Source organism: Stenotrophomonas sp. BIO128-Bstrain (assembly GCF_030128875.1).
GTDB lineage: Bacteria > Pseudomonadota > Gammaproteobacteria > Xanthomonadales > Xanthomonadaceae > Stenotrophomonas > Stenotrophomonas bentonitica_A.
In genome coordinates this window covers 2121716-2178041 of record NZ_CP124620.1, presented here as the reverse complement: position 1 = coordinate 2178041, position 56326 = coordinate 2121716, and the positions used below count along the sequence as shown (strand labels likewise).

The 56326-nt window shown below is 67.3% G+C and carries 52 protein-coding genes, 1 tRNA gene and 1 pseudogene (2 of these 54 cut by a window edge); 38 read left to right on the top strand and 16 right to left on the bottom strand.

All coding sequences use genetic code 11. The features are described from left to right. The 5 genes and pseudogenes from POS15_RS09715 to POS15_RS09695 all read left to right on the top strand — a co-directional run. Positions 1–1801, top strand: the 3' portion of a protein-coding gene (locus tag POS15_RS09715; RefSeq protein ID WP_284129587.1) for a TIM-barrel domain-containing protein. Its footprint begins 1046 nt before the window's first position; only the last 1801 of its 2847 coding nucleotides appear in the window; its start codon lies off the left edge, out of view; it ends in the stop codon at positions 1799–1801. A 101-nt stretch (positions 1802–1902) separates the two neighbouring features. Beyond that, the gene (locus POS15_RS09710; RefSeq protein ID WP_284129586.1) at positions 1903–4281 is read left to right on the top strand and encodes a glycoside hydrolase family 95 protein; all 2379 of its coding nucleotides are present in this window, start codon (positions 1903–1905) and stop codon (positions 4279–4281) included. After that, positions 4278–5801 carry a xylulokinase gene (xylB, locus tag POS15_RS09705; RefSeq protein WP_284129584.1) on the top strand — a complete coding sequence of 508 codons (1524 nt, stop codon included), beginning with the start codon at positions 4278–4280 and terminating at the stop codon, positions 5799–5801. Before POS15_RS09710 ends, xylB begins: the two co-directional genes overlap by 4 nt. Continuing rightward, positions 5798–7138 (top strand): xylose isomerase, encoded by a 1341-nt coding sequence (gene xylA / locus POS15_RS09700; protein ID WP_070470608.1) that lies wholly within the window; start codon positions 5798–5800, stop codon positions 7136–7138. The genes xylB and xylA overlap by 4 nt, the downstream gene beginning before the upstream one ends. 31 nt (positions 7139–7169) lie before the next feature. Beyond that, a pseudogene (locus POS15_RS09695) lies at positions 7170–8599 on the top strand (sugar porter family MFS transporter). A gap of 148 nt (positions 8600–8747) precedes the next feature. On the opposite strand, the gene POS15_RS09690 reads toward POS15_RS09695, so the two are convergent. Beyond that, a tRNA-Glu gene (locus POS15_RS09690) sits at positions 8748–8822 on the bottom strand. A gap of 50 nt (positions 8823–8872) precedes the next feature. Here POS15_RS09690 and pcnB point away from each other — a divergent pair. From pcnB to POS15_RS09650, 8 genes are all read left to right on the top strand, one after another. Continuing rightward, the gene (pcnB, locus tag POS15_RS09685) at positions 8873–10240 is read left to right on the top strand and encodes a polynucleotide adenylyltransferase PcnB (protein ID WP_026069788.1); all 1368 of its coding nucleotides are present in this window, start codon (positions 8873–8875) and stop codon (positions 10238–10240) included. A 3-nt stretch (positions 10241–10243) separates the two neighbouring features. Further along, entirely contained in the window at positions 10244–10732 is a 489-nt protein-coding gene (gene folK, locus POS15_RS09680; RefSeq protein ID WP_284129583.1) for a 2-amino-4-hydroxy-6-hydroxymethyldihydropteridine diphosphokinase, read from the top strand. A gap of 31 nt (positions 10733–10763) precedes the next feature. Continuing rightward, entirely contained in the window at positions 10764–11579 is an 816-nt protein-coding gene (gene panB, locus POS15_RS09675; RefSeq protein ID WP_284129582.1) for a 3-methyl-2-oxobutanoate hydroxymethyltransferase, read from the top strand. Further along, positions 11576–12418 carry a pantoate--beta-alanine ligase gene (panC, locus tag POS15_RS09670; RefSeq protein WP_019183274.1) on the top strand — a complete coding sequence of 281 codons (843 nt, stop codon included), beginning with the start codon at positions 11576–11578 and terminating at the stop codon, positions 12416–12418. The genes panB and panC overlap by 4 nt, the downstream gene beginning before the upstream one ends. A gap of 211 nt (positions 12419–12629) precedes the next feature. Further along, positions 12630–13010 (top strand): aspartate 1-decarboxylase, encoded by a 381-nt coding sequence (gene panD, locus POS15_RS09665; RefSeq protein ID WP_019183273.1) that lies wholly within the window; start codon positions 12630–12632, stop codon positions 13008–13010. Continuing rightward, on the top strand, positions 13007–14521 hold the full coding sequence (gene pgi, locus POS15_RS09660) for a glucose-6-phosphate isomerase (protein WP_046273611.1): 1515 nt from the start codon (positions 13007–13009) through the stop codon (positions 14519–14521). The genes panD and pgi overlap by 4 nt, the downstream gene beginning before the upstream one ends. Before the next feature lie 336 nt (positions 14522–14857). Continuing rightward, positions 14858–17458 (top strand): exo 1,3/1,4-beta-D-glucan glucohydrolase, encoded by a 2601-nt coding sequence (locus tag POS15_RS09655; RefSeq protein WP_284129581.1) that lies wholly within the window; start codon positions 14858–14860, stop codon positions 17456–17458. A 96-nt stretch (positions 17459–17554) separates the two neighbouring features. Then, complete coding sequence (locus POS15_RS09650; RefSeq protein WP_026069786.1) at positions 17555–19117, top strand: sodium/sugar symporter; 1563 nt, start codon at positions 17555–17557, stop codon at positions 19115–19117. Positions 19118–19201: 84 nt separating this feature from the next. On the opposite strand, the gene POS15_RS09645 is transcribed toward POS15_RS09650, so the two are convergent. Then, complete coding sequence (locus POS15_RS09645; protein WP_019183269.1) at positions 19202–19786, bottom strand: response regulator transcription factor; 585 nt, start codon at positions 19784–19786, stop codon at positions 19202–19204. Beyond that, positions 19783–21009 carry an ATP-binding protein gene (locus POS15_RS09640; RefSeq protein WP_019183268.1) on the bottom strand — a complete coding sequence of 409 codons (1227 nt, stop codon included), beginning with the start codon at positions 21007–21009 and terminating at the stop codon, positions 19783–19785. Before POS15_RS09640 ends, POS15_RS09645 begins: the two co-directional genes overlap by 4 nt. Positions 21010–21153: 144 nt before the next feature. Here POS15_RS09640 and ispG point away from each other — a divergent pair, with 144 nt between their 5' ends. From ispG to POS15_RS09625, 3 genes are all read left to right on the top strand, one after another. Further along, positions 21154–22419: a flavodoxin-dependent (E)-4-hydroxy-3-methylbut-2-enyl-diphosphate synthase gene (gene ispG / locus POS15_RS09635; RefSeq protein WP_019183267.1), complete on the top strand. Its 1266-nt coding sequence runs from the start codon at positions 21154–21156 to the stop codon at positions 22417–22419. After that, on the top strand, positions 22400–23128 hold the full coding sequence (locus tag POS15_RS09630) for a phosphatase PAP2 family protein (protein ID WP_284129579.1): 729 nt from the start codon (positions 22400–22402) through the stop codon (positions 23126–23128). Before ispG ends, POS15_RS09630 begins: the two co-directional genes overlap by 20 nt. Positions 23129–23328: 200 nt before the next feature. After that, on the top strand, positions 23329–23976 hold the full coding sequence (locus POS15_RS09625; protein ID WP_284129578.1) for a response regulator: 648 nt from the start codon (positions 23329–23331) through the stop codon (positions 23974–23976). 55 nt (positions 23977–24031) lie between these two features. Here the strand turns inward: POS15_RS09625 and POS15_RS09620 are convergent, their stop codons facing one another. The 5 genes from POS15_RS09620 to zwf all read right to left on the bottom strand — a co-directional run bounded on the left by POS15_RS09620 (position 24032) and on the right by zwf (position 30014). Next, entirely contained in the window at positions 24032–24691 is a 660-nt protein-coding gene (locus POS15_RS09620; RefSeq protein WP_019183264.1) for a bifunctional 4-hydroxy-2-oxoglutarate aldolase/2-dehydro-3-deoxy-phosphogluconate aldolase, read from the bottom strand. A 198-nt stretch (positions 24692–24889) separates the two neighbouring features. Further along, positions 24890–26806 (bottom strand): phosphogluconate dehydratase, encoded by a 1917-nt coding sequence (gene edd, locus POS15_RS09615; protein ID WP_019183263.1) that lies wholly within the window; start codon positions 26804–26806, stop codon positions 24890–24892. A gap of 45 nt (positions 26807–26851) precedes the next feature. Beyond that, on the bottom strand, positions 26852–27574 hold the full coding sequence (pgl, locus tag POS15_RS09610) for a 6-phosphogluconolactonase (RefSeq protein ID WP_019183262.1): 723 nt from the start codon (positions 27572–27574) through the stop codon (positions 26852–26854). Then, on the bottom strand, positions 27571–28578 hold the full coding sequence (glk, locus tag POS15_RS09605; protein ID WP_019183261.1) for a glucokinase: 1008 nt from the start codon (positions 28576–28578) through the stop codon (positions 27571–27573). Before glk ends, pgl begins: the two co-directional genes overlap by 4 nt. Beyond that, on the bottom strand, positions 28575–30014 hold the full coding sequence (gene zwf, locus POS15_RS09600) for a glucose-6-phosphate dehydrogenase (protein WP_019183260.1): 1440 nt from the start codon (positions 30012–30014) through the stop codon (positions 28575–28577). The genes glk and zwf overlap by 4 nt, the downstream gene beginning before the upstream one ends. 354 nt (positions 30015–30368) lie before the next feature. Here zwf and ugpC point away from each other — a divergent pair, with 354 nt between their 5' ends. After that, on the top strand, positions 30369–31460 hold the full coding sequence (gene ugpC / locus POS15_RS09595; protein ID WP_019183259.1) for a sn-glycerol-3-phosphate ABC transporter ATP-binding protein UgpC: 1092 nt from the start codon (positions 30369–30371) through the stop codon (positions 31458–31460). A 12-nt stretch (positions 31461–31472) separates the two neighbouring features. On the opposite strand, the gene POS15_RS09590 is transcribed toward ugpC, so the two are convergent. Both POS15_RS09590 and POS15_RS09585 read right to left on the bottom strand, forming a co-directional pair. Beyond that, a complete protein-coding gene (locus tag POS15_RS09590; protein ID WP_284129577.1) occupies positions 31473–31628 on the bottom strand; it encodes a hypothetical protein in 156 nt (51 codons plus the stop codon). 48 nt (positions 31629–31676) lie between these two features. Next, the gene (locus POS15_RS09585) at positions 31677–32546 is read right to left on the bottom strand and encodes a folate-binding protein (RefSeq protein ID WP_284129576.1); all 870 of its coding nucleotides are present in this window, start codon (positions 32544–32546) and stop codon (positions 31677–31679) included. 39 nt (positions 32547–32585) lie between these two features. Here POS15_RS09585 and POS15_RS09580 point away from each other — a divergent pair, with 39 nt between their 5' ends. From POS15_RS09580 to POS15_RS09530, 11 genes are all read left to right on the top strand, one after another. After that, positions 32586–32759: a DUF1674 domain-containing protein gene (locus POS15_RS09580; protein ID WP_080114829.1), complete on the top strand. Its 174-nt coding sequence runs from the start codon at positions 32586–32588 to the stop codon at positions 32757–32759. 56 nt (positions 32760–32815) lie between these two features. Next, positions 32816–33208 (top strand): succinate dehydrogenase, cytochrome b556 subunit, encoded by a 393-nt coding sequence (sdhC, locus tag POS15_RS09575; protein ID WP_019183256.1) that lies wholly within the window; start codon positions 32816–32818, stop codon positions 33206–33208. After that, positions 33205–33591: a succinate dehydrogenase, hydrophobic membrane anchor protein gene (gene sdhD / locus POS15_RS09570; RefSeq protein WP_019183255.1), complete on the top strand. Its 387-nt coding sequence runs from the start codon at positions 33205–33207 to the stop codon at positions 33589–33591. The genes sdhC and sdhD overlap by 4 nt, the downstream gene beginning before the upstream one ends. Positions 33592–33622: 31 nt before the next feature. Next, a complete protein-coding gene (gene sdhA / locus POS15_RS09565) occupies positions 33623–35413 on the top strand; it encodes a succinate dehydrogenase flavoprotein subunit (RefSeq protein WP_019183254.1) in 1791 nt (596 codons plus the stop codon). A gap of 12 nt (positions 35414–35425) precedes the next feature. Then, complete coding sequence (locus POS15_RS09560) at positions 35426–35560, top strand: hypothetical protein (protein ID WP_272943361.1); 135 nt, start codon at positions 35426–35428, stop codon at positions 35558–35560. A gap of 16 nt (positions 35561–35576) precedes the next feature. Further along, entirely contained in the window at positions 35577–36362 is a 786-nt protein-coding gene (locus POS15_RS09555) for a succinate dehydrogenase iron-sulfur subunit (RefSeq protein ID WP_019183253.1), read from the top strand. A gap of 149 nt (positions 36363–36511) precedes the next feature. Then, complete coding sequence (locus tag POS15_RS09550) at positions 36512–36760, top strand: succinate dehydrogenase assembly factor 2 (protein WP_019183252.1); 249 nt, start codon at positions 36512–36514, stop codon at positions 36758–36760. Beyond that, positions 36711–37160 carry a hypothetical protein gene (locus POS15_RS09545; protein ID WP_046273606.1) on the top strand — a complete coding sequence of 150 codons (450 nt, stop codon included), beginning with the start codon at positions 36711–36713 and terminating at the stop codon, positions 37158–37160. Before POS15_RS09550 ends, POS15_RS09545 begins: the two co-directional genes overlap by 50 nt. Positions 37161–37183: 23 nt before the next feature. After that, positions 37184–38425 carry a lipoprotein-releasing ABC transporter permease subunit gene (locus tag POS15_RS09540; protein ID WP_019183250.1) on the top strand — a complete coding sequence of 414 codons (1242 nt, stop codon included), beginning with the start codon at positions 37184–37186 and terminating at the stop codon, positions 38423–38425. Next, complete coding sequence (gene lolD / locus POS15_RS09535) at positions 38418–39131, top strand: lipoprotein-releasing ABC transporter ATP-binding protein LolD (RefSeq protein WP_284129574.1); 714 nt, start codon at positions 38418–38420, stop codon at positions 39129–39131. The genes POS15_RS09540 and lolD overlap by 8 nt, the downstream gene beginning before the upstream one ends. A 105-nt stretch (positions 39132–39236) precedes the next feature. Then, positions 39237–39701 carry a DUF6491 family protein gene (locus POS15_RS09530; RefSeq protein WP_019183248.1) on the top strand — a complete coding sequence of 155 codons (465 nt, stop codon included), beginning with the start codon at positions 39237–39239 and terminating at the stop codon, positions 39699–39701. 171 nt (positions 39702–39872) lie between these two features. Here the strand turns inward: POS15_RS09530 and POS15_RS09525 are convergent, their stop codons facing one another. The 3 genes from POS15_RS09525 to ftsY all read right to left on the bottom strand — a co-directional run bounded on the left by POS15_RS09525 (position 39873) and on the right by ftsY (position 42960). Continuing rightward, positions 39873–40142, bottom strand: coding sequence for an oxidative damage protection protein (locus POS15_RS09525; protein ID WP_019183247.1), 270 nt, complete (start codon positions 40140–40142; stop codon positions 39873–39875). 4 nt (positions 40143–40146) lie between these two features. Beyond that, positions 40147–41286, bottom strand: coding sequence for an A/G-specific adenine glycosylase (gene mutY, locus POS15_RS09520; RefSeq protein WP_284129573.1), 1140 nt, complete (start codon positions 41284–41286; stop codon positions 40147–40149). Between the two features lie 132 nt (positions 41287–41418). Continuing rightward, entirely contained in the window at positions 41419–42960 is a 1542-nt protein-coding gene (ftsY, locus tag POS15_RS09515; RefSeq protein WP_284129572.1) for a signal recognition particle-docking protein FtsY, read from the bottom strand. Between the two features lie 167 nt (positions 42961–43127). Between ftsY and POS15_RS09510 the strand changes: the two genes are divergently transcribed. Continuing rightward, positions 43128–43424 (top strand): hypothetical protein, encoded by a 297-nt coding sequence (locus tag POS15_RS09510; RefSeq protein ID WP_284129571.1) that lies wholly within the window; start codon positions 43128–43130, stop codon positions 43422–43424. A 91-nt stretch (positions 43425–43515) separates the two neighbouring features. On the opposite strand, the gene htpG is transcribed toward POS15_RS09510, so the two are convergent. After that, positions 43516–45414 carry a molecular chaperone HtpG gene (gene htpG / locus POS15_RS09505; RefSeq protein ID WP_019183243.1) on the bottom strand — a complete coding sequence of 633 codons (1899 nt, stop codon included), beginning with the start codon at positions 45412–45414 and terminating at the stop codon, positions 43516–43518. Between the two features lie 327 nt (positions 45415–45741). On the opposite strand from htpG, the gene rsmD reads away from it, so the two are divergent. The 6 genes from rsmD to POS15_RS09475 all read left to right on the top strand — a co-directional run bounded on the left by rsmD (position 45742) and on the right by POS15_RS09475 (position 50527). Next, positions 45742–46344 (top strand): 16S rRNA (guanine(966)-N(2))-methyltransferase RsmD, encoded by a 603-nt coding sequence (rsmD, locus tag POS15_RS09500; protein WP_284129570.1) that lies wholly within the window; start codon positions 45742–45744, stop codon positions 46342–46344. A gap of 7 nt (positions 46345–46351) precedes the next feature. Then, positions 46352–46861: a pantetheine-phosphate adenylyltransferase gene (gene coaD / locus POS15_RS09495; protein WP_019183241.1), complete on the top strand. Its 510-nt coding sequence runs from the start codon at positions 46352–46354 to the stop codon at positions 46859–46861. A gap of 47 nt (positions 46862–46908) precedes the next feature. After that, a complete protein-coding gene (locus tag POS15_RS09490) occupies positions 46909–47400 on the top strand; it encodes a hypothetical protein (protein ID WP_019183240.1) in 492 nt (163 codons plus the stop codon). A gap of 125 nt (positions 47401–47525) precedes the next feature. After that, positions 47526–47810, top strand: coding sequence for a YfhL family 4Fe-4S dicluster ferredoxin (locus POS15_RS09485; RefSeq protein WP_070427136.1), 285 nt, complete (start codon positions 47526–47528; stop codon positions 47808–47810). Continuing rightward, positions 47807–49543 carry a gamma-glutamyltransferase gene (ggt, locus tag POS15_RS09480; protein ID WP_046272928.1) on the top strand — a complete coding sequence of 579 codons (1737 nt, stop codon included), beginning with the start codon at positions 47807–47809 and terminating at the stop codon, positions 49541–49543. Before POS15_RS09485 ends, ggt begins: the two co-directional genes overlap by 4 nt. A gap of 96 nt (positions 49544–49639) precedes the next feature. After that, positions 49640–50527: an MBL fold metallo-hydrolase gene (locus POS15_RS09475; RefSeq protein WP_019183237.1), complete on the top strand. Its 888-nt coding sequence runs from the start codon at positions 49640–49642 to the stop codon at positions 50525–50527. Positions 50528–50595: 68 nt separating this feature from the next. Here the strand turns inward: POS15_RS09475 and POS15_RS09470 are convergent, their stop codons facing one another. Together POS15_RS09470 and upp are read right to left on the bottom strand one after the other, a co-directional pair. Then, positions 50596–50880, bottom strand: a complete 285-nt coding sequence (locus tag POS15_RS09470; RefSeq protein WP_046272929.1) for a PsiF family protein — start codon at positions 50878–50880, stop codon at positions 50596–50598. Between the two features lie 108 nt (positions 50881–50988). Continuing rightward, positions 50989–51624: a uracil phosphoribosyltransferase gene (gene upp / locus POS15_RS09465; protein WP_019183235.1), complete on the bottom strand. Its 636-nt coding sequence runs from the start codon at positions 51622–51624 to the stop codon at positions 50989–50991. Positions 51625–51830: 206 nt separating this feature from the next. Here upp and POS15_RS09460 point away from each other — a divergent pair, with 206 nt between their 5' ends. The 3 genes in view from POS15_RS09460 to POS15_RS09450 are tightly spaced (at most 32 nt apart) and all read left to right on the top strand, a layout consistent with a single transcriptional unit that may run on beyond the window. Then, positions 51831–54407 (top strand): TonB-dependent receptor, encoded by a 2577-nt coding sequence (locus POS15_RS09460; RefSeq protein ID WP_284129569.1) that lies wholly within the window; start codon positions 51831–51833, stop codon positions 54405–54407. Beyond that, on the top strand, positions 54407–55540 hold the full coding sequence (locus POS15_RS09455) for a phytase (protein WP_019183233.1): 1134 nt from the start codon (positions 54407–54409) through the stop codon (positions 55538–55540). Before POS15_RS09460 ends, POS15_RS09455 begins: the two co-directional genes overlap by 1 nt. Before the next feature lie 32 nt (positions 55541–55572). Next, a protein-coding gene (locus POS15_RS09450) for a metallophosphoesterase family protein (RefSeq protein ID WP_284129633.1) crosses the window boundary here: on the top strand, positions 55573–56326 show its 5' portion. It continues 596 nt past the right edge of the window; the window shows 754 of its 1350 coding nt (coding positions 1–754); its start codon is at positions 55573–55575; the stop codon falls past the right edge of the window.

The following is a 56326-nucleotide window of genomic DNA, read 5'->3' as shown; positions in this document are numbered from 1 at the left end:
TGATCCGCTGCCGCAGGCCGAAGCGGCCGATCTCTCGCTGTGGTCCGAAGCCGGGCAGATGGTCGACTACTACGTGGTCGCCGGCGGCAACGCCGATCAGGTGATCGCCGGCTATCGCGAACTCACCGGCAAGGCCGTGATGCTGCCCAAGTGGGCGTACGGCTTCTGGCAGAGCCGCGAGCGTTACAAGAGCCAGGATGAACTCCTCGGCGTGCTGGACGAGTACCGCCGCCGCAAGCTGCCGATCGACAACATCGTACTGGACTGGTCGTACTGGCCGGAGGATGCCTGGGGCTCGCACGACTTCGATTCCACCCACTTCCCCGATCCGGATGGCATGGTCAAGCACATCCATGACCAGCACGCGCAGGTCATGATTTCGGTGTGGCCGAAGTTCTACCCGACCACGGCCAACTACAAGGAACTGGACGCGGCCGGCTTCATGTACCAGCGCAACGTCGAGGTGGGCGAGCTGGACTGGATCGGCAAGGGCTACAAGAACTCGTTCTATGATCCGTATGCGGCCAAGGCGCAGCAGATCTACTGGCGCCAGATCAACGAGAAGTTGAACAGCAAGGGCTTCGATGCCTGGTGGATGGACGCCGACGAACCGGACGTGCACTCCAATCTGGATATCGGTGAGCGCAAGGCACGTACCACGCCGACCGCGCTCGGCCCGTCCACCGAGTTCTTCAACTCGTATCCGCTGCCCCACACCCAGGGCGTGTATGAAGGGGACCGCGCCGCCGATGGCCAGCGTGTCTTCATCCTCTCGCGCAAGGGCTATGCCGGCACCCAGCGCAACGCCGTGGCGGTCTGGAGCGGGGACATCGTGTCGCGCTGGGATGACATGCTCGAGCAGGTCTCGGCCGGCGTGAATACCGCCATGTCCGGTCTGCCCAACTGGACCTTCGACATCGGCGGCTTCTCCACCGAGAAGCGGTATTCCGAAGAGGATCCGGCGCACCTGCCCGAGTGGCGCGAACTGAACACCCGCTGGTTCCAGTTCGGTGCGTTCGTGCCGCTGTTCCGCTCGCATGGGCAGTACCCGTTCCGTGAAATCTGGAACATCGCGCCGGAAGGCACGCCGTACTACGACAGCATGGTGTACTACAGCCGCCTGCGTTACACGCTGCTGCCCTACATCTACACCCTGGCCGCGGACACGTGGCACCGCGACGGCAGCATCATGCGCGGCCTGCCGATGGACTTCCCGTCGGATCCGGCGGTCCGGGACATCAACGACCAGTACCTGTTCGGGCCATCGCTTCTGGTCGCCCCGGTCACCACGTTCGGCGCGACCTCGCGCAAGGTGTACCTGCCGGCCGGCACCACCTGGCTGGATTACTACACCGGCCAGCGCCTGCAGGGTGGCCAGACCATCGAGGCGGCCGCGCCACTGGAACGCATCCCGCTGTACGTGCGCGCGGGCGCGATCGTTCCAACCGGCCCGGTGCAGCAGTACGTGGATGAGCAGCCGGATGCGCCGCTGACGGTGGTGGTCTACACCGGTGCGGACGGTGCCTTCTCGCTGTACGAGGACGACGGCCGCAGCTATGGCTATGAGAAGGGGCAGTTCAGTCGTATCCCGCTGCAGTGGAACCAGGCCACGCGCGAGCTGCGCATCGGCAAGCGCGAAGGCCAGTGGAAGGGCATGCAGGCGCAGCGCACGATCCAGGTCCGCTTTGTGGATGGACCACGTGCCGATGCCGGTGCGCTGGCCCCGACCATCGACCAGACCGTGCGCTACGACGGCAAGGCGGTGGTCGTGCCGCAGCGCAAGATGGCAGCCGCGCGCTGATCGCCTACGATGCGGATGACTACCGGTGGACATTTCGCCTTGGAGGGCGTTGAAGTGGCAGCAGGCAGCGCGGGCAAGCCAATGCAGAGCAGGGTGATGCTGTGGAACTGAGCCGTCGCGGTCTGTTCAAAGCGCTCGGGGCCGGGCTGACCCTGTCCGCGACCGGGTGGTCGGCGCAGGCCGGTGCGGTGCCAGTGGCTGCAGCGCGGGGCGACGCCGCTGGGGCGACAGGCGACGCCCTGCAGCTCTGGTACCGCGCGCCCGCCACCGAGTGGGTGCAGGCGCTGCCGACCGGGAACGGTCGATTGGGCGCGATGGTCTGGGGCGGAGTCGCGCACGAACGGATCGGCCTCAACGAGGACACCCTGTATGCCGGGGGGCCCTACGATGCGACCAGTCCGGAGGCCCTGGCAGCCCTGCCGGAGGTGCGCGCGCTGGTCTTCGCCGGGCGTTACGCCGAGGCCGAAGCATTGGCCGACGCCAAGCTGCTGTCGCGGCCGGCCAAGCAGATGCCGTATCAGCCGCTGGCCGATCTGCTGCTGGATTTCGACCGTGCCGACCATATCGACGGGTATCGCCGGTCGCTGGATCTGGACACGGCCGTGGCGACCACCGAATTCCGCAGCGGCGGCGCCTGGCACCGGCGCGAGGTGTTCGTGTCCGAACCGGACCAGTGCATCGTGGTGCGGCTCAGCGCCGACCTGCCGGGCCGGGTCTCGCTGCGGCTGGGCGTGGACAGCCCGCAGGCAGGCGAGGTAGCCGCCGACGAGGGCGGTCTGCTGTTCCACGGGCACAATGCGGGCTTCGCCGGTATTGAAGGCAAGCTGCGTTTTGCGCTGCGGGTGCAGCCGCGACTGCGCGGTGGCACGCTGCGGGTCGCACGCGATCGCCTGCAGGTGGAAGGTGCCGACGAACTGGTGCTGGTGCTGACGGCCGCCACCAGCTTCCGCCGTTTCGACGACGTCAGTGGGGATCCGCAGGCGCTCACCGCGGCGCACCAGTCGCAGGCTGATGCCCATGATTATCCGGCGCTGCTGGCGCGCCATCTGGCCGCGCACCAGGCGCTGTTCCGGCGCGTGTCGATCGATCTGGGCAGCACGCCGGCCGCGCAGCTGCCGACCGATCAGCGCGTGCAGGCCTTCGCCAGCGGCAACGATCCGGCGCTGGCCGCCCTGTATCACCAATATGGGCGCTACCTGTTGATCTGCAGTTCGCGGCCCGGCTCGCAGCCGGCCAACCTGCAGGGCGTGTGGAACGACCTCATGGCACCGCCGTGGGAGAGCAAGTACACGATCAACATCAATACCGAAATGAACTACTGGCCCAGCGAGGCCAATGCGCTGCACGAATGCGTGCAGCCGCTGGAGGAGATGCTGTTCGACCTGGCCCGCACCGGCGCGGTCACGGCGCGGCGCATCTACGATGCCCCGGGCTGGGTGGTGCACAACAACACCGACCTGTGGCGCCAGGCGGGCCCGATCGACGGCGCGCAGTGGAGCCTGTGGCCGATGGGCGGTGTCTGGCTGCTGCAGCAGCTGTGGGACCGCTGGGATTACGGCCGCGATCCAGCCTATCTGCGCCGAATCCATCCGCTGTTCAAGGGTGCGGCCGAGTTTTTCGTGGCCACCCTGCAGCGCGACCCGAACACCGGCGCGATGGTCACCAATCCCTCGATCTCGCCTGAGAACCAGCATCCGTTCGGGGCGGCGATATGCGCCGGCCCGGCGATGGACGCGCAGCTGCTGCGCGATCTGTTCGCGCAGTGCATCCAGATCAGTGCAGCCCTCGGTGTCGATACGGCCTTCGCTGCGCAGTTGAAGACGCTGCGCGCGCAGTTGCCTGCCGATCGGATCGGCAAGGCCGGGCAGCTGCAGGAGTGGCAGCAGGACTGGGACATGGAGGCGCCGGAAATGCACCACCGGCATGTCTCGCATCTGTATGCGCTGCACCCTTCCAGCCAGATCAACATCCGCGACACCCCCGCACTGGCGGCTGCGGCCAAGCGTTCGCTGCAGATCCGCGGCGACGAGGCGACGGGCTGGGGCATCGGCTGGCGGCTCAACCTGTGGGCGCGGCTGGGCGACGGCGAGCACGCGCTGCAGATCCTGAAGATGCTGCTCTCGCCCGAGCGCACCTACCCGAACCTGTTCGACGCGCATCCGCCGTTCCAGATCGACGGCAATTTCGGCGGCACGGCGGGCATCACCGAAATGCTGCTGCAGAGCTGGGGCGGGTCGATCTTCCTGCTGCCTGCCTTGCCGCAGGCTTGGCCCGACGGCCAGGTGCGTGGCCTGCGCGTGCGCAACGCGGCCGGCGTGGACCTGCACTGGCGCGATGGCCGGCTGCAATCGGCCCTGCTGCGCAGTGAGCGCGGGGGCACCTATCAACTCGTGCATGGCGACAGCACGCTGACCGTGGCGCTGCGCGCCGGCGGCCAGCAGCGCATCGGCCTGCGCGGCAATCAACTGGTGAAGCAATGAGTCTGTATGCAGGGCTGGATGTCGGCACCCAGAGCGTCAAGCTGCTGGCCTATGACCCGGCGCTGGGCGAGGTGGTGGCCACGGTCGCCCGGCCGATGCAGCTGGTCAGCCACGACGATGGCACCCGCGAGCAGCAGGCGCAGTGGTGGATCGATGGCATCATCGCCTGCTTCGCCGAGCTCACGGCCGCGCAGCGTGGCCGCATCCGGGCGATCGGCGTTTCCGGCCAGCAGCACGGCTTCGTCCCGATCAACGCACGTGGCGAGGTGATCGCCCCGGTGAAGCTGTGGTGCGATACCAGTACCGCGGCGTACTGCGAGCCGATCATGGCGGCCGTGGGCGGCACCGCCGCCTGCATCGCGCTGGCCGGCAATCCCATCCTCGCCGGTTACACCGCCTCCAAGCTGCCCTGGACGCGCCGCCATCGTGCGCAGGCCTATGCGGAACTGGACGGCATCCTGCTGCCGCACGACTACATCAACTTCTGGCTGACCGGGCAGCGTTACGCCGAGTACGGTGATGCATCCGGCACCGGCTGGCTGGACGTGCGCCAGCGGCGCTGGTCACCCGAACTGCTGCAGGCGATCGACCCGCAGCGCGACCTGGCCGCGCTGCTGCCGCCGCTGGTTCCTCTGGAAACGACCTTCCCCCTGGCGCCGCGGATCGCCGCACTGCTGGGTCTGCCGGCCGACGTGCAGGTCTCCACCGGGGGCGGCGACAACATGATGGCGGCGCTGGGCACCGGCAATGTTGCAGCAGGGCGGCTGACCATGAGCCTGGGCACGTCCGGCACGCTGTTCGCGTATGCCGACCACCCGGTGGTCGACGACGCCGGACGCTGGGCTGCGTTCTGCTCCTCCAGTGGCGGTTGGTTGCCGCTGATCTGCACCATGAACTGCACTGTCGCCACCGAGCGCATGGCGGCGCTGTTCAACCTCCCGCGCGGCGGTGGCGAGGCGCTGATGGCGCAGACCGAACCCGGCGCCGGCGGGCTGGTGATGCTGCCGTACTTCAACGGCGAGCGCACCCCCGACCTGCCCAACGCGCGCGCCTGCCTGCACGGCATGGACCTGCACAACACCACGCCGGCGCATTTCTATCGCGCCGCGATGGAAGGCGCCACCTACAGCCTGCGCAACGGCTATGACGCTTTCACCAGCGCGGGCCTGTCCTTCGACACCGTGCTGCTCACCGGCGGCGGCAGCAACAGTGCGGCATGGCGGCAATTGATCGCCGATGTGTTCGATCTGCCGGTGAAGGTGCCGACCCAGGCTGAAGGCGCGGCCTTCGGCGCGGCGCTGCAGGGGCTGTGGGCCTCGCAGCGCGGGCAGGGCGGAAGCGACAGCCTGGCCGCAACCGTCGATGCGCATGTGCGTTTCGATGCGGCGCTGTCGGCCACCCCGGATCCGCACACTGTGCCGCGTTACGCAGAACACTACCGGCGTTTCCTCCACCATCTTTCCGAGGTTGGTCCGCTGCTGCGCACCGACCCGTCACCACCGCAAGGATCCGAGCAATGAGCACCTCCGTTTACATCGGCGCAAAGGAATACTTCCCCGGCATCGGCCGCATCCCGTTCGAGGGACGCGACTCGGACAATCCGCTGGCCTACAAGGTGTACGACGCGGACAAGCGCGTGGGCGGCAAGACCATGGCCGAGCACCTGCGCTTCGCGGTGGCGTACTGGCACAGCTTCTGCGCGAGCGGGCATGACCCGTTCGGCCCGGGCACCCGGGTGTATCCGTGGGACGCGGGCAATACCCCGCTGGCGCGCGCCGAGGCCAAGGCCGATGCCGCGTTCGAATTCATCACCAAGCTGGGCGTGCCGTACTACTGCTTCCACGACATCGATCTGGCGCCGGACGCCGACGATATCGCGGAGTACGAGGCCAACCTGCAGCACATGGTCGGCATTGCCGGCGAGCGCCAGAAGGCGACCGGGGTCAAGCTGCTGTGGGGCACCGCCAACCTGTTCTCGCACCCGCGCTACATGAATGGTGCCTCGACCAATCCGGACTTCGCCGTGGTTGCCCGCGCCGCGGTGCAGGTCAAGGCCGCACTCGAGGCCACCGTGGCCCTGGGCGGTGAGAATTACGTGTTCTGGGGCGGCCGCGAAGGCTATGCCTGCCTGTACAACACGGACATGAAGCGCGAGAAGGACAACATGGCGCGCTTCCTTACGCTGGCCCGTGACCATGGGCGCAGCATCGGCTTCACCGGCAATTTCCTGATCGAGCCCAAGCCGATGGAGCCGATGAACCACCAGTACGATTTCGACAGTGCCACGGTGGTCGGCTTCCTGCGCGAGCACGGCCTGGACAAGGATTTCAAGCTCAACATCGAGGCCAACCATGCCACGTTGTCCGGGCATACCTTCGCCCATGACCTGCAGGTCGCCTCCGATGCCGGCCTGCTCGGCAGCATCGACGCCAACCGCGGCAACCCGCAGAACGGCTGGGACACCGATCAGTTCCCGACCGACCTGTACGACACCGTCGGGGCGATGCTGGTCGTGCTGCGCCAGGGTGGCCTGGCCCCGGGCGGGTTCAACTTCGATGCCAAGGTGCGGCGCGAGTCGTCCGCGCCGGAAGATCTGTTCGAGGCCCACATCGGCGGCATGGATGCGTTCGCACGCGGCCTGGAGGTGGCACATGCCCTGATCGAGACCTCGCCGCTGGAAGGCTGGCGCCAGGATCGCTACGCCAGCTTCAGCAGCGGCGCCGGTGCCGAGTTCGCTGCCGGTCGCAGCAGTCTGGATGCGCTGCGCAGCCTGGCGCTGGCCCAAGGGGAACCGCAGCAGCGCAGCGGCCGCCAGGAAAGGTATGAGAACCTGATCAACCAGTACCTGCTGCGCTGACCCGCCGTCCCCTTCCGACCCAGGTATCACCATGTCCAGTGCTTCGCTCAGCAGTACCCGCGCCGGCAGCGGCGAGAACACCGGCTTCATCGTCCTGATCAGCTGCGTGGCCACCATCGGTGGCTTCCTGTTCGGGTTCGACAGCGGCGTGATCAATGGCACCGTCGATGGCCTCAAGGACACCTTCCAGTCCAGTTCGGCCGGGATCGGTTTCGAGGTCGCCTCGATGCTGCTCGGTTGTGCGATCGGTGCGTTTTTCGCGGGGCGCCTCGGCGACCGGCTCGGCCGCGGGGGGTACTGATCATCGCCGCGGTGATGTTCCTGTTCTCCGCGCTTGGCGCGGGCGCGGCGCACAGCTCCACGGTGTTCATCATCGCCCGGGTGATCGGCGGCTTCGCGGTCGGCGCGGCCAGCGTGATGTCGCCGGCCTACATCGCCGAGGTGGCATCGGCCCGTTACCGCGGGCGGCTGGCCACGGTGCAGCAGATCGCGATCATCAGCGGCCTGTTCTGTGCCTTCCTGAGCAACTACCTGCTGGCCAAGGCGGCCGGGGCCTCCACCCAGGAACTCTGGCTGGGCCAGGCGGCATGGCGCTGGATGTTCTGGATGCAGGCCATTCCCTCGCTGCTGTTCCTCGGCCTGCTGCTGGTGATCCCGGAGAGCCCGCGCTTTCTGGTGGTCAAAGGGCGCCGTGACCAGGCGCTGGCGGTGCTGACCCGCCTGTACGGACCGGCCGAGGCGCAGGCCAAGATCACCGAGATCGAAGGCTCGCTGTCCCAGGACCAGCACCGGCCAACCTTCTCTGACCTCATCAGCAGGAGCACCGGCAAGCTGCGCCCGATCGTCTGGATCGGTATCGGCCTGGCCGTGTTCCAGCAGCTGGTCGGCATCAATGTCGTCTTCTATTACGGCGCGGTGCTGTGGCAGGCGGTGGGCTTCTCGGAGAATGACGCGCTGCTGATCAATGTGCTGTCCGGCGCGCTCAGCATCGGCGCCTGCCTGATCACCGTGGTCCTGATCGATCGCATCGGCCGCAAGCCTTTGTTGTGGGTGGGCTCGGTCGGCATGGCGATCTCCCTGGCGCTGGTCACCATCGCCTTTGCCAGCGGCTCGCTGGATACCGCCGGCAAGCTGCAGCTGACCGACAACATGGGCGTGCTGGCGCTGGTGGCGGCCAATGTCTACGTGATCTTCTTCAACATGTCCTGGGGCCCGGTCATGTGGGTGATGCTGGGCGAGATGTTCCCCAACCAGATCCGTGGTTCGGGGCTGGCGGTGGCCGGTGCCGCGCAGTGGACCTCCAATTTCGCGATCACCGTGTCCTTCCCGATCCTGCTGGGCAGCATCGGCCTGGCCGGGGCCTACGGCATCTATACGGTCGCGGCGGTGATCTCGGTGTTCTTCGTGCTGCGCTTCGTGAAGGAGACCAAGGGCAAGGAACTGGAGCAGATGGAAGGCTGAACCCCTTCAGAGGTGGCCGGAAGCGTCAGGAAGCCTGGCCGGGGAGGGTGCTCCCCGGCCGATGTCTGCCACGGTGCACGCCGCCAGCCGGGACCCTGAACGCAAAAAACCCCGCCGTGGCGGGGTTTTTGGCTATCTGCACCGCGACTGGTGCTCCCTAGGGGACTCGAACCCCTGTTTTAGCCTTGAGAGGGCCACGTCCTAACCTCTAGACGAAGGGAGCAGGCTTTGTCGCGAACTGCGCAGCGCGCTAGTATATGGACCTAGATGCCATTGGGCAATCCCGAAAACTCAACCGGAAGCGCCAACATCAATTCCTCTGCTACATCACCGTTCAGCCTGCGCGTGATCCCGCGCGATCAGCACAACATCTCCCGCAAGGACATCAGCCCCAACGCCCTGCGCGTTCTGTACCGGCTGCGTGATTCCGGGTTTGCCGGTTACCTGGTCGGCGGCGCCGTCCGCGATCTGCTGGTGAACGGCCACCCCAAGGATTTCGACGTTGCCACCGACGCGACGCCCGAGCAGGTCAAGCAGTTGTTCCGCAACTGCCGGCTGATCGGCCGCCGCTTCCGCCTGGCGCACGTGGTGTTCGGCCGCGAGATCATCGAGGTCGCCACCTTCCGCGCCAACATCGACGATGGCAGCGGCGACCGTGAGATGGAAAACGGCATGCTCGTGCGCGACAACGTGTACGGCAGCATCGAAGACGACGCGATCCGCCGCGACTTCACCTGCAACGCCCTGTACTACGCGATCGAGGATTTCTCGGTGCGCGATTACACCGGCGGCTTTGAAGACGTGCAGGCCCGCCTGATGAAGCTGATCGGCGACCCCGAGCAGCGCTACCGCGAAGACCCGGTGCGCATGCTGCGCGCGGTCCGCCTGGCGGCCAAACTGGGCTTCCAGATCGAAGAGGCGACCGCCGAGCCGCTGCCGCGCCTGGCCAACCTCCTGGCCGAGGCCGCCCCGGCGCGCCTGTTCGAAGAAGTGCTCAAGCTGTTCCTGTCCGGGCACGGCGTGGCCAGCTTCGAAGGCCTGGAGCGCTATGGCCTGCTCGACGTCATGTTCCCGGAAAGCGCCGCGGCGCTGCGCAGCAACCGCAGTGGCGCGTTGCGCCGGATGGTCATCGAAGGCCTGCACAACACCGACCTGCGCGTGGCCAATGACGAGCCGGTGTCGCCGTCGTTCCTGTTCGCGCTGCTGCTGTGGCCGGCTTTCTGCCGCGCCCTGGCCAGCCTGCAGAAGCAGGGAGTCGCGCTGGAAGAAGCCCAGCGCCGCGCCGCCGACCGCGTGACCCTGCACCAGCTGACCACGATCGCGCTGCCGCGCCGCTTCTCGCTGCCGATGCAGGAGATCTGGCTGCTGCAGGGGCGTTTCGGCTCGCGCCAGCGCAAGCGGGTGATCCGCACGCTGACCCATCCGCGCTTCCGTGCCGCCTACGACTTCCTGGTCCTGCGCCAGGTCGCCTCCAGCGAGCACGAAGCCGATGTTGCGTTCTGGCGCGAAGCGCAGCTGCAGTCCGGCACGGAGCTGGATTCGGCGCTGGATGCCGCCCAGGCCGACGGCGAGGGCGAAGACGGTGCGCCGCGCAAGCGCCGCCGCCGTCGTCGTCGTCCCGGTGGAGCGGCAGGCGAGTAAGCCGTGACCCTGGCCTGTATCGGACTGGGCGCCAACCTCGGCGACGCTGCGCAGACCCTGCGCGAGGCGTTCCAGGCGCTGGCGGAGCTGCCGCAGACCACGCTGCAGGCGCGTTCGCAGCTGTACAGCACGCCCGCCTGGGGCAACGAAGACCAGCCGGCGTTCGTCAACGCCGCCGCCGTGCTGGACACCACCCTGCCTGCGCCGGCGCTGCTGGAGGCCTTGCTGGAGATCGAGCGCCGCTTCGGGCGTGTCCGTGACCCGGCGGTGCACTGGGGCCCTCGCGCGTTGGACCTGGACGTGCTGCTGTATGGCGAAGACGTCATCGATCTGCCGCAGCTGCAGGTGCCGCACCCGTATCTGCACGCGCGCGCGTTCGCACTGCTGCCGCTGGCCGAGATCGCGCCGGAGGCCGTCATTCCCGGTCACGGCCGCGTGCGGGATGCTGTGGTGCGGGTCGAGGCCTGCGGGATCGCTTCAATAGGAGGATAATGCGGGGCTTATCGCCACCGGTTATCAGCTCATGAGTACCCACGCAGACAGCAAGCCCTGGACCGTCCCCGCATTGGCGGAGGCCAAGCGCACGGGGCAGAAGCTGGTGATGTTGACCGCCTACGATGCCGGCTTCGCGCGCAGCTTCGACGCCAATGGCGTGGACCTGATCCTGATCGGCGACTCCCTGGGCATGGTGGTGCAGGGGCACGACTCGACCTTGCCGGTGACCACCGACGACATGGTCTACCACACCCGCGCCGTGGCCCGCGTGCTGGAGCGCGCGCTGCTGGTGGCCGATCTGCCGTTCGGCGCCGATGCCACCCCCGAGCGCGCGCTGGACGCCTCGCTGCGCCTGCTGCAGGCCGGTGCGGAGATGGTCAAGATCGAAGGTGCCGGCTTCAAGCTGGACATCATCCGTTACCTGGTCGAGCGCGAGATTCCGGTGTGCTCGCACCTGGGCCTGACCCCTCAGTCGGTGCTGCGCCTGGGCGGTTATCGCGTGCAGGGCCGTGGCGACGCCGCCCAGCAGCTGCGCGATGATGCCAAGGCCGTGGTCGCCGCCGGTGCCAGCCTGGTCGTCCTGGAATGCGTGCCCACGCCGGTTGCCGGCCTGGTCACCGCCGAGGTCAGCGTGCCCACCATCGGCATCGGCGCCGGCCCGCAGTGCGATGGCCAGGTACTGGTATTGCATGATTTCCTCGGTCTGGACAGCGGCCATCGCCGTCCCAAGTTCGTCAAGGATTTCCTTGCCGAAGGCGGGTCGGTTGCCGGTGCGGTCCGTGCCTACGCCGACGCCGTGCGCGACGGCTCCTTCCCCGACGCAGAACACGCCTACGCCTCATGATCGAAACCGTCACCGAACTGTCCCGTCTGCGCGCCGTCGTCAACGGCTGGAAGCGCGAGGGCCTGCGCGTCGCGCTGGTCCCGACCATGGGCAACCTGCATGCAGGGCATTATTCGCTGGTCACGCTGGCGCGGCAGTACGCCGACCGCGTGGTCTCCAGCGTCTTCGTCAACCCGACCCAGTTCGGCCCGAACGAGGACTTCACCCGCTACCCGCGCACGCCCGAAGCCGATACCACCGGCCTGGAGCAGGCCGGCTGCGATGTGCTGTGGTTGCCCACCGTTGAATCGATGTACCCGTTCGGCGTCGAGCTGGCGGCCAGCGTCAACGTGCCGGGCATCAGCGGCCTGCTCGAAGGGGCGCACCGCCCGGGCCATTTCGATGGCGTCTGCACCGTGGTCTCGCGCCTGTTCAACCAGGTCCAGCCGGACGTGGCCGCCTTCGGCAAGAAGGACTACCAGCAGCTGGCGGTGATCCGCCAGATGGTGGAAGACCTGGCCTTCCCGATCCAGATCGTCGGCGGCGACATCGTGCGCGAAGACGACGGCCTGGCGATGAGCTCGCGCAACCAGTACCTCAACGCCGAGCAGCGCCCGGTCTCCACCACCATCCACCAGGTGCTGCTGGGGATGCGCGAGGGCTTCATCGCCGGCAAGAGCCGCAGCCTGATCGAAGCCGAGGCGGCGGCTGCCCTGCAGGCGGCCGGTTTCCAGGTCGACTACGCGGTGGTCCGCCTGCCGGACCTGTCCGAGCCGGCCGATGCCAACGACGGCACCCGCGTGGCCTTGATCGCCGCCCGGATCGGCAACACCCGGTTGATCGACAACCTGGAGTTCTGAGGGCTGCGCCCCGCCGGGTAGGGCCACCCCATGGGTGGCTGCTGGGCGATGCCGGGCGTGCAGCCACCCATGGGGTGGCTTTACCGGGGCGGCGGGGCGGCCTGAAGATGCTGAACGGTGGGCAGCCCCCTCCCGCGACCGGCGCCGCGCGCCCTGCCGCCCGCCCCCCGGGTGCTAGAATTTCCCTTTCCTTTACCGTTGTCCCGTTGCCATGCACCTGTCCCTGCTGAAGACCAAGATCCACCGCGCCACCGTCACTCACTCCGAGCTGAACTACGAAGGGTCCATCGCCATCGATGACAACCTGCTGGCCGCGACCGGCATCCGTGAGTTCGAGCAGGTGCACATCTGGGACGTGACCAACGGTGCGCGTTTCTCCACCTATGCCATCCGCGCCGAAGCCGGCAGCGGCGTGGTGTCGCTCAACGGCGGCGCCGCGCGCCACGTGCAGGTGGGCGACATCATCATCATCGCCGCCTTCGCCAGCATGAGCGAAGAAGAAGCTGACAGCTTCAAGCCGAAGTTGGTATATGTGGACGGCAAGAACCAGATCTCCCACACCAACGACACGATCCCGACACAGGCCGCATGACACAACACAACGGATTCGACCCGCTTCATTCCCATGCCCAGCGCCTGCGCGGCGCGAGCATCCCTTCGTTGATCGCCGCCGAACCGGGCCGCGCACAATCGCTGGGCGTGCGGGTCGGTCCGTTGTATGTCAATTTCGCGCGGCAGAAGTACGACCGCGCGGCCTTGGACGCACTGCTGCAGCTGGCTGCCGAGCGCGATGTCGCCGGCGGGTTCCAGCGCCTGTTCCGCGGTGAAACGGTCAACGTGACCGAGGGCCGTGCCGCGCTGCACACCGCGTTGCGCGGCGATGCCAGCGGTGCGCCCGTGGCCGGTGAGGCGTTTGCCACCGCCGCCCAGGTGCGCCAGCAGATGGGCGAGCTGATCGCCGCACTGGAAGCGACCGACATCACCGATATCGTCAGCGTCGGCATCGGCGGCTCGGACCTCGGCCCGCGGCTGGTGGCCGATGCACTGCGCCCGGTCACCGGCGCGCGTTTCCGTGTGCATTTCGTTTCCAACGTCGATGGCGCCGCGATGCAGCGCACGCTCGCCACGCTGGACCCGGCCACCACGGCCGGCATCCTGATCTCCAAGACCTTCGGCACCCAGGAAACCCTGCTCAACGGGCAGATCCTGCACGACTGGCTGGGCGGCAGCGAGCGCCTGTATGCGGTCAGTGCCAACCCCGAGCGGGCGGCCAAGGCCTTCTCGATCGCCGCCGGCCGCGTCCTGCCGATGTGGGACTGGGTGGGCGGGCGCTATTCGCTGTGGTCGGCGGTTGGCTTCCCGATCGCGCTGGCGATCGGCTTCAGCCGCTTCGAGCAGCTGCTCGAGGGCGCTGCGCAGATGGACGAACACGCGCTGACCGCGCCGCTGCCGCAGAACCTGCCGGTGCTGCATGCGCTGACCGATATCTGGAACCGCAACCTGCTTGGCCACGCCACGCATGCGGTGATGACCTACGACCAGCGCCTGGCGCTGCTGCCGGCCTACCTGCAGCAGCTGGTGATGGAGAGCCTGGGCAAGCGCGTGCAGCTCGATGGCAGCCCGGTCGCCAGCGACACCGTGCCGGTATGGTGGGGCGGGGCGGGCACCGATGTGCAGCACAGCTTCTTCCAGGCGCTGCACCAGGGCACGAGCGTGATCCCGGCCGATTTCATCGGCTGCGTGCGCAATGATGATCCCTACGTGGTCAACCACCAGGCGCTGATGGCCAACCTGCTGGCGCAGACCGAGGCGCTGGCCAATGGCCAGGGAAGCGAAGATCCGCACCGCGAGTATCCCGGCGGCCGCCCGAGCACCCTGATCCTGCTCGATGCACTGACCCCGCAGTCGCTCGGTGCGCTGATCGCCATGTACGAACACGCCGTGTACGTGCAGTCGCTGATCTGGAACATCAACGCGTTCGACCAGTTCGGCGTGGAGCTGGGCAAGCAGCTGGCCAGCCAGTTGCTGCCCGCGTTGCAGGGGGAAGCGCATGCGATCACCGACCCGGTGACGCTGGAACTGCTGGGCCGGCTCAAGGGCTGAGCATCGGCCCCACCGCATGACCACGAACCGCCGGCCTGCCCGGCGGTTCTGCGTTCTGGCGCCTGCTGCTGCGCGTCCGGATCTGCGCAGTGCGCACCGACCGGGATACTGCAGCGCAACACGGAAAACACTGACAGGGCGGATAGGTATGCCGTGAGCCGCCGGAATTGCAGGGTGGGGCGTCGGTTTGGCTATAGCACAATCCCATATCGGCGCCGGTCGATGGCATAGCCACGCGCCGGATTGACAGCATCGCGCGCAACACCAAAGGTACGTCGTCATGGCGCGGGGAGTCGCGCCATCCGTCTGCTGCTTGTGCGATACCTGGGAGGGTACATGCCGTTGCTTTCGCTTCGCTCCAACCGGCGGTCGATCCGCCACGCTCTCGCGCTGGCCACGTCGGCCACGATGTTGCTGCTGGCCGCTTGCGGCGGTGACCGGCCTGCCGCGACCACGCCATCGCCCGCGGCCGCCACCGCGGCCGACGCCATCCACCCGCAGAACTGGCCCGAGCTGGCGTGGCCGCTGGCCGAGGACCCGGCGCTGGAGAAGCGCATCGATGCGTTGATGGCCGGCATGAGTGTGGAGCAGAAGGTCGGGCAGACCGTGCAGGGCGATATCGCCAGCATGACCCCCGACGACGTACGCCGGTACCACATCGGCTCGGTGCTGGCCGGCGGCAACTCCGATCCCGGCGGCAAGTACGACGCGCCGCCGTCGGCATGGCTGGCGCTTGCCGATGCCTACTACGAGGCCTCGCTGGATCCGGCCAGCGGCGGTCCTGGCATCCCGATCATCTTCGGCATCGACGCGGTGCACGGGCAGAGCAATATCGTCGGCGCCACGCTGTTTCCGCACAACATCGGCCTGGGCGCGACCCGCAACCCGGACCTGATGCGCCAGATCGGCCAGGTCACCGCCGTGGAAACACGCACCACCGGCATGGAGTGGACCTTCGCCCCCACCGTGGCGGTGCCGCAGGACGACCGCTGGGGCCGCACCTACGAAGGCTATTCCGAGTCGCCGGCGCTGGTGGCCAGCTTCTCTGGCAAGGTGGTCGAAGGTCTGCAGGGCATCCCCGGCCAGCCGGGCTTCCTGGACGGGCACCACGTGATCGCCTCGGTCAAGCACTACGCCGGCGATGGTGGCACCACGAACGGCAAGGACCAGGGCGATACCCAGGTCAGCGAAGCGGTGATGCGCGACGTGCATGCGGCCGGTTACCCGCCCGCCATCCAGGCCGGCGCGCAGACCGTGATGGCCTCGTTCAACAGCTTCAACGGCGTCGCCATGCACGGCCACAAGCCGATGTTGACGGACGTGCTGAAGGGCCGCATGCACTTTGGCGGCTTCGTGGTCGGTGACTGGAACGGCCATGGCAAGGTCGCCGGGTGCACCAATGACAACTGCCCGGCCTCGTTCAATGCCGGCGTGGACATGCTCATGGCGCCCGACAGCTGGAAGGGGATCTATGAGAGCAATGTCGCGGCGGTGAAAGCCGGCGTGATCAGCATGGAACGGCTGGACGAGGCCGTGCGTCGCATCCTGCGGGTCAAGCTGCGGCTGGGCCTGTTCGAGGCCGGCAAGCCCTCCACGCGTCCACTCGGCGGCAAGTTCGAGCTGCTCGGCGCGCCGGAACACCGCGCGATCGCGCGCCAGGCGGTACGCGAATCACTGGTGCTGCTGAAGAACCAGGACGGCGTCCTGCCGCTGGCGCCGAAACAGCGCGTGCTGGTCGCCGGGGATGGCGCAGACGACCTGGGCAAGCAGTCCGGTGGCTGGACACTCAATTGGCAGGGCACCGGGACCAAGCGTGCGGACTACCCGAACGCGGACAGCATCTGGGATGGGCTGAAGCAGCAGGTCACCGCCGCCGGTGGCAGCGCCGAGCTGGCGATCGACGGCAGGTACCGCACCAAACCGGATGTCGCGGTGGTGGTGGTGGGCGAGAACCCGTACGCCGAGTTCCAGGGCGATATCGCCACACTGGCCTACAAGCCGGGCGATGACAGCGACCTGCAGTTGATCAAGCGGCTCAGGAGCGAGGGCATCAAGGTGGTCACGGTGTTCCTCAGTGGCCGTCCGCTGTGGGTGAACCGCGAAATCAACGCATCCGACGCCTTCGTTGCCGCCTGGCTGCCGGGCTCGGAAGGGGCCGGCATCGCCGACGTGCTGCTGCGCAAGCCCGACGGCAGCGTGCAGCACGACTTCAAGGGCACGCTCAGCTTCTCCTGGCCGCGTACCGCCGTGCAGTACCAGAACAATGTCGGCCAGAAGGACTACGACCCGCAGTTCGCGTTCGGCTTCGGCCTGCGCTATGCCGACAACGGCAACCTCGCCGCACTGCCGGAAGCCTCGGGCATCACCGGTGAGCAGGGCGATGCCGGCGTGTATTTCAACAAGGGCAAGCCGGCCGCGGGCCTGGCGATGCGCTTGAGCGGGGTCAAACAGTCCGAGCTGCCGGCCCTGACCTTCCCGGCCGTGCTCAGCGATGCCAGCCTGAAAGTGACGGCCGTCGATCACAAGGCGCAGGAAGACGCGCGCCGGCTGCAGTGGTCGGGGAGTGGCAAGGCGGACATGGCGCTGCTGTCCACGCGCCCGCTGGACCTCACCCGCGAGAGCAATGGCGATGTGCAGTTGCTGCTGACCGTGCGCCGCAGCGGCGCGATCAGCGGGCCGGTGGGGCTGGCGATCGGTTGCGGCCAGGGGTGCGAGGGTCGGCTGGATCTGGCGGCGACGTTGGGCGCGATCGGCGAGGACGAATGGCAGACGATCGGCGTGCCGTTGAAGTGTTTCGCCGCGGCCGGTGCTGACCTGTCGAAGATCGAGCGCCTGCCGGTGCTGGAGTCTTCAAACGCGCTGGACCTGTCGGTATCGCGCATCGCGCTGGGCACCGGCAATGATGCCCAGACCGTGGTCGCCTGTCCGACCCGGTGAGCCACAGGGCCCCTGCCGCTGGGCAGGGGCGGATCGCCGCCGCGCGCCGCACTTGCCGGCACGCGGGCCGGTGCAACGCTGCACAAGGAGCATGACGTGGGATTGGCAACACTCGATGTGGCAATCGTGCTGGTCTACCTGGCCGGCATCTTCGTGCTGGCGCAATGGGTCTCGCGCGAGAAGGCCGGGCACAGCAAGAGTGCCGAAGACTACTTCCTGGCCGGGCGCTCGCTGCCGTGGTGGGCGATCGGCGCGTCGCTGATTGCCGCCAACATTTCGGCTGAACAGATCATCGGCATGTCCGGCTCCGGCTATGCGATCGGCCTGGCCATCGCCTCCTACGAATGGATGGCTGCGCTTACCCTGCTGATCGTGGGCAAGTACTTCCTGCCGATCTTCCTGCGCAACGGCATCTACACGATGCCGCAGTTCCTGCAGCAGCGGTACGGCAACCGGATCCGCACGCTGATGGCGGTGTTCTGGCTGGGCCTGTACGTTTTCGTCAACCTGACCTCGATCCTGTGGCTGGGCTCGATCGCGGTGACCGAGGTCACCGGCATGGACCAGATGCTGGCACTGGTGCTGATCGGCGTGTTCGCGCTGCTCTACCAGTTGTACGGCGGCCTCAAGGCGGTGGCGCTGACCGATATCGTGCAGGTTTCGCTGCTGATCCTTGGTGGCCTGCTGGTGACCGCGCTCACCCTCAACGCGGTGGGCGGCGACGCCGGCATCCCCGGGGGCTTCCAGAAGCTGTGGGACCAGCACCCGGAACACTTCCAGATGATCCTGCACCCCGACAATCCGTTCTACAAAGACCTGCCGGGGTTGAGCGTGCTGATCGGCGGGCTGTGGATCATGAACCTGAGTTACTGGGGCTTCAACCAGTACATCATCCAGCGCGCGCTGGCGGCCAAGGACATCGGTGAGGCGCAGAAGGGCGTGCTGTTCGCGGCCTTCCTGAAGCTGCTGGTGCCGTTGGTGGTCGTGGTGCCGGGTATCGCGGCGGTGGTGCTGGCGCCGGATCTGGGCAAGCCGGACCGGGCCTACCCGGCGATGATGAGCCTGCTGCCCAGTGGCATCCTCGGCCTGGTCTTCGCGGCGCTGGTGGCGGCGATCGTGGCGTCGCTGGCGTCCAAGATCAACTCGGTCGCGACCATCTTCACCCTGGATTTCTACGCGAAGGCACGCCCGCAGAGCAGCCAGGCCACGCTGGTACGCGTGGGTCGCATCGCAGCAACGGTGTCGGTGCTGGTGGCGATCGCCACGGCACGGCCGCTGCTGGGCAGCTTCGACCAGGGCTTCCAGTACATCCAGGAATTCACCGGTTTCTTCACCCCGGGCATCACCGTGATCTTCCTGCTCGGCCTGTTCTGGAAGAAGGCCAGCGAAGCCGGCGCACTTGCCGCGGCCATCGGCTCGTTCGCCTTGTCGATCGTGCTGAAACTGGCTTGGCCGACGCTGCCCTTCATCGACCGCGTCGGCCTGGTGTTCCTGCTGGCGCTGGTGCTGGCCGTGGTGATCTCGCTGTGGAAGCCGGCGCGCACCGGGCAGGATCTGATCCGTACCGATGACGTGCGCTATGCCACGCCGATGAGTTTCAACATCGGCGGTACGGCGGTGATCGCGATCCTGATCGCGCTGTACACGGTGTTCTGGTAACCGCGCTGCCCGCATGCGGCCAACAAAAACGGCGGCCTCGCGGTCGCCGTTTTCGTTTTCATTCGCGGCGCTGCAACGGGCCGGTCACCTGCTCGGATCGCGCTCCGGGCTGGGCCGCTTGGCCAGCTTGCGCTGCAGCGAGCGCCGGTGCATGCCGAGCAGGCGCGCGGCGGCGGAGACGTTGCCGCCGGTCTCATGCATCGCCTGCTGGATATGTTCCCACTGCAGCCGGCTGATCGGGGTCATCGCATCCGGCGGTTCCATGTCGCCATCGTCGGCGGGACCATCGTCTTCCTCGCCGAGTGCGCGCAGGATCATCGGCACCGTGGCCGGCTTGGGCAGGTAATCGTCGGCACCGAGTTTGATTGCTTCCACCGCCGTGGCGATGCTGGCGTAGCCGGTCACCAGCAGGATTCGCATGTCTTCGCGCAGGGCGCGCAGAGGCTGGATCAAGGCAAGGCCGGACTCGGTGCCCAGCTTGAGATCGATCAACGCGTAGGCGGGCGGCTGCTGGCGGGCCAGCAGCAGCGCTGAGGCAGTGTCGCTGGCGGTGACGGTTTCCAGCCCCTTGCGGGCCAGGCTGCGCTGCAACGTGCGCAGATACAGTTCGTCGTCGTCGACCAGCAGGCCGTGGCTGGCCTGACCGGGCGCGGGGGTGAAGGCGGTCATGCGGAAGTCTCCCGTGGGGACAAGGGCAGGCGGAAGCCGACGCGGGTGCCGGCGCCATTGGCCGGGCGCATCCACAGCTCGCCGTCCAGGCGTTCGATGGTGGCGTGGGACAGCGCCAGGCCGACACCCATGCCGTCGGTCTTGCCGCTGTTGAACAAGGTGCCGGGCAACACGGCCTGGCGGGCATCGAACCCGTGGCCGTAGTCGCGCACTTCGCCGATCAGGTCATCGCCTTCGATGCGCAGCGACAGGTCCACCTGCGGGCGGTCGGCTTTCTCGCCGGCGTCGGCGGCATTGTTGAGCAGCACCATCAGCAGGTGCCCGATACCCGGGTCCAGCGGCAGGGTCAGCGGGGCATCTTCATTGCGATGCAGTGCGATGGTCGGGCGCACCAGCCGCCATTGCTCCAGCACCTGCGGCAAGGTCACCGCATCGCGGCCGGGGGCATCGCCTGCGGCGGGGCGGGCCAGTGCCAGCACGCGCTCGCGGCACTGCACCAGCAGCTCGCGCAGGGTTTCCACGTCATCACGGACCTCGCTGCTCTCGGTCTGGTCGGCGATGTCGTCGGCCAGCAGGGTCATGGTCGCCAGCGGGGTATTGAGTTCATGCGCCACCGAGGCGGCGTGGGTGGCCAGGGCGACGATGCCTTCGTTGCGGACGAAGCGCTCGCGCAGCAGGGCCAGTTCGTGCTCGCGCTGGCGCAGGGCGATCGCCAGCCGGGTGGCGAACACCAGCACCACCGTCGCCGACAGCAGGAAGTTGCAGACCACGCCCCACTGCTGCATCTGCGCACCGGTGAAGTAGCCGCTGGGCAGTGGCAGGCCGAACACGCCGCTGACCGCGTAGCCGATCAGGCAGGCCGCCGCCACGGCCAGGGTCCAGCGCAGGGGCAGGGCGAGCGCAGCCAGGGCGATCAGGATCAGGAACAGCGAGCCGAAGGGGTTGGCGATGCCGCCACTCCAGCCGACCATCCAGGTCAGCACGGTGACATCCACCAGGATGTGGCCGAAGGCGGTGACCGGCGCGGTATCGGGGCCTTGCACACGCAGCTGCGCGTACAGGTTGAACAGGGTCAGCGCGGCGACGCCAGCCCACAGCGGCAGCTGCGGCAGTTCCAGGCCCAGCACCCAGGTGGCGACCAGGATCGTGGCGGCCTGGCCGGCCACGGCCAGCCAGCGCAGACTGCACAGGGTGCGGAGAAAGGGGGCGTCGGTACCGGTCATCACCGCACATCCTATGCGCTCCCGACAGCGCCTGCCTGCGACAATCGGCCGCACCGGGGCGGGGCGCCGTGCGGCGGGCGCTGAACATGAGCGCCGAGCAACGACAGGCACCTACGTGCGCGTTGGGCGCGCTAAAATACGCCGATGCATGACGCCGTGACCCGACCGACCCAACCCGCCGACTCCGCCGTGTGGGCCCGCCGCCAGACCCAGCCTGTCCGTATCGGCGGCGTGGTCGTGGGTGGCGGCCATCCCGTGGTGGTGCAGTCGATGACCAACACCGACACCGCCGATGTCGCCGCCAGTGTGAAGCAGGTGGCCGAACTGTGGCGCGCAGGCTCGGAGATGGTGCGGCTGACCGTCAACAATCCCGAGTCGGCTGCGGCCATCCCGCGGATCGTGGAAAAGCTGCAGATGATGGGGATCGATGTCCCCCTGATCGGCGACTTCCATTACAACGGCCACCAGTTGCTGACCCAGGAGCCGGCCTGCGCCGAAGCCCTGGCCAAGTACCGGATCAATCCGGGCAACGTCGGCTTCGGCAAGAAGAAAGACACCCAGTTCGCGCAGCTGATCGAATTTGCGATCCGCTACAACAAGCCGGTCCGCATCGGCGCCAACTGGGGCTCGCTCGACCAGTCGCTGGCGGCGCGCCTGATGGACGAGAACAGCCAGCGCGCGCAGCCCTGGGATGCCGGGCGCGTGCTGCGTGAGGCGCTGATCCGCTCGGCGCTGGATTCGGCCGAGACCGCCGTGGAACTGGGCCTGCCGCGCGACCGCATTGTGCTGTCGGCCAAGGTCAGTGGGGTGCAGGAGCTGATCGCGGTGTACCGCGACCTGGCCCAGCGCTCGGATTTCGCGCTGCACCTGGGCCTGACCGAAGCCGGCATCGGCAGCAAGGGCATCGTCGCCTCCTCGGCGGCGCTGGCGGTGCTGCTGCAGGAAGGCATCGGCGACACCATCCGCATTTCGCTGACCCCCGAACCGGGCCAGTCGCGCACCGCCGAGGTGATCGTCGCCCAGGAACTGCTGCAGACCACCGGGCAGCGGGCCTTCACGCCGCTGGTCACGGCCTGCCCCGGCTGCGGCCGGACCACCTCGGAGTTCTTCCAGGAGCTGGCCAAGGTCGTGCAGAACCATGTGCGCGAGAAAATGCCGCTCTGGAAGGTGAACCACCCCGGCGCCGAAAGCATGACCCTGGCGGTCATGGGCTGCATCGTCAACGGGCCGGGCGAGTCGCGCCACGCCAACATCGGCATCTCCCTGCCGGGGACCGGCGAGACGCCGGCGGCGCCGGTCTTCGTGGACGGTGAAAAGACGGTCACCTTGCGCGGCGAGAACATCGCCCAGGACTTCGTGGCGCTGATCGACGATTACGTCGAACGCACCTATGTCCGAACGCTCGGATAAGCCGGCGGTGCTGGCTGCCCCGGAGGCGGCGGCCGGTTTCCGCCACTGGATGGGCCGCAACGCCTGGCGCTTCGTGCTGCTGTTCGTGGGCGTGCTGCTGCCCCTGGCCGGGTTCGTCGCCCTGGCCGATGAAGTCCATGAGCTGGAATCGATCTATTTCGATGCGCCGCTGCTGTGGAAGATGCATGGCCTGCATTCGCCGGGGCTGGACCAGTTCTTCGTGCTGCTCTCCAAACTGGGCTACGAGTGGTTCCTGATCCCGGCCGATGTGCTGATCGTGGCCCTGCTGGCCTGGCGCAAACGCTGGCGCGAGGCCAGTTTCGTGGCGATCTGCTTTGCCGGCTCGGCGCTGCTCAACCTGGGCAGCAAGCGCTTCTTCCAGCGCGACCGGCCCAGCCTGTGGGAATCCATCGCCCCGGAAAGCACCTTCAGCTTCCCCAGCGGCCATGCCATGGGCTCGATGACCCTGGCCGTCACCCTGGTGCTGCTGGCCTGGAACACCCGCTGGCGCTGGCCGGTCGCCTTCTCCGCGGTGACCTTTGCGGTGCTGGTCAGCCTGTCCCGGGTCTACCTCGGGGTCCATTACCCCTCCGACATCCTGGCCGGCTGGTGTGCCGCCCTGGTCTGGGTGGTAGGGTGCTTCCTGGTCATGTTCCGCCGTCGCCATCCGTGGCGGCATGCCGCTGAGACGAATACGGCGGTAAACTAGCCGAAAGCGGCATGAAAACGGGCGGCATCCATAGGCTGTTCCACTGGAACGGAAGAGGATGAGAGGCACAGGGGGGAGGGGCAGACAGCACGTCTGTGATGCGTGGAGCAGAACGCGATGATGGGGAACCTGGTTCCTTGTGATCGACACATCCCGCGGCTAGGCTTGCCCCCGTTCACAGTGTTTGACGAGGTTGGCGGATGACGATTCGAGTGTATCTGGCGGACGATCATGCTCTGGTGCGCACGGGCATGAAGATGATCCTCTCCAACGAGACCGACATCGAGGTGGTCGGTGAGGCGGAGAGTGGCGAAGATGCATTGCCGGATATCCGCCGACTGCGGCCCGACGTCGTGCTGTGCGATCTGCACCTGCCTGGCGTCAGCGGCATGGAAGTGACCGAGCGCGTGGTCCGTGGCGACCACGGTACCCGCGTGGTGATCGTCTCCGTCCTTGAAGATGGACCGATGCCCAAGCGCCTGCTCGAAGCCGGTGCCTCCGGCTACATCGGCAAGGCCTGCGATGCCCAGGAACTGCTGCGTGCCGTGCGCGATGCAGCGCTCGGCCGTCGTTATCTCGGCAACAGCATCGCGCAGAACCTCGCGTTGTCGAACGTGGAAGGCAACCACTCGCCGTTCGACACCCTGTCCCCGCGCGAGCTGGAAGTGGCGCTGCTGTTGACCCAGGGCCTGCGCCAGGAAGACATCGCCAAACGCCTGAGCCTGAGCGCGAAGACCGTCAACACGCACAAGGCGCGTCTGTTCGAGAAGATGGGCATCAACGACAACATCGCGCTCGCGCGCATGGCCAGCCAGTACGGCCTGGTGGATCCGGCGCGCCCGATGTAATCCACGCGTGGGATGGCACGTAAAAAAACGCCCGGGCATGCCCGGGCGTTTTCGTTCAGTGCGCGCGGACCCGCGCCACGATCTTCGCGGCCTGGGCCGCGCTTTCGCGCACCTTGTCCCACTCGCCACGCTCGATCCAACCCCCCGGCACCATCCACGAACCACCGATGCAGACCACGTTTTTCTGCTCCAGGTATTCGGCGGCGGTGTCTTCGGTGATGCCGCCGGTCGGGCACAGCTTCAGATCCGGAATCGGACCGGCCAGGCCCTTGATCATTGCCAGCCCGCCCACGGCCGAGGCCGGGAACAGTTTGCACACCCGGAAGCCGCGCGCATACAGCGCCAGCATCTCCGTCGGCGACGCCGCACCCGGCACCACCGGCAGCGGCGCCTGCGCCAGCGCATCGGCCATGTGCGCCGGCGTACCCGGCGTGACCAGGAAATCGGCGCCCGCATCGATGGACTGCTGCATCTGCTCCACGGTCAACACCGTGCCCGCACCCACCACCACATCCGGCAGCTCGCGCTTGAGCATGGCGAGCGCTTCCATCGCCACCGGCGTACGCAGCGTCAGCTCGATCGCCGGCAGCCCGCCCTCCAGCAACGCCGCACTGACTGCACGGGCCTGATCGAGCGTATGCACGGTCACCACCGGCAGAATGCCGGCAGCCTTCAACAGGGTTTCAGCGCGTTTCTGATGTTCGGCGATGCTCATGCGTTTCCAATCCTTCTTTTCATCAATGTCTGCAGCGCGAACGACGCGCCGGTATGTGTCGGGAGGCAGCGGATGGCCCCAACCAGGACCGTTAAGCGGCATGGACGCCGCTTTACGAGCCCCCATGGATGGGTTCACGGCGCGTCCTGGTTGGGGCCGTCCGCTGCCTCAACCAGGACACCTTACCGCTGCGTCAGCTCAGGCGTCCTTCGCCTCATGCGGCGCATCCGCCGCCGCCGCATCATGCCCAAGCTCGTATTCCGCATCGTAGTTCCAGATGCTGCCGTCATCGGCGGCCGGCCCACACGAAATCGACATCGCGCCCTGGTCGGCCGGGCCTACCAGACGGCGGCTCATCGCGAACAGATTGCGGCCCAGATCGTGCCCGGCCGGCGCAGTATTCGGCGCCGGCTCGCGTGCGGCGAACTCCGCCGCATCCACCAGCAGCTCCAGCGTGCCGGCCTCACCATCCAGACGGATGATGTCGCCCTCGCGCACCCGCGCCAGCGGACCGCCGCGCGAGGCTTCCGGCGTCATGTGGATCGCGGCCGGGAACTTGCCCGAGGCACCGGACAGGCGACCATCGGTGACCAGCGCTACGCGGCGGCCCTGGTTCTGCAGCAGGCCCAGCAGCGGCGCCAGCGAATGCAGCTCCGGCATGCCGTTGGCGCGCGGGCCCTGGTAACGCACCACCGCCACGAAATCGTGCGGCAGCACACCGGCGGCGTGCAGCTTGTTCAGCACCTGCGGTGCATCGACCACCACGGCCGGCGCTTCGATCGTGCGGAACTGCGGCTTCACCGCTGACAGCTTGATCAGCGAACGGCCAAGGTTGCCGCGCAGCAGGCGCAGGCCGCCCTGGGCTTCGAACGGATCGGCCACGCCACGCACCACGTCCGGGTCGGCGCTCTCGCGCACGCCATCGATGTAGGTCAGCTTGCCGTCGCGCAGCGCCGGTTCCTGGCCGTACTGGTGCATGCCGCCTTCGGCCACGGTCTGCAGGTCGGCGTGCATCAGCCCGGCCTCCATCAACTCGCGGAACACGAACGCGGTGCCACCGGCGGCGGCGAAGCGGTTCACGTCGGCTTCGCCGTTCGGATAGACGCGGGCCAGCAGCGGGATCAGCTGCGAGAGCTGGTCCATGTCGTCCCAGGTCAGCACGATGCCGGCCGCACGCGCCACCGCGATCCAGTGGATGGTGTGGTTGGTGGAGCCGCCGGTGGCCATCAGCGTGACCACCGCATTGACGATCGCGCGCTCGTCGATCAGCCGGCCGAGCGGACGGAAGTCATCGCCCAGTGCGCTGATTTCCAGCGCACGCACCGCTGCCTGGCGGGTCAGCGCATCGCGCAGCGGCGTATCGGGGTTGACGAACGAGGCGCCCGGCAACTGCACGCCCATCGCTTCGAGCAGGGTCTGGTTGGAGTTGGCGGTGCCGTAGAAGGTGCAGGTACCGGCGCCGTGGTATGAGGCGGCCTCGGCCTCCAGCAGTTCCTCGCGGGTCGCCTGGCCGGCCGCATAGCGCTCGCGCACTTCGGCCTTCTGCTTGTTCGGGATGCCCGGGGTCATCGGGCCGGCCGGCAGGAAGATCGCCGGCAGGTGGCCGAAGGCCAGCGCACCGATCAGCAGGCCGGGCACGATCTTGTCGCAGACGCCGAGGTAGACGCTGGCGTCGAACATGTCATGGCTCAGGCCGATCGCGGTCGACTGGGCGATCACATCGCGCGAGAACAACGACAGCTCCATGCCGCCACGGCCCTGGGTGACACCGTCGCACATCGCCGGCACGCCACCGGCCACCTGTGCGGTCGCGCCGAGTTCGCGCGCGGTTTCGCGCAGGATCTCCGGGTAGTGCTCGAACGGCTGGTGCGCCGAGAGCATGTCGTTGTACGCGGTGATGATGCCCAGGTTGGGCGTCACGCCGCCGCGCAGGCGCGACTTGTCGGTCGGGCCGCACGCGGCGAACCCGTGGGCGAGGTTGCCGCAGCTCAGGCGCGAACGGAACGGACCGTCGCGCAGCGCCGCGTCGACACCGGCCAGGTAGGCGGCGCGCGAGGCGACGCTGCGCTGGACGATGCGCTCGGTGATGGCATGGAGTTTGGGATGCAGGCTCATTGGCTACCGGCTATGAGAAGGCGAACGGAACAACACCGGGGCAACTCAGTCACACCAGTGGACGCGCAGTTTCGCGCCGTCGAGATCGATCGCGTTGAGGATGGGATACAGCTGCGGATTGTTGCTTTCCAGCGCGTGCTTGAGCACTTCCAGCTTCTGCTTGCCGCGCAGCAGCAGCAGGCGCTGGCGGCTCTGCTTCAAGCCGTGCGGGGTGAGGGTGATGCGCAGCGGCCACTGGTTGGCACCGGGGCAGCCGGTGGCATCGAGCGCCGCGTAGGGCAGGGTGCTTTCCAGTGCGCGGGTCAGGTCCTTCGACCCCGGGAACAGCGACGCAGTGTGACCGTCGTTGCCCATGCCGAGCACGCTCAGGCAGGGCCGCTGGCTGTGCTGGGCCTGCAGGTTGGCGCTGTAGACGCACTCGGGCAGCGGCTTGCCGACCCGCACCAGCGGATCGAAATGCGCGCCTTCGGCACGGGTCAGGAAGCTCTCCTTCACCAGCCAGGCATTGCTGTCGCGATCCTGCGGCGACAGCCAGCGTTCATCGACCAGGCTCACTTCCACCCGGTCCCATTGCACGTCCAGCTCGGCCAGCGCCTGGTAGACCGGTGCCGGCGTGGTGCCGCCGGAGAGCAGCATGCGCGCGCGGCCGAATTCGGCAATGTCGCGGTTCAGCTCGGCCGCCATTTCCGCGGCGACGGCCTCGATCCAGCCATCGGCATCGCCGTGGCGGATCAAGGTGAAACGTTCGGACGTATCCAGGGTATTCATGCAGTGCCTCCCGGCAGATCGCGTTCCACATCCGCCGCATAGGCGGCCGCGCCGAGCAGGCCGGGGCTGGGGTGCATCACGGCCAGTGACGGCACCTTGGACATGATCGAAGAGAAGCGGCCCTTGTGTTCAAAGCGCTGGCGGAAGCCGGAGTGCTGCAGCGAATCGAGCATCTTCGGCACCAGCCCGCCGGTCAGGAACACGCCATCCCAGGCGCCCTGCATCAGCACCAGATCGCCGGCGATCGCGCCGAACACCGCGCAGAACACATCCACGGTGCGCATGGCCTGCGGGTCGCCATGCAGCGCCCGCGCGGTGACGTCCACCGGCTGCAGTTGGCCCGGGTCGATATCGGCCATCTCGCACACGGCGCGATGGATGTTGACCAGGCCGGGGCCGCAGATCAGGCGTTCGTTGGAGACACGGCCGAACTGTTCGGACAGGATCTCCAGGATGCGGATTTCTTCCGGCGTACCCGGCGGGAAGCTGACGTGGCCGCCTTCGGTTTCCAGCGGATAGCAGCGGCCATGGCGCAGGATCAGCCCGCCCACGCCCAGCCCGGTGCCCGGGCCGATCACCGCGTAGTTGCGCGGCTGGCCCGGCTTGCCCGGCACCCACGCCGCGCCGCCGACCTGGATCACGTCCTGCGGCTGCAGCAGCGAAATCGCCATCGCCTGGGCGGCGAAGTCATTGATCAGGTGCAGGTCGTCGAAGCCGAGCATGTGCGCGGTGCGGATGCGCGAGATCACCCACGGATGATTGGTGATGCGTGCCTCGTCACCGTCGACACGGCCGGCCACGGCGAACACACCGCGCTTGGCTTCGGCGCCGATCTGCTCGAGGTAGTGCCGTGCGGCTTCACCGAGCGAGGGGAAGTCAGCGACCGCGAATTCGCGGATGCTGTCCTGCTGCAGCGGCGCGGCCAGCGAGGTATCGGCCAGGGCGAAGCGTGCATTGGTACCGCCGATATCCGCGACGAGGACCGGCTGGGACAACACCGTCATGCCTGGCCACCGCGGGTTGCGTCGGCATCGGCGTCGGCAGGTAGGAAGCCTGCGGCTTCTTCTGGACCCCACTGGCCGGCAGGGTAGGGCTGCAACGGCAGCTTGGCTTCCTTCCACGCATCGCTGACGCTGTCGATCCACGCCCAGGCCGCGCGCACTTCGTCATCGCGCACGAACAGCGCATGGTTGCCGTTGAAGGCATCCAGGAACAGGCGTTCATAAGCGATGCGGCGGTGCAGGCCGGTCGGCACGGACAGTTCCAGTTCCAGCGGATGCAGTTCCAGCGCGCCCCATTCCGGGCCGGCCAGCGAGCTCATCAGGCCCAGCTCGATGTTTTCCTGCGGCTGCAGCTGGAAGGTGATGCGGTTGGGGGTGGCATTGCCGCGGTGCGGGCGCTCGAACAGCCAATGCGTGACCGGCTTGAGCGTGACCACCACGCGGGTGGTGCGCTCGGCCAGGCGCTTGCCGGTGACCAGGTGGAACGGCACGCCGGACCAGCGCCAGTTGTCGATATGCGCGGTGACGCCGGCGAACGTTTCCACATCGCTGCCTTCCGGCGGCTGGTAGGCCTGCGCAGGCTGGCCGTTGATGGTGCCGGCGGTGTAGCGGCCCCGCACGCTGTCACGCGCGGCATGCTTGGCATCGAGCGGGCGCAGGGCGCGCAGCACTTTGACCTTTTCGTCGCGGATGCGGTCGGCTTCCAGCGACGCCGGCGGTTCCATCGCGACCAGGCACAGCAGCTGCAGGATGTGGCTCTGGACCATGTCGCGCAGCGCGCCGGAGCGGGCGTAGTACGCATCGCGGCCATCCACGCCTTCGCTCTCGGCCACCAGGATGTGCACCGATTCGATGTAGTTGCGGTTCCAGACCGCCTCGAGCAGCGTATTGCCGAAGCGCAGCGCGATCAGGTTCTGCACCGCGGCCTTGCCCAGGTAGTGGTCCAGGCGGAACACGCGGTCTTCGTCGATCCACTGGCCGATCGTGGAGATGATCTCCTCGGCGCTGGCACTGTCGCTGCCGATCGGCTTTTCCAGCATCAGGCGGTGCGGGGCGGCCAGCGCGCCGCCCTTGGCCAGGCCTTCGCAGGTGGAGATGTACAGGCCCGGCGGGATCGCCAGGTAGCTCACGCAGTTGCGGTCGACCAGGTCGTGGACCGATTCGGCCACGGACTCGGGATTGCGCAGGTCCACCGAGCGGTAGTCGATGCGCTGCAGCAGCGAGTGGATATCGTCCTGGCTGGCCATCGGCATGGCCTGCTGCAGGCGCGGGCGCAGGATCTCGCGGAAGGCGTCGGTGTCGTGCGGCGACAACGCCAGCGCACGAACCTTGAAGTCTTCGGGGAGCAGGCCGTCGCCCAGCAATCGCAGCAGCGAGGGGAACAGGTAGCGCTGGGCCAGGTCACCTGTGGCGCCAAACAGGAAAAGGGTGTCGTGCATCGCTCGAGTTTCAGATCCGGGTGACATCGTTGTCAATCGCTTCTCGTCTATGTTCTCGGGGGTCGGGCGGGGTCCGTTGTCTGCTTGTTGCAGGTGCAGCACGCCCCATGGATTCCGCCCGGCATGATGGCCTACCAACCCGGTGTCGTGGGGGATATCGCATCCTCCCCGGCATCCAGGTCACGGCCGACTATCGGATAGTGCCACGTGAAAACGTTTACATGGCAGAATGCGCAGACTGTATTCGATTGCAGTGGTCGCCGTCATGCGGCACCACGCCATCGACCTGCCATCGGGAGGGCCGAAGGCAGTTCCGCATAACAGCCCGGAGACCGGGCGGACTGGAATGGTGATATGGCAAAAGTGCAGTTGCAGGGCGTTCGCAAGGTCTACGACAACGGTCAGGTGGCCGTGCAGGGCGCGACCTTCGAAGTGGCCGATGGTGAATTGATGGTGCTGGTGGGGCCGTCCGGGTGTGGCAAGTCCACACTGCTGCGCATGGTCGCCGGCCTGGAAGAAATCAGTGGCGGCACGCTGACGATCGGCGACCGCGTGGTCAACGACGTGGCACCCAAGGATCGTGACATCGCCATGGTGTTCCAGAGCTATGCGCTGTATCCGCACATGACCGTGGCCGAGAACCTGGCCTTCGGTCTGAAGCTGCGCGGCCACGACAAGGCCACGATCAGCAAGCGGGTCAGTGAGGCGGCCCAAACGCTGGGCCTGACCGAGATGCTCGACAAGCTGCCCAAGGCGATGTCCGGCGGCCAGCGCCAGCGCGTTGCGCTGGGCCGCGCGCTGGTGCGCGAGCCGGCGGTGTTCCTGCTCGATGAGCCGCTGTCCAACCTGGACGCCAAGCTGCGCCACAGCGTGCGGACCGAAATCGCGCAGCTGCACCGCAAGCTGGGCACCACCATGATCTACGTGACCCACGATCAGGTGGAAGCGATGACCCTGGGCCAGCGCATCGTGGTGCTCAAGGATGGCGTGATCCAGCAGATCGATACCCCGATGGCGCTGTACGACCGTCCGGCCAACCTGTTCGTGGCCGGCTTCCTCGGCAGCCCGGCGATGAACGTGCTGCGCGGCACCCTGCAGCGCACCGACAGCGGCTATGCCGTGCAGGACACCGGGCTGACCGCGCCGCTGGGCCAGGCCCGGATCGATCAGGCGTGGGTCGGCAAGGCGATCGCCGTTGGCGTGCGCCCGGAGCATCTGCAGCCGGCCGCGGCCGGGGATGCGACGGCGTTCGAGGCGATGATCGATGGCATCGAGCCGGTCGGCAACGAGATTTTCGTCAACATGACCAGTGGCGGCCAGCCGTTGGTGATGCGCGTGGCACCGCAGGGGTTGCCGTCGGTCGGCGAGCCGATCCGCGTGGCGATCCATCCGCAGGGCCTGCATTTCTTCGATGCAGAGACCGGCGAGCGCTTGAACGACGCGTAAGGCGCGGACGGGTTACGGGGTTGCCGGCCAGCGGCCGGCACTACCCGTGCCCGAATCCGGCAGTGCCACCAGATCCGGCAGTGCCACCAGATCCGGCAGTGCCACCAGATCCGGCAGTGCCACCAGATCCGGTAGTGCCGGCCGCTGGCCGGCTCCACGCACACCCATCAACGTTCATGGCGTACCGCATCGATCAACGGTCGATGCCTAAAGGGTCTACCGCGCCAGACCATCCAGCAACGGCAGGTGGGCGGCCTGGACTCCGCCGACGCTCAACGGCTCCGGCGCGATCTCCAGCGGCAGCACCGCCAGGGCCAGATCACCGGCCACCGAGGCCACCGTGCCGATCGCTGCGTCCTTCTGATGTACCTGCGTGCCGCTGGTCGTGCCCTCCACGACCCGCAGCAGCTGCAGGGCGCGCTTGGCCTTGCCCAGGAAGTGGGTGCGGGCCACGATTTCCTGGCCCGGGTAGCAGCCTTTCTTGACGCTGTACCCGTTCAGGCGGTCCAGGCCCAGCTGCTGCGGCGTCCACTGTTCGCGCTGATCGGCATCCAGGCGGGGCAGGCCGTAGCGCAGATCGGCCTGGCGCCAGGCTAGCGCGATATCCGCGCTGTCGGCGTGGGTCGCCACGGCGTCGGCGGAACCGATGCGCAGGCTGCGCGGAAGTGCGTCGCTGCCCAGGTCCAATTCGATGTTTTCGCCGCCAAGTTGCGCAATCGCGCGGCCGGAGGCCGATTCCGGCGCGGTGAAGCTTGCCGCCACGGCAAGATCATTGCGGACCTCGATCCGCACCTTGCGGCGGAAGACAAAACGCTGCAACTGCGACGCAATCGCATCGGCGTCGCCATCGGCGAGCACCACCACGATGCGCTCCTGGTCCAGCCGCAACAGCTGGAACACAGCAATGGCGCGGCCCTTGGCCGTCAGCCAGGCACTCCACTGCCAATGCCGCAGGGGCAGGGCGGTGACATCGCTGGAGAATTGGGCATGGGCGAACGCGGCCGCATCGGCACCGCTGAGACTGAGCAGCTGGTGACCGGGGAGGCGCGAAAAGCCGGCGAAATCGGAGGGCAGGTTGTCAGGCACGTGAACGGGGTCTAAAATTTGTGCGTTGCGAGACCACCCATGATAGGCCAAACAACCCCCTCTCCAGATTCTGAAGCTGAAGGCACGCTGGTACCCGAGGAGCAACCGCTTCCCGAGACTCCGGCATTGCCTTTGGAAATCGGCGGCCGCGGCGGACTTGATCCGGTGCGGTACGGAGATTGGGAGAAAAACGGACGCTGCATCGATTTCTGATCAGCATTGAGCCAACGCGGCATTGCGCCGCCCAGCCGAGACAACGAGCCCAGCGAATGGCCGCCAGAGAACGTCCCCTTTCCCCGCACCTTCAGGTGTATCGCTGGCAGATTCAGATGGCCACCTCGATCCTGCATCGAGCCACCGGCATCTTTCTGTCTGTTGGAGCCCTGATCATTGCCGGCGGCCTGCTCGCCCTGATGATGGGTCCTGAATCCTGGAACTGCTTCACCGGCCATGCCGGCAGCTGGTACGGCAAGCTGTTCCTGTTCGCATGGACCTGGTCCTTCGCCTACCACCTGTGCAATGGCATCCGCCATATCGTGCAGGACTTCGCGATCGGCTTCTCCATTCCCGCCTTCGTGCGCAGCAGCTGGGTCTCGGTCTTCGCCAGCCTGGTGATCACCGCCCTGGTCTGGGCCTACGTCTTCATGGGAGCGGCCGCATGAACAAGTACCGTACCCCGCTGAAGAACGTGCGTGGCCTTGGCGCTGCCAAGACCGGTACCGAGCACTTCGTGATGCAGCGCCTGACCGCCACCGCGCTGGTCGGCCTGACCATCTGGTTCCTGGTGTTCGTGCTGAGCCTGATCGGCGCCGATTACGTGACCGCGACCGACGCGGTGTCCAAGCCGTGGAACGCGGTGCTGCTGGTCGGCTTCCTGGTCGCGATGTTCTGGCATGCCCAGCTCGGCCTGCAGGTCGTGCTGGAAGACTACATCCACAATTCGCTGCTGGCCCTGGCGCTGCAGACCACGGTGAAGTTCATCGCCGTGCTCGGCGGGATCGTCAGTGTTTTTGCGGTCGCCCGCATCGCGCTCGGCGTCGCCTGAGTCCAGGCACCAAGACAGGAATCCAGATTAGATGTCCGCTTACAAGATTACGGAACACAAGTACGACATGGTCGTGGTCGGCGCCGGCGGTGCTGGCCTGCGCGCCACGTTCGGCCTTGCCGCCAAGGGCCTGCAGACGGTCTGTCTGACCAAGGTCTTCCCGACCCGTTCGCACACCGTGGCCGCGCAGGGCGGTATTTCCGCCGCGCTGGGCAACATGGGCGAAGACGACTGGCGCTACCACTTCTTCGACACCATCAAGGGCTCGGATTGGCTGGGTGACCAGGACGCCATCGAGTACATGTGCCGCGAAGCGATCCCGGCCATCATCGAACTGGAACACTACGGTGTGCCGTTCAGCCGTACCGAAGAAGGCAAGATCTACCAGCGCCCGTTCGGTGGCATGACCACCAAGTACGGCGAAGGCCCGTCCGCGCAGCGCACCTGCGCCGCCGCCGACCGTACCGGCCACGCCATGCTGCACACGCTGTACCAGCAGTCGCTGGCGCACAACGCGCGCTTCATGATCGAGTACTTCGCGCTCGACCTGATCTTCGATGACGAAGGCGTCTGCCGCGGCGTGCTCGCGCTGGACATGGCCGACGGCTCGCTGCACCTGTTCCGCGCCCACGGCGTGGTGCTGGCCACCGGCGGCTACGGCCGCGCCTACTTCAGCGCCACCTCGGCCCACACCTGCACCGGCGACGGCGGCGGTCTGGTCATGCGTGCCGGCCTGCCGATGCAGGACATGGAGTTCGTGCAGTTCCACCCGACCGGTATCTACGGCGCGGGCTGCCTGATCACCGAAGGCGTGCGTGGCGAAGGCGGCATCCTGCGCAACAGCAACGGCGAGCGCTTCATGGAGCGCTACGCACCGCACTACAAGGATCTGGCCTCGCGCGACGTGGTGTCGCGTTCGATGACCATCGAGATCCGCGAAGGCCGCGGCGTCGGCGAGCACAAGGATCACATCCTGCTCGACCTGACCCACCTCGGCCCGGGCGTCATCGACGACAAGCTGCCGGGCATCGCCGAAAGCGCCCGCATCTTCGCCGGCGTGGACGTGCACAAGCAGCCGATCCCGGTCATCCCGACCGTGCACTACAACATGGGTGGCATCCCGACCAACTACCACGGCGAAGTCGTGCGCAAGGTCGGCGACAACCCCGATGCCGTCGTGCCGGGCCTGTACGCCATCGGCGAAGCGGCCTGCGTGTCGGTCCACGGCGCCAACCGCCTGGGCTCCAACTCGCTGCTCGACCTGGTGGTGTTCGGCCGTGCGGTGGCCAACCGCTGTGCCGAGACCATCAAGTCCGGCGCGCCGCACAAGACCCTGCCGTCCGATGCGTGCGACAAGGCGCTGGGCCTGCTGGACAAGCTGCGCTACGCCAACGGCGACACCCCGACCTCGGTCATCCGCGATCGCATGCAGCGCACCATGCAGAACGACGCGGCGGTGTTCCGGACCAGCAAGACCCTGGAAGAGGGCTGCGCCAAGATGGCCGAGATCTTCGACTCCTTCCAGGACGTCAAGGTCTCCGACCGTTCGCTGGTGTGGAACTCGGACCTGATCGAAACCTACGAGCTGAACAACCTGCTGCTCAACGCGGTGGCGACGATCAACTCGGCCGAACAGCGCAAGGAAAGCCGCGGCGCGCATGCGCATGAGGACTTCCCGGACCGCGACGACGTCAACTGGCAGAAGCACACGCTGGTCAACGTCGACGAGAACGGCAAGTGCGAGTTCGACTACCGCCCGGTCCACATGTACACGCTGAGCAAGGACGTGGACGTCGTCCCGCCCAAGCCGCGCGTTTACTAAGAGACCTGCGGCATGACCTCCGTCCACGCAGCGCCCGCGACCGCCGTCCCCCGCAAGGGTGGGGTGGCGCGTGCGCCGCTGGCCGGTGGTGTCGACTTCCTCATCTTCCGTGCTACCCGCGCCTGCACCGCAGCGCGAGCCGCCTGAGCCAACGAGAACAGCCATGGCCGAGTTTTCCCTCCCCAAGAATTCCAAGATCGGAAAGGGCAAGCACTTCCCCGCCAAGAGCGGTGCGAAGAACACCCGCACCTTCAAGATCTACCGCTGGAGTCCCGACGACGACAGCAACCCGCGCACCGATACGTACGAGATCGATCTGGACGCCTGCGGCCCGATGGTTCTGGACGCGCTGATCAAGATCAAGAATGAGATCGATCCGACCCTGACCTTCCGTCGTTCGTGCCGTGAGGGCATCTGCGGTTCGTGCGCGATGAACATCGACGGCACCAACACGCTGGCCTGCACCCGCGCCATCGCCGACTGCGGCAAGGCCGAAGTGCCGATCTACCCGCTGCCGCACATGAGCGTGGTCAAGGACCTGGTGCCGGACCTGACCCACTTCTACGCGCAGTACGCCTCGATCAAGCCGTGGATCCGCACCCAGACCCCGCCGCCGCCGGATCGCGAGCGCCTGCAGTCGCCCGAAGACCGCAAGAAGCTGGACGGCCTGTACGAGTGCATCCTGTGCGCGTGCTGCTCGACCAGCTGCCCGAGCTACTGGTGGAACGGCGAGCGTTACCTGGGCCCGGCCATCCTGCTGCAGGCCTACCGCTGGATCGTCGACTCGCGCGATGAAGACACCGGTGCGCGCCTGGACGAGCTGGAAGACCCGTTCAAGCTGTACCGCTGCCACACCATCATGAACTGCTCGCGGACCTGTCCGAAGGGCCTGAACCCGGCGCTGGCCATTGCCGAGATCAAGAAGCTGATGATGGCGCGTCGCGCCTGATCCAGACGTGCCCGGTAGCGCCACGCCATGCGTGGCGTCTCAGAAAATGATCGAAACGGTTGAGCCACGCCATGCGTGGCGTCTCAGAAAATGATCGAAACGGTAGAGCCACGCCATGCGTGGCTTTGCCTTATCTGGAAACGCAGAAAATGGATGAAGCAACCGAACTGAAAAAACTGCGCTGGCGCTGCCGCCGCGGCATGCGCGAGCTGGACCAGCTGTTCGGCCGTTACCTGGACCGCTGCTGGCTGCAGGCACCGACAGACGAGCGCGAGGTTTTCCTGTTCCTGCTCGAAAGCGAGGACGATAAGTTGTGGCGCTGGTTCATGGGCTACGAGGAGTGCCCGCATGCCGCGCCCGCTGCCCTCATCGCCAGGATCCGCGCCCTGCCAGCTTGAGTGGCACCCCTCGCGCTGGCAGTGCCGCGCGCTGATCGCCATGGGCGCGCTGATGCCCTGGGCCCTGTGGGGCACCGAGCTTCCGGCGCCGTGGGGCCTGGCCTTGGGCCTGGTGGCGATGGTGGGCACGTGGCTGGAGGCGTGGCGGTATGCGCGCGGCCCGGGCTGCGCCTTCCTGATCCCCCTGGATGATGAGCCGGCCCAGGTGGATGGGGAGGCGGTCGAGGACCTGCAGATGCGTCGCCGCGGCCCGCTGCTGCAGCTCCGCTGGCGGTATGAAGGGCGTCGCCACTGGCGTCTGTTCTGGCCCGATACCCTTCCGGCGGCGCAGGCACGTGAACTGCGACTAGCCGTCCGGGCACACTGCATTTCCCGTTCACCCCCTGCAGTGGCACCATAGCCTGAATTGTCCGGCGTACCTGCATGTTCAAACCCATACCTGTCTCGATTGGCCTGCGCTACCTGCGCGCCAAACGCCGCAACGGCTTCATCTCCTTCATCTCCATGGCCTCGATCCTCGGCATCGCGCTGGGCGTGACCGTGCTGATCACCACGCTGGCGGTCATGAGCGGTTTCCAGAAGGAAATCCGCGACCGGCTGCTGCAGATGACCGCGCATACCACCATCACCACCGACGGCGCCCCGATGGCCGATTGGGCGCATGCGGTGGATGTGGCGAAAAAGGACCCGCGTGTCGCCGGCGCGGCGCCGTACATCGAAATCCAGGCCATGCTCAGCGGCCCCCGCGTGCAGGGCGCCATCGTGCAGGGCATCGACCCGGCGCTGGAGCCGAACGTCTCGGTCATCAACCAGAAGGTCAAGAAGGGCAGCTTCGACAGCCTGACCGCAGGCAGCTACAACCTGCTGGTGGGCCAGGAACTGGCGATCTACCTCGGCGTCGGCGTGGGCGATACGGTGCTGGTGACCCTGGCGGAAGTGCAGGGCACGCCGATCGGCGCGATCCCGCGCATGAAGCGCTTCACCGTGAGCGGCATCTTCGAGGCCGGTTACAACGAGGTCGACCGCGGCGTGGCCTACGCCAACATGGCCGATCTGGAAAAGGTGCTGCGCATCGATGGCGTCACCGGTGTGCGCCTGAAGCTGCACGACATGGACAAGGCGCTGGACGTCGGCGTCGATCTGGCCCACAACCTGACCGGTGCCTACCGCGTCAGTGACTGGACCCAGCAGAACGCCAACCTCTACCACTCGCTGCGCATGGAGAAGGTGGTGATGGGCATCCTGCTCTCGCTGATCATCGCCATGGGCGCGTTCAACCTGGTTTCCTCCCAGGTGATGCTGGTCACCGACAAGCAGGCCGACATCGCGATCCTGCGCACGCTGGGCCTGACCCCGGGCGGGGTGATGCAGGTGTTCATGGTGCAGGGCTCGCTGATCGGCATCTTCGGCACCGTGCTGGGCGTGATCGGTGGCATTACCCTGACCTTGAACCTGGAGCGCATCCTCGGCGCGATCGAGACGCTGTTCAACGTCAAGCTGCTGCCGGAGGACGTGTACTACATCACCGGCCTGCCGACCGACATGCAGACCCCGGACATCATCATGATCACCGCCGTGGCGCTGGTCATGAGCTTCCTTGCCACCCTGTATCCCGCCTGGCGCGCGGCACGTACCCAGCCGGCGGAGGCCCTGCGTTATGAATGAAGCACTCACCCTGGGCCAGGAAGTCATCCGCGCCGAAGCGCTGGCCAAGACCTATGCCGAAGGCCGCATGCAGACCCCGGTGTTCAACGGGCTGGACCTGCGCGTGGCCGCCGGCGAGACCGTGGCCATCATCGGTGCCTCCGGCGCCGGCAAGAGCACCCTGCTGCACCTGCTGGGTGGCCTGGATACGCCGACGGCGGGCGAGGTCTATGTGGCCGGCCAGCGCATGTCCGGCCTGTCCGACAGCCAGCGTGGCCGCCTGCGCAACCGCGCTCTCGGCTTCGTCTACCAGTTCCATCACCTGCTGCCCGAATTCACCGCGCTGGAAAACGTGATGATGCCGGTGCTGCTGGGGGGCGAAGAAGTGGCTGACGCGCGCAACCGCGCGCAGGTGTTGCTGGAATCGGTCGGCCTGGGGCACCGGGTGGACCACAAGCCGGGCGAGCTCTCCGGCGGTGAGCGCCAGCGTGCCGCCGTGGCCCGCGCCCTGGTCAACCGCCCGGCCTGCGTGCTCGGCGACGAACCCACCGGCAACCTGGACGACAAGACCGCCGCGACCGTGTTCGAGCTGATGCTCGAGCTCAACCGCGCGCACCACACCAGCCTGGTGCTGGTGACCCACGACCGCTCGCTGGCACGCAAGCTGGACCGCGTGCTGGAACTGCGCGAAGGGCGGCTGCACAGCCTGGCCCACAGCGAGGTCTGAGCAGGCAGCGCTGCCTGCCTGAGCGCTGAACACCCGGCGGGTTCCTCTCGCCGGGACCACGCCGGGCGGCGCATGATCGGCGCACATTCCCCAGCAGGAGGCGTCATGAAGCAGACCCTTGCCATCGCGGCCCTGTGCCTTGGGCTGGCCGCGTGCGCCAGTACCGGCCGCCTGTCCACCGCGCAGAAGCTTGATCTCTACCGCGCGCACGCCGGTCCGCCGCAGCAGGACATGCCGTTGTACGGGTCGTTGTCCGGCTGGACCGAACTGGGCGAGAGCGCGCTGGCGGTGTGGACGCGCCCAAGCGAAGGCTATCTGCTGGAACTGGCCGGGCCGTGCCAGGGGCTGGACTACGCCCCGGCGATCGGCCTGACCAGCCGGGTCGGCCGTGTGTCGGCCCGCTTCGACAAGGTGCTGGTGCACGACCCCACGCCGGGACCGATGAACATGCCGTGCTTCATCAGCAGCATCCGCAAGCTCGATACCAAGGCGCTGCGCGCCTCCGAGCAGGAGCTGCGGCAGGCGCAGCTGCAGGAGCGCGAAGAAGGCCAGCAGGCGCCGACCCGGTAGTGCCGGCCGCTGGCCGGCCATGGCCTATCGAGGATGCACCGCGATCTCGCCGTCGGCATAACCTCGCGGTCGCCACAACCTGGCGATCGCCAACAACCTCGCTATCGCCAACAACTTCACGGTCCCCCATCCTCGCGGTAGATACCGACCGTTGGTCGGTATCAGACCCGGTCACGCCTCCGGAACAAACCCGGCCGGCTTCTCCGCGCCACCGCTGAAGAGATACTTCACCAGTTCCTCTTCCAGGAACGCACGGTGCTTGGGATCGCGCGGCGACAGCCGGTTTTCGTTGATCAGCATGGTCTGGTGCGCCAGCCACGCGGCCCAGGCCGGCTTGCCGATGTGGTTGAAGATGCGCTGGCCCAGCTCGCCGGGGTAGGGCACGAAGTCCAGGCCTTCGGCGTCGCGTTGTTCGTACTGGCAGAAAACGGTGCGGGGCATAGCGTTACTCGTTGTCTTGGGATGTTGCTGCGCGCCGCATTGTACGGCGCTTGGGCTGAGCGGGCGGTGCACCGGTCTGGAGCAGCTTGCGGATCGGTGCGGGCAGGCCCAGCTTTTCCAGCTCTTCGGCAGCGACCCAGCGTACGCCGGCATCCTCGCCGCGCGAGCCCTGAACCGTCGCCACCAGTACCTGCAGATGCAGCCGGTAGTGGCTGAAGGTGTGCTCCAGCACCGGCAGCGGCTCGGCATCGTCCAGCGAGCCCTCGATATGCGCATCGAACCAGTCCTGCAGGGCGATGCCGCTGTCAGCCTGGGGCAGGGTCCACAGCTGCGCCCAGATGCCGGTGTCCGGCCGCTTCTGCAGCAGCACACGGCCGCGCGCATCGCGCAGCAGCAGCGCCACCGCCTCGCGTTCGGGCAGGGTCTTGCCCGGCTTCGGTGTCGGCAGCTGATCGGTACGGCCTTCGCGCCGTGCAACGCAGGTCGCCTGCAGCGGACAGATCACGCAGGCAGGCCTGCTGCGGCTGCACACGCTGGCGCCCAGGTCCATCTGCGCCTGGGTGTAATCGACCATGCGGGTCGCGGGCACCTGCGCTGCATGCGCCTCGGCGACCGCCCACAGTTGCTTCTCGATCGCCGGCAGGCCGGGGAAGCCCTCGATGCCGTGATAGCGGGTCAACACGCGTTTGACGTTGCCATCCAGGATCGCGAACCGATCATTCCAGGCCTGGCTGAGAATTGCGCCGGCGGTGCTGCGGCCGATGCCCGGCAGCGCATGCAGGGCATCGAAATCACGCGGCAGCTCGCCGCCATGCAGCTCGACGCAGCGCTGCGCTGCGGCATGCAGGTTGCGTGCACGCGCGTAGTAGCCCAGCCCCGCCCACTGCGCCATCACCGCATCATTGCTGGCTGCGGCCAGGTCGGGCAGGGTCGGGAATACGTCCAGGAACTTCAGGAAGTACGGGATGACCGTGCTGACCTGGGTCTGCTGCAGCATGATCTCCGACAGCCACACCCGGTACGGCGAGCGCGGGTGCTGCCAGGGCAGGTCGTGCCGGCCATGGTCATCGAACCAGTGCAGCAGCCGGGAAACGAACACATCGTCGGCAGGCAATACGGCGCTGGCGGGAGGCTGGCGGGTCATGCAGATTCCGGAGAAGGACGGGAGCCACGCCATGCGTGGCTGCATCGGCAGCCGGGGAGACCGGTCCCGGAGGTGAAGCAGCCACCCATGGGGTGGCTCTACAAGTGAAGCCGCTGCCTGGCCCGGCGGTGATCAGGCGCCGAGTGCTTCGGGCAGCAGGGCGTCGACAAAGGCTTCCGGATCGAACACGCGCAGGTCTTCCGGGCGCTCGCCGATGCCGCAGAAGCGGATCGGAATGCCGAACTCGCGGGCCAGCGCGAACACCACGCCGCCCTTGGCGGTGCCGTCCAGCTTGGTCACCACCAGCCCGGTCACGTTGACCGCGGCATGGAACTGACGCAGCTGCGAGAGCGCGTTCTGCCCGGTGGTGCCATCGATGACCATCAGCACTTCGTGCGGTGCATTGGCATCGATCTTGCCGAGCACGCGGCGGATCTTGCCCAGCTCGTTCATCAGGCCAGCCTGGGTATGCAGGCGGCCGGCGGTATCGGCGATCAGCACTTCGGTGCCGCGCGCCTTGCCGGCCTGCAGCGCATCGAAGGCGACCGAGGCCGCGTCGGCATTCTGGCCCTGGGCGACCACGGCCACGCCGTTGCGCTCGCCCCACGCCTGCAGCTGCGCGACAGCGGCGGCACGGAAGGTATCGCCGGCGGCCAGCATCAGGCTGTGCCCGTCGTCCTTGAAGCGCTTGGCCAGCTTGCCGATGGTGGTGGTCTTGCCGACGCCGTTGACGCCGACGGTGAGCACCACGAACGGCTTGGCGGTGCGGTCGATCACCAGCGGCTTGGCGACCGGCTGCAGGATGGCGATCAGCTCGGCGCGCAGCGCGGTGAGCAGCGCATTGGCATCGGCGAACTCGCGCGCCTTCATGCGCTTGCGCAGGCCTTCCACCAGCGCGGTGGTCGCACCGACGCCGACATCGGCGGTGATCAGCGCAGTTTCCAGCTCATCGAGCAGGTCATCATCGAGCTTGGGATTGCGCGAGAACAGGCCGCCGAAGCTGCGGGCGATCACGCTGTTGCGCAGGCGCTCGCGCCAGCCGCTCTTGCCGGCCGCGGCGGGGGCGATGTCCTGGGAGGACGGGCGCTCGGTCACGATGATCGGAGCAGCCGGGGGTGCCGGAGCTGCCGGGACGGCCGGAGCGAGCGAGGCGGGCACGGCCGGAGCAGCCACCGGCGGCGCGACGACCGCTGGCGCAGGCGCGCTCACCGGGGCGGCCGGTGCCGGGCTCGGTGCGGCCGGTGCCGCGCGGTCCTCCACGGGAGCTGCTGGAGCCGGCGCCGCGACGACAGGTGCAGGAGCAGCCGGAGCCGGGACAACCGGTGCGGTCACTACAGGTGCCGGCGCGACCGGCGGCGGGGCGGCAAGCGGTGCGACCACGGGCGCAGGTACAACGGGGGCCGGCACGACCGGGGTCGAAACTACAGGCGTCGGAACTGCCGGGGCGGGAACCTCCGGGGTCGGCGCGATCACGCGCTCTGCGGGGGCAGTCGGCGCGACGGCAGGCACCGGGGCTTCCGCTGCCGGCGGCAGCGGCGCAGGCGCCGGCGGTTCTGCAGGCTGGGGATTGGCCTGTGGGAACGCGGCTGCCAGCTCCTCGGTGGAGTAATGCTGGGTTTTGGCCGCCTCTTGCGGGGCGTCCTGGGGCTTTTTGCGGCGGAAGAAGCTGAGCATTGGCAAAAGACGCTGAAATCAGAGGGGTATGCTACCACTGCGCCCCGAAGGCCCATGGGCGTGCAGGTGCGGTGGGGCGGGACTCAAGTAATGGCCGATGCGGCCGTTACCGGTTGTGAAGGGCTGCACCATGCCGGCGCGGCCGGAACAGCAGAAAACGTTGACCGATGAGCGTGATGTCCATTGCCAGTACCGGCATGCGTGCCGCCTCGCTCGGGGTACAGACCGCCGCGTCCAACGTGGCACGGTTGCCGGTCCCGGATGCGACCCGCCTGGGCGTCGCGCAGACTGCAGCGGCAGGCGGCGGCGTCACCGCCACCGTGATCACCGCGCCCGACGATGCCAATGCGCCGATCGCGGACCTGCTCACGGCCAGAGAAGCCGCGCTGGCGTTCGCCGCCAACGCGACCGTGCTCCGCCGCCAGGACCAGATGCTGGGCACCTTGCTCGACCGCTGGGCCTGACTCGATCGCGCACGCCGGCCACCGTCCGGCGCCACGCATCATCAACGCCGGCAGGTGCCGACCCTTGGCCGGCACCCACCCGCAGAGCGACTTACGCCGACAGCTCGAGCAACAGCTTGTTGAGCCGGCGCACATACGCCGCCGGGTCCTTCAGCGTGTCGCCCGCGGCCAGCGCGGCCTGGTCGAACAGCACGCGGCTGAGGTCATCGAAGCGCGCGGCATCGCCTTCCTGGTCCAGCTTGCCGATCAGCGGATGGCCGGGGTTGAACTCGAACACCGGCTTGCTGTCGGGCACCTTCTGGCCGCTGGCTTCCAGGATCTGGCGCATCTGCAGGCCCAGGTCCTGTTCGCCGATCGCCAGGATTGCCGGGGAGTCGGTCAGGCGGTGCGAGACGCGCACGTCGGCCACGTCATCGCCCAGTGCGGCCTTGATACGGTCCACCAGCGCCTGCTTGTCCTTGGCCACGGCTTCCTGGGCCTGCTTGTCTTCGGCGGTTTCCAGCGCGCCCAGGTCCAGATCGCCACGCGCGACATCGACGAACGACTTGCCGTCGAACTCGGTCAGGTACCCCATCAACCATTCGTCGATGCGGTCGGTGAGCAGCAACACTTCCACGCCCTTCTTGCGGAACACTTCCAGGTGCGGGCTGTCCTTGACCTGGGTGTAGCTGTCGCCGGTCAGGAAGTAGATCTTGTCCTGGCCTTCGATCATGCGGCCCACGTAATCGGCCAGCGAGACGCTGGGCTCGCCGCTGTCGTCATGGGTGGAGGCGAAGCGCAGCAGGCCGGCGATCTTCTCGCGGTTGCCGTAGTCCTCGGCCGGGCCTTCCTTGAGCACCTGGCCGAACTGCTTCCAGAAGCCGGCATAGACCTCCGGCTTGTCCTTGGCCAGTTTCTCCAGCATGTCCAGCGAACGCTTGGTCAGCGCCGACTTCATCGAATCGATGACCGGGCCGGACTGCAGGATTTCACGCGAAACGTTCAGCGAGAGATCGTTGGAATCCACCACGCCCTTGATGAAGCGCAGGTACAGCGGCAGGAACTGCTCGGCCTGGTCCATCACGAACACGCGCTGCACGTACAGCTTCAGGCCCTTGGGCGCGTCACGGTGGTACAGATCGAACGGCGCATGGCCGGGCACGTACAGCAGAGAGGTGTACTCCAGCTTGCCTTCAACCTTGTTGTGGCTCCACGCCAGCGGATCCTGGTGGTCATGCGCGGCGTGCTTGTAGAACTCCTGGTACTCGGCGTCGGTGATCTCGGTGCGCGGGCGGGTCCACAGCGCGCTGGCACGGTTGACGGTTTCCCATTCGACCTCGGCCGGGGCATCTTCGCCGTGGTGTTCCTTGGCCATCTGGATCGGCAGGCCGATGTGGTCGGAGTACTTCTTGATGATGCCGCGCAGGCGCCAGCCATCGGCGAAGTCGCGCTGGTCATCCTTGAGGTGCAGCACGATGCGGGTGCCGCGCTCGGGCTTGTCGATGCTTTCCACGTCGAACTCGCCTTCGCCGCGCGAGGACCAGTGCACGCCCTCGCTGGCGGGCAGGCCGGCGCGGCGGGAGTACACGTCCACCTGGTCGGCGACGATGAAGGCGCTGTAGAAGCCGACGCCGAACTGGCCGATCAGCTGGGAGTCCTTCTTCTGGTCGCCGGAGAGCTGGCGCAGGAAGTCGCCGGTGCCGGACTTGGCGATGGTGCCCAGGTGGGCGATCGCTTCGTCACGGCTCATGCCGATGCCGTTGTCGTCGATGGTCAGGGTGTTGGCGGTGGCATCGAAGCTGACGCGGATGCGCAGGTCGCCGTCGTTCTCAAGCAGGGCCGGCTGGGTCAGCGCTTCGAAGCGCAGTTTGTCCGAGGCATCGGCCGCGTTGGAGATGAGCTCGCGAAGGAAGATTTCCTTGTTGGAGTACAGCGAGTGGATCATCAACTGCAGCAGCTGTTTGACTTCGGTCTGGAAGCCCAGGGTTTCTTTTTGGGTCTGCACGGTCATGGGTCGTGTTGCTCCTTGGGACATTGCCGCGCCCGGCGCGGCGGCTGGCTCAAGGGGTAGGGGTGGATTGTCCCGAATTCAAGAGTGTCGGCAGCCTTCGGGGCCGAATCGCAAGCAGGAGTGCGGCGCCTGCCTCTACAGGGTGGGTCGGACGTGCGACAGGTAGAGCCACGCCATGCGTGGCTGCATTTCATTCCAGCATCGGGGTGCCTGGCAAAGACAGCGACTGGACCGCCTAGAATGTCGTCCTGAACTACCTGCCTGCCTGCCCATGACGCTTTCCCGCCCGCTCGCCCATCCGATCGCCATCCATTTCCGGAGCCCCGCATGAAACCGCGTCAGCCGGCCGCTGCCGTGGGCCAGGTGCGGATCATCGGGGGCAAATGGCGCAATACGAAGCTGCCGGTGCCGCTGTCGCCGGGGCTGCGGCCCAGCAGTGACCGGGTGCGCGAGACGCTGTTCAACTGGCTGATGCCGCGCCTGGGCGGGGCGCGGGTGCTGGATCTGTTCGCCGGCAGCGGGGCGCTGGGGCTGGAAGCGGTCTCGCGCGGGGCGGCGCAGGCTACGCTGGTGGAGCGCGATCCCGCATTGTCCCGGCAGCTGCGCGAGTCGGTCGCCAAGCTGGGGGCGCAGGACCAGATCGCCGTGGTGCAGGCCGATGCGCTGCAGTGGCTGCGGCAGCCGGCCGGACCGCTGGCGGATATCGCGTTCGTCGATCCGCCGTTTGCCGATGGGCTGTGGGAGGCCGTGATGGCGGGGCTGCCCCCGCATCTGGCGCCTGATGCCTGGGTGTACGTGGAGTCCCCGGCCGATCAGGCGCCGAAGATGCCCGCGTCGTGGCTGCTGCACCGCGAGGGGGGCACCCGGGAGGTCCGTTTTGCCCTGTATCGCCGCGCCACTGCTACACTTTCACCAGACCAACACGCGTAGCTGACGTATGACCGTGGCCAACCGCCGCATTGCTGTCTACCCGGGCACCTTCGATCCGATCACCAACGGTCACATCGATCTGGTGAACCGCGCTGCACCCCTGTTCGAGAAGGTGGTGGTGGGCGTGGCGCAGAGCCCGTCCAAGGGGCCGACGCTGCCGCTGGAGCTGCGCGTCCAGCTCGCCCGTGATGCGCTGGGCCACAACCGCAACGTGGAAGTGCGTGGTTTCGATACCCTGCTGGCGCATTTCGTGCGCTCGGTGCAGGGCGGGGTGCTGCTGCGCGGGCTGCGCGCGGTCTCCGATTTCGAGTACGAATTCCAGATGGCGAGCATGAACCGCCATCTGATCCCGGAGGTCGAGACCCTGTTCCTGACCCCGGCCGAGCAACACAGCTTCATTTCGTCTTCGCTGGTCCGCGAGATCGCCCGCCTGGGCGGCGACGTGTCCGGCTTCGTGCCGTCCGCCGTGCTTGAGGCACTGCGCAAGGTCCGTGAAGCGAAGTCGGGCCAAGCGTAGTACCTGTCAGACCCATACATACCAAGAATCACCAAGGGAGGAATTCCATGAACAACACCATGCGTGCCATGTTGATCGCGTCGTTCGCGCTGGCCTTCACCGCCTGCAAGAAGGAAGAGGCCGCGCCGGTCGTCGAAGCCCAGCAGGCGCTGGTCGCCCCGGCTGCCGATGACGATGCCGGCTGGAAGAAGTACCTGCAGGCCGTGGCCGTGCAGAACATGGGCAACATCAGCAACAGCCCGTACCTGTACTACCTCGCCCCGGAATCGGACCCGGAATTCGCGGCCAAGTATGAGCGCCAGGTCGAAAGCGCCACCCAGGCCGTGGGCCGTGGCGTGCAGCCGGGCAACATGCTGGCCTTCGGTTCCTCGGCCTCGGCCAAGATGGCCGACATGATCCAGGCCGTGTTCAAGGACGTCTCGCCGGACTCGATGAAGGGTGTGCGCGTGGTGTTCATCGGCAAGGCCGCCGACAACGCCCGCGTCCAGTCGATCATCCAGCCGACCGGCGCCGAGTACATCTTCGTCGAAGCCAAGTAACCCGTGCAGTGGCGGCCGTGCCTTGTGCGCGGCCCGGGTGGCGCCCGCAGGGGCGTCACCGATGACCGGCCCGCGCGCCCGCGTGGGCCGGTTCTCATCCGCCGGCGCGGGCGTGGAGTAACGCCATGTCGCTGAAAATCAATGAGCTCTGCGTCAATTGCGACGTCTGTGAGCCGGCCTGTCCCAATCAGGCCATTTCGATGGGTGAAACCATCTACGTGATCGATCCGGCCCGCTGCACCGAGTGCGTGGGGCATTTCGACGAACCCCAGTGCGTGGTCGTCTGCCCGGTCGAATGCATCGATCCCGATCCGGACATTCCGGAAACCCAGGACGCCCTGCTGGCCAAGCTGCACGGGCTGCAGCGCGATCATCCCGAATTGTATGTCACGGAGTTTCTGCCGAAATGAGAACGCTGTCGCGTCGTTGGTTGCTGCTCGTCCTGCTGGTGGCCCCAAGTGCCTGGGCCGCGGAATCCGCACCGGCGGTTCTGGCCAAACACCCTGACGGCGCCGCCGTCGCCAGTGGCCATCACCTGGCCACGGAAGCGGGCATGGAGATCCTGGCCAAGGGCGGCAACGCGTTCGACGCCGCCGTGGCCGTGTCTGCCACGCTGGCGGTGGTCGAGCCGATCAGCTCCGGCCTGGGCGGCGGCGGGTTCTTCCTGCTGCACGATGCGGCCACCGGCAAGGACGTGATGCTGGACGCGCGCGAAACCGCGCCGCAGTCCGCCACGCCCGAGGCGTTTCTCGACAAGAAGGGTGACCTGGACCGCGACCGTTCGGTCAACGGCGCCTGGTCGGCCGGTATCCCGGGCCTGCCGGCCGCGCTGGTGGAACTGTCCTCCAAGCACGGCAAGCTGCCGCTGAAGACCTCGCTGGAGCCGGCGATGCGCATCGCGCGCGATGGCTTCCCGGTGTACGCGCGCATGTCCAAGGGCTATCAGTCCCGGCGTGAGGTGATGCAGCGCTATCCCGGCACGCGCGAGGTCTACGAGCGCAACGGCAAGCCGATCGCCGAGGGCGACCTGTTCCGCCAGCCGGAACTGGCCAAGACCATGGAGCGCCTGGCCGACCAGGGCTTCGATGGCTTCTACCGGGGCGAGACCGGCAAGCTGCTGCTCAAGGGCGTGAAGCAGGCCGGCGGACACTGGACCGCCGAGGAACTGGCCGGCTACCGGGTCAAGCTGCGCGAGCCGATCGCCTTCAAGTACCGCGACTGGACCATCACCACCGCCTCGCCGCCGTCGTCCGGTGGGATCGCGTTGGCCGCCATGCTGCAGATCCTGGAAGGCTGGGACCTGAAATCGATGGATCCGGCGCACCGCACCCATCTGGTGGTGGAAGCCATGCGCCGCGCCTACCGCGACCGCACCTTCTTCCTGGGCGATCCAGACTTCGTGGACATCCCGCAGAAGGTGCTGACCAGCAAGGATTACGCGCAGGGCCTGCGTGCCACCATCCACCCGGACAAGGCCACCCCCAGCGATCTGCTGTCGGGCAACCCGACCCCGCTGGAAGATGACGAGACCACCCATTTCTCGATCATCGACCGCGAAGGCAACCGCGTCGGCGCGACCCAGACCGTGAACCTGCTGTACGGCTCGGGCCTGATTCCGTCCGGCACCGGCGTGCTGCTCAACAATGAAATGGACGATTTCGCGCTGAAGCCGGGCACGCCGAACGCCTTCGGCGTGATGGGCTATGCGGCCAATGCGCCCAAGCCGGGCAAGCGCATGCTCAGCTCGATGACCCCGACCTTCATGGAGTCCGCCGACAAGGTCGTGGTGCTCGGCACGCCCGGTGGCAGCCGCATCATCACCATGGTGCTGCTGGGCATCCTGGGGTACGACGACGGCCTGACCGCCCAGCAGGTCGCCGCGCTGCCGCGCTACCACCACCAGTGGCTGCCGGACCTGATCGAGGCCGAGGACGGTACCTTCGATGTGGGCACCATCAAGCAGCTGCAGGCGATGGGCCACAAGATCGACCTGCCCGGCGATACCGCAGCTGGCGGCCGCGGTTCCAGCCACGTCTGGGGCAACCTGCAGACCGTGGAATGGGACCGTCGCAGCAACGTGCTCAGCGGCGGCAGCGACCCGCGCAATCCGGTCGGCAGCGCCGCGGTCAGCCAGGCGCACTGACTGACCGCAGAAACGAGAAACCCCGTCCCAGTGGCGGGGTTTTTTCATGGGCGATGGCTAGCGAATATTTAACGGGCACGCGACGATAATTTGCGAATGAAACTATGGTCCATCCGCGGTAACACCCAGAAACTCGACGGCGGTGCGATGTTCGGCAACGCCCCGCGCGCGGTGTGGGAAAAGTGGGCGGCACCGGACGATCTCAACCGGATCGAACTGGCCTGCCGTGCACTGCTTGCCAGCCCGCTGGCGGGCAAGACCGTGCTGTTCGAAACCGGTATCGGGGCCTTCTTCGAACCGAAGCTGCGTGACCGCTACGGCGTGCAGGAACCCGGCCATGTGCTGATCGAATCCCTGCGCGAGGCCGGTTTCGAGCACGAGGACATCGACGTGGTGGTGCTGAGCCATCTGCATTTCGATCATGCCGGTGGACTGCTGGCGCCGTGGAGCGAAGGGCGCACGCCCGAACTGCTGTTCCCGAATGCGACCTTCCTGGTCGGCGCCGAGCACTGGGCGCGCGCGCTGCACCCGCACCCGCGCGACCGTGCCAGCTTCATCCCCGAACTGCCTGGCCTGCTGCAGGCAAGCGGTCGGCTTGAAATCGTCGACGGCCCGCACTCCAGGACGCTGGGCGACAGCGTGCGTTTCAGTTTCAGTGACGGGCACACGCCGGGCCTGATGCTGGCCGAGATCATCGGCCCCGAAAGCGTGGATGGCCAGGCGCGGGGTGGGGTGGTGTTCTGTGCGGACCTGATTCCCGGCCGCTCGTGGGTGCACGTACCGATCACCATGGGCTACGACCGTAACGCCGAACTGCTGATCGACGAGAAACGCAGCTTCCTGGAAGACAAACTGGCCCGCAACGTCCATCTGTTTTTCACCCACGACCCGCAGTGCGCGCTGGCGCAGGTGTCACGCGATGAGAAGGGCCGCTTCGGCACCGTGCACGAACAGGGCGAACTGAAGGCCCGCGCGCTCGCGTAACGCCTGCGGTAGGTGCCGACCGTTGGTCGGCACGGCACCCACGCCGCGGGCATTACCCGCTCAACGCGTCAATGCGCCTTCAAACACCCGCTCATGAACGTCTTGCGCGCATCGCCGGCCAGCTTCTTCGCGGCCGCATCGGCGTTGCAGGTCTTCATGCGCTCCTGCGGCGTGCTCGCCGTCGGCGCCGGAGCGCTCAGGCAGGCCTTCTGTGCAGTTTTGTAGTCCTCGCCGGTCTTGCCTTTGTTCCTGGCCGAGCAATCGGCCATCCGCTGTTGCTGCGGGGTCGCCGCGCTGGCGATCACAGGGCCACCCAGAAACAGCAGGCAGGCCAGCAGGGACAGGGTCTTCATGACGCAGCTCCACGCACGGGTTGATGGTGCGCGCAGCTTCTGCCTGGCCATGGCCAGGCCGTGTGAAGCACCGGCGGCCGGTGCTGGCCGCCGGTCAGAACGAGCGGATCAACCGACCACGCGGGTCCCGAAGATGCGGTCGCCCGCATCGCCCAGGCCCGGCAGGATGTAGCCCTTCTCGTTGAGCTGGGCATCGATGGCGGCGGTGAAGATCTCCACGTCCGGATGCACGGCCTGCACGGCGGCGATGCCTTCCGGCGCGGCGACCAGGAAGATGCCCTTGATGCGGCGGGCGCCAGCGCGTTTGAGCATGTCAATGGTGGCGATCAGGGTGCCGCCGGTGGCCAGCATCGGGTCCAGGATCAGCGCATCGCGCTCTTCCAGGCGGCCGGTCAGGCGCTCGAAGTAGGGCACCGGCTGCAGGGTTTCCTCATCGCGCTGCAGGCCGACCACGCTCACCCGCGCGGCGGGGATCAGCGAGAGCACGCCACTGAGCATGCCCAGCCCGGCACGCAGGATCGGCACCACGGTGATCTTGGCCCCGGCGATGCGCTGCACCGTGACCGGGCCGGCCCAGCCGGCCATGGTGTGGGCTTCGGTATCCAGGTCGGCGGTGGCCTCATAGGCCAGCAGCCCACCGAGTTCATTGGCCAGCTCGCGGAAGTCCTTGGTGCTCAGGGACGCATCGCGCATCAGGCCGATCTTGTGCTGCACCAGCGGATGGCGCACTTCGACGATTTTCATGGGGGAATCAGGGGAGAGGAGAGGTCACTAGTGTGCCGCAACACCCAACCGAAGCCAAAAGCCGAAGCCGCCATGCCCGGTAGTGCCGAGCCATGCTCGGCAGGCCCGCGACCCCGATCTCCGCCCTAGATGTCCCCGGTGTCATCCCCATGCAACCTCCCGGACATACCGTGCTGACCCATTCTTTACACAGATTGGGGAATGCAGTGCAGAAGAAGCGTCCGTTGGGCCTGGCGATCAGCCTTTCATTGCTGGCGGTGATCACCCCGTCCGCCCATGCCGCCGATACGCCCGATGGCAGCACGCTGGCCGGCAGTGCCGCCGCCGGTGCCGGTGCCGCCGCCATCGACCTGGACCGCGTGGAAGTACGCCCGCAGCTGGAGTCGCAGACGCGCGCGGTCGACCTCAAGCGCAGCAGCGATGCGATCGAAGATGCAGTGTCCTCCGATGCCATGGGCGTCTACCCGGACCAGAACGTGGCCGAATCGCTGCAGCGCCTGCCCGGCGTCAGTGTCACCCGGGACCAGGGCGAGGGGCGCTTCGTGGTCATCCGTGGCCTGGATGCCAATCTCAACAGCGTCAGTGTCGACGGCATCGCCATCGGCACCCCGGAAGACTCCAGCCGCGCTGCACCGCTGGACGTGATCCCCTCCGACTCGACCGAGCGCCTGCGCGTGGTCAAGTCGCCCACCCCGGACATGCCGGGCGACGCCATCGGTGGCGCAATCCTGGTCGAGTCGGCTTCGGCGTTCGACCGCGAAGGCCGCAACCTGCGCGGCAAGATCGAAGCCAGCCACCAGCAGCTCTCCGGCAATACCAGCCCGAAGGCCGCGATCAACTACAGCGAAGTGTTCGCCGATACCTTCGGCGTGGCGCTGGGTGTGAACTACCAGAACCGCAAGTTCGAGTCCGACAACACCGAAGTGGAGTACGGCGAGTTCGACGGCGGTGCCGAGGACGACCTGTTCGCCAACAGCCTGCAGCAGCGCAAGTACGAGATCGAGCGCAAGCGCATCGGCGCCAACCTCAACCTGGACTGGCACCCGGACGAGGACAACCGGTATTACCTGCGCACGCTGTACAGCCAGTTCGACGATGCCGAAACCCGCCAGCGCACCCTCTTCAACTTCGGCGATGGCGAGGTCACCGCGCTGGGCAACAACCAGTACCGCGTCGATGACCTGCCGGCCGATGCGATCCAGAAGCGCATGCGCTACCGCACCAAGAAGGAAAACACGTTCACCACCAGCGCCGGCGGCGAGAACCGGTTGACCAATGCGGTGGTCGATTACAAGGTCGGCTACACGCGTACCGAAGAGCGCGTCAACGACGAGATGGAGGCGCGCTTCGAGTACAACGGCGATGACCTGGGTGCCAGCGTCGATCAGAACAGCGGCATCCCGCGCTATACCCTGACCAGCACGCAGTGGATGGACAACGGCAACTACGATTTCGATCGTTTCGTGGTGTCGCCCAAGCAGGTCAACGACAGCGAGCGCAGCGCGCAGATCAACGTGCGCTTCGATGGGGATTCGTCCAGCTACAAGATCGGCCTGCTGGGCCGCTGGCGCGACCGCGACGTCAACGTGGATGAGCGCGAACTGCGGGTCGGCCCGGACGTGGCGTTGTCTGACTGGACCACCTCCACGCCCGATCACCGGGGCGGCAGCCTCGGCCAGGGGATGAGCTCGGACGCCATGCGGCGCTACTGGGCCCAGCAGGGCGGCCAGTACAGCGCCCGCCCGCAGGATGCCGGCGGCAACGCCCTGGCCTCGCTGGAAGAGGACTACACCGCCAGCGAGGACATCTTCGCCAGCTACGCGATGGGCACCTGGGATGTTGGCGCGCTGCGCATCATCGGCGGCGTACGCGTGGAGAACACCCAGTTCAGTGCCACCGGCAACAGCGTGGAGGTGGCGCCCAACGGCCGCAGCTTCACGGTCACCCCGCTGAGCGTGAGCCGCAGCTACACCAATGTGCTGCCTGGCCTGCACCTGCGCTACGACGCAGGCGATGACTGGGTGCTGCGCGCGGCCGCCAACAAGACCGTCTCGCGCCCCTCGTTCGGCGATGTGGCGCCGCGTGTCGGCCTGAGCCGGGGCGATGAGGAAGTGCGGATCGGCAACCCGCAGCTGGACCCGTACGAATCGAAGAACATCGACCTGTCGCTCGAGAAGTACCTCGGCAGCACCGGCATCGTCTCGCTGGGGGTGTTCCACAAGTCGATCGATGGCTATATCGTCAACACGGTGAGCAACACGGATCCGGCGTATCCCGGCTTCGAAGTTACCCGGGTGATCAACGGCAACAAGGCCACGGTCAAGGGTGCCGAGTTCAACTGGCAGCAGCAGCTCGCCTTCCTGCCGGCCGGCTGGGATGGCCTGCTGGTCGGCGCCAGCGGTACCTGGCTGGACACCGATTTCGACCCGGGCGTGGCCGGTCGCGAGCGCGACGACTTCATGTTGCCGCGTGCCTCCAAGCATGTGTACAGCGCGCACATCGGCTATGAAAAGGCCGGCTTCAGCACCCGCGTGGCAGCGGTCTACCGCAGCGAGTATCTGGACTCGCTGGGCGACAGCCGCGCGTATGACATCTACGTCGCACCCAACACCCAGCTCGACTTCAGCATGGACTACAAGATCACCTCGAACGTGAGCGTCTACTTCGAAGCGCAGAACCTGCTCGACAAGCCGCTGGAGTTGTACCAGGGCGTGCGCTCGCGCACCCTGCAGAACGAGGAGTATGGCCGTACCTACGCCCTCGGCCTGAAGGTGGCCCTGTGATGCGCGCCTCCCATTGCCTGAGCCTGCTCGCGCTGGCGCTGTTGACCGCCTGCAGGCCTGCCGCCGCCCCCGGAGCAGCGACGCCGGACCCTGCGGCACCCGCGGCGCCGACAGCTGCTGCCGACGCCTCCGCCGCGCGCCAGGTCGCCACGGTCGCCGAGGCGTTCCTGACCCCGATGACCCCGGACGACAACATCGACTCGCCGGCCAGCTGGACCACGCCCGACGGCCAGGTCTGGCTGATCGCCACCGCCAAGGCCACCGACAAGCTGGTGGTCTATGACGGACAGACCGGCGCGAAGCTGCGCGATGTCGGCAGCCTCGGCACGGCGCCGGGCCAGTTCGACCGCCCCAACGGCATCGCCGTGGTCGATGACCTGGTGCTGATCGTTGAGCGTGACAATCACCGTGTACAGGTGCTGCAGCTGCCGGACTTCACCCCGCTGGGCGTGTTCGGCGCCGATGAGCTGCGCAAGCCGTACGGGGTGTGGGTGAACAAGCTCGGCAGCGGCTACGACGTGTACGTCACCGATTCCTACGACGCTGGCGAAGACGCGCAGGGCAACGATGTGCTGCCGCCGCTGGCCGAGCTGGACAAGCGCGTGCGCCGGTATGCGCTCACTGTGCAGGGCGGCAAGGCGCAGGCCTCGCTCACCGCCAGCATCGGTGACACCACCGAAGCGGGCGCGCTGCGCGTGGTCGAATCGATCTGGGGCGACCCCGCCAACGACCGCCTGCTGATCGCCGAAGAGGACGAAACCTACGCCAGCGAGTTCAAGGTCTACACGCTGGAAGGTCGCTTCAGCGGCACCACGTTCGGCCGCGATGCCTTCCAGGCCCAGGCCGAAGGCGTGATGCTGCGGACCTGCGGCAAGGATGGCTGGTGGATCACCACCGAGCAGGGGAAGCAGCGCAGCGTGTTCCACCTGTTCGACCGCCACACCTTGAAGCACGTCGGCGCCTTCCAGGGCAACACGGTGGCCAACACCGACGGCATCTGGTCGATGCAGGCGCCGTCCGCGCGTTTCCCGAACGGCGCGCTGTACGCCGTGCACGATGACCAGGGCGTAGTGGCCTTCGATTGGGCCAGCATCGCCAAGCAGTTGTCGCTGCCGCTGGAGTGTGGCGCGTGAGCCGCGTTCCTGCCGCCCTGACCGCGCTCGCACTGGGGCTGCTGCTGTGCAGTGGCAGCGCCGTGGCAAAGAACGAGGCCGAGACCGGTGCCGAACCCAACACCCAGGTCCCGGCCGGCAACCGCCATTACGCTGCGAGCGGATTCCCGGACCGGCTGGTCGCCTCCCCGGCGCAGGACGCTGCCCACGGCTTCTCGGTCGCCTGGCGCACCGATACCTCGGTCAAGGCACCGGTGCTGGAATGGGTGCTGGCCGGCGACTCTCCGGATGTCGGCACGCCGACCCGCATCACCGCCACCACCCAGGCGCTGAGCACCGAACTCGGCACGTCCCACCATCACCGTGCGGACGTGACTGGCCTGCAGCCGGACACGCTGTATCTGTGGCGCGTGCAGGGACAGAACACCTGGAGTGCCTGGAACCAGCTGCGCACCGCCGGCCGTGCCGAGCAGCCGCTGACCCTGTTGTATTTCGGTGATACCCAGAACAAGAACCTCAGCCACGTCTCCCGGGTGATGCGGGCCGGCATCAAGGCCGCCCCGGACGCGCGCCTGAGCCTGTTCGCCGGTGACCTGGTCAGTGGGGGCGATGGGCAGGACGACAGCGAGTGGGGCGAGTGGTTCGCCGCCGCCGGCTGGCTGCCGCAGGAAACCGCGGTCGCCCCGGCGATCGGCAACCATGAGTACTTCGAGGAGTTCGAAGACACCCCGCAGGAGCGTCGCGTGCTCGGTCGCCACTGGCCGGTGACGTTCGCGCTGCCGCGCAACGGCGTGGACGCCGCGGACA

Excerpts from the sequence above, each read along its gene's own strand:
- xylB (WP_284129584.1), top strand. The coding sequence starts at position 4,278 with ATGAGTCTGTATGCAGGGCTGGATGTCGGCACCCAGAGCGTCAAGCTG.
- xylA (WP_070470608.1), top strand. The coding sequence starts at position 5,798 with ATGAGCACCTCCGTTTACATCGGCGCAAAGGAATACTTCCCCGGCATC.
- panB (WP_284129582.1), top strand. The coding sequence starts at position 10,764 with ATGAGTACCCACGCAGACAGCAAGCCCTGGACCGTCCCCGCATTGGCG.
- panC (WP_019183274.1), top strand. The coding sequence starts at position 11,576 with ATGATCGAAACCGTCACCGAACTGTCCCGTCTGCGCGCCGTCGTCAAC.
- panD (WP_019183273.1), top strand. The coding sequence starts at position 12,630 with ATGCACCTGTCCCTGCTGAAGACCAAGATCCACCGCGCCACCGTCACT.
- pgi (WP_046273611.1), top strand. The coding sequence starts at position 13,007 with ATGACACAACACAACGGATTCGACCCGCTTCATTCCCATGCCCAGCGC.
- POS15_RS09655 (WP_284129581.1), top strand. The coding sequence starts at position 14,858 with ATGCCGTTGCTTTCGCTTCGCTCCAACCGGCGGTCGATCCGCCACGCT.
- POS15_RS09645 (WP_019183269.1), bottom strand. The coding sequence starts at position 19,786 with ATGACCGCCTTCACCCCCGCGCCCGGTCAGGCCAGCCACGGCCTGCTG.
- POS15_RS09640 (WP_019183268.1), bottom strand. The coding sequence starts at position 21,009 with ATGACCGGTACCGACGCCCCCTTTCTCCGCACCCTGTGCAGTCTGCGC.
- ispG (WP_019183267.1), top strand. The coding sequence starts at position 21,154 with ATGCATGACGCCGTGACCCGACCGACCCAACCCGCCGACTCCGCCGTG.
- POS15_RS09630 (WP_284129579.1), top strand. The coding sequence starts at position 22,400 with ATGTCCGAACGCTCGGATAAGCCGGCGGTGCTGGCTGCCCCGGAGGCG.
- POS15_RS09625 (WP_284129578.1), top strand. The coding sequence starts at position 23,329 with ATGACGATTCGAGTGTATCTGGCGGACGATCATGCTCTGGTGCGCACG.
- POS15_RS09620 (WP_019183264.1), bottom strand. The coding sequence starts at position 24,691 with ATGAGCATCGCCGAACATCAGAAACGCGCTGAAACCCTGTTGAAGGCT.
- edd (WP_019183263.1), bottom strand. The coding sequence starts at position 26,806 with ATGAGCCTGCATCCCAAACTCCATGCCATCACCGAGCGCATCGTCCAG.
- pgl (WP_019183262.1), bottom strand. The coding sequence starts at position 27,574 with ATGAATACCCTGGATACGTCCGAACGTTTCACCTTGATCCGCCACGGC.
- glk (WP_019183261.1), bottom strand. The coding sequence starts at position 28,578 with ATGACGGTGTTGTCCCAGCCGGTCCTCGTCGCGGATATCGGCGGTACC.
- zwf (WP_019183260.1), bottom strand. The coding sequence starts at position 30,014 with ATGCACGACACCCTTTTCCTGTTTGGCGCCACAGGTGACCTGGCCCAG.
- ugpC (WP_019183259.1), top strand. The coding sequence starts at position 30,369 with ATGGCAAAAGTGCAGTTGCAGGGCGTTCGCAAGGTCTACGACAACGGT.
- POS15_RS09590 (WP_284129577.1), bottom strand. The coding sequence starts at position 31,628 with ATGGGTGTGCGTGGAGCCGGCCAGCGGCCGGCACTACCGGATCTGGTG.
- POS15_RS09580 (WP_080114829.1), top strand. The coding sequence starts at position 32,586 with ATGATAGGCCAAACAACCCCCTCTCCAGATTCTGAAGCTGAAGGCACG.
- sdhC (WP_019183256.1), top strand. The coding sequence starts at position 32,816 with ATGGCCGCCAGAGAACGTCCCCTTTCCCCGCACCTTCAGGTGTATCGC.
- sdhD (WP_019183255.1), top strand. The coding sequence starts at position 33,205 with ATGAACAAGTACCGTACCCCGCTGAAGAACGTGCGTGGCCTTGGCGCT.
- sdhA (WP_019183254.1), top strand. The coding sequence starts at position 33,623 with ATGTCCGCTTACAAGATTACGGAACACAAGTACGACATGGTCGTGGTC.
- POS15_RS09560 (WP_272943361.1), top strand. The coding sequence starts at position 35,426 with ATGACCTCCGTCCACGCAGCGCCCGCGACCGCCGTCCCCCGCAAGGGT.
- POS15_RS09555 (WP_019183253.1), top strand. The coding sequence starts at position 35,577 with ATGGCCGAGTTTTCCCTCCCCAAGAATTCCAAGATCGGAAAGGGCAAG.
- POS15_RS09550 (WP_019183252.1), top strand. The coding sequence starts at position 36,512 with ATGGATGAAGCAACCGAACTGAAAAAACTGCGCTGGCGCTGCCGCCGC.
- POS15_RS09545 (WP_046273606.1), top strand. The coding sequence starts at position 36,711 with ATGCCGCGCCCGCTGCCCTCATCGCCAGGATCCGCGCCCTGCCAGCTT.
- POS15_RS09540 (WP_019183250.1), top strand. The coding sequence starts at position 37,184 with ATGTTCAAACCCATACCTGTCTCGATTGGCCTGCGCTACCTGCGCGCC.
- lolD (WP_284129574.1), top strand. The coding sequence starts at position 38,418 with ATGAATGAAGCACTCACCCTGGGCCAGGAAGTCATCCGCGCCGAAGCG.
- POS15_RS09530 (WP_019183248.1), top strand. The coding sequence starts at position 39,237 with ATGAAGCAGACCCTTGCCATCGCGGCCCTGTGCCTTGGGCTGGCCGCG.
- POS15_RS09525 (WP_019183247.1), bottom strand. The coding sequence starts at position 40,142 with ATGCCCCGCACCGTTTTCTGCCAGTACGAACAACGCGACGCCGAAGGC.
- mutY (WP_284129573.1), bottom strand. The coding sequence starts at position 41,286 with ATGACCCGCCAGCCTCCCGCCAGCGCCGTATTGCCTGCCGACGATGTG.
- ftsY (WP_284129572.1), bottom strand. The coding sequence starts at position 42,960 with ATGCTCAGCTTCTTCCGCCGCAAAAAGCCCCAGGACGCCCCGCAAGAG.
- POS15_RS09510 (WP_284129571.1), top strand. The coding sequence starts at position 43,128 with ATGAGCGTGATGTCCATTGCCAGTACCGGCATGCGTGCCGCCTCGCTC.
- htpG (WP_019183243.1), bottom strand. The coding sequence starts at position 45,414 with ATGACCGTGCAGACCCAAAAAGAAACCCTGGGCTTCCAGACCGAAGTC.
- rsmD (WP_284129570.1), top strand. The coding sequence starts at position 45,742 with ATGAAACCGCGTCAGCCGGCCGCTGCCGTGGGCCAGGTGCGGATCATC.
- coaD (WP_019183241.1), top strand. The coding sequence starts at position 46,352 with ATGACCGTGGCCAACCGCCGCATTGCTGTCTACCCGGGCACCTTCGAT.
- POS15_RS09490 (WP_019183240.1), top strand. The coding sequence starts at position 46,909 with ATGAACAACACCATGCGTGCCATGTTGATCGCGTCGTTCGCGCTGGCC.
- POS15_RS09485 (WP_070427136.1), top strand. The coding sequence starts at position 47,526 with ATGTCGCTGAAAATCAATGAGCTCTGCGTCAATTGCGACGTCTGTGAG.
- ggt (WP_046272928.1), top strand. The coding sequence starts at position 47,807 with ATGAGAACGCTGTCGCGTCGTTGGTTGCTGCTCGTCCTGCTGGTGGCC.
- POS15_RS09475 (WP_019183237.1), top strand. The coding sequence starts at position 49,640 with ATGAAACTATGGTCCATCCGCGGTAACACCCAGAAACTCGACGGCGGT.
- POS15_RS09470 (WP_046272929.1), bottom strand. The coding sequence starts at position 50,880 with ATGAAGACCCTGTCCCTGCTGGCCTGCCTGCTGTTTCTGGGTGGCCCT.
- upp (WP_019183235.1), bottom strand. The coding sequence starts at position 51,624 with ATGAAAATCGTCGAAGTGCGCCATCCGCTGGTGCAGCACAAGATCGGC.
- POS15_RS09455 (WP_019183233.1), top strand. The coding sequence starts at position 54,407 with ATGCGCGCCTCCCATTGCCTGAGCCTGCTCGCGCTGGCGCTGTTGACC.